Origin of the sequence: Luteibacter sp. (genome assembly GCF_036500425.1) — a bacterium.
Lineage (GTDB): Bacteria > Pseudomonadota > Gammaproteobacteria > Xanthomonadales > Rhodanobacteraceae > Luteibacter.
Genome location: NZ_DASYCB010000005.1, coordinates 1 through 57,671, shown reverse-complemented (window position 1 = coordinate 57,671; position 57,671 = coordinate 1). Strand labels below are relative to the sequence as shown.

The following is a 57,671-nucleotide window of genomic DNA, read 5'->3' as shown; positions in this document are numbered from 1 at the left end:
TGATGCCGGCCATGGACCAGAAAAAGCTCGCTGACGTGCAGCGCATGGAGCGGGAGCACAAGACGAACGATCCCGCCTACATGGCGATCCTCATTCCCATGCACTACCAGCAACATGTACTGCGTATGCCGGCCGACCAGTGGCCGGAGCCAGTGAACCGCTCGTTCGGACATATCAACGAGCAGATCTACGTCTCGATGCAGGGCCCCAGCGAATTGGGTGCCAGCGGCAAACTGCTGCACTGGGACCGCAGCAAGGATCTGGCAAAGATCAAGGTGCCGACCCTGGTCATCGGCGCCACCTACGACACCATGGATCCGAAGTACATGGAGGCCATGTCGAAGAAACTGCCGAACGGGCACTTCCTGCTTTGCCCCAAGGGGGCGCACCTGGCTATGTATGATGACCAGCAGACGTATTTTGCGGGGTTGATCAAATTCCTGAAGGATACCGATTCGGCGAAGCCTTGAGGTTTCGTTGATCGCGCGCAAGCGCGCTCCTACATGGGGCCGTTGCGTGGGAGGGCCTGCGCAGGTCTTGTGTAGGAGCGCGCTCGCGCGCGGCGGGGGCTGCCGAAGCCCCCTGACTCGCCAGTCTTCGCTCCTGAGACGTCTTTCTGGCACCATCGTCCGGTTAACGACGCGCCGACGCGCGCTGCCGGATCGCTAAAGCCATGAATTTGCAAGCCAATTACGAACAGATTCCGCTCAAGGACTACGCCGAGCGCGCCTACCTCGACTACTCCATGTACGTGGTGCTGGACCGCGCCCTGCCGTTCATCGGCGACGGCCTGAAACCGGTCCAGCGCCGGATCATCTACGCGATGAGCGAGCTCAGCCTGGGGGCCCAGGCGAAGCCGAAGAAATCCGCGCGCACCATCGGTGACGTGATCGGCAAATTCCATCCGCACGGCGATTCGGCCTGCTACGAGGCCATGGTGCTTATGGCCCAGCCGTTCTCGTACCGCTACCCGCTGGTCGATGGCCACGGCAACTTCGGCTCCTCGGATGATCCGAAGAGCTTCGCTGCCATGCGCTACACCGAGTCACGCCTCACCCCGATCGCGGAAGTGCTGCTTTCCGAGCTCGGCCATGGCACCACCGACTGGTCGGCCAACTTCGACGGCACCCTGGAAGAACCCACCTGGCTACCCGCCCGCGTACCCCACGTGCTGCTAAACGGCTCGATGGGCATTGCCGTGGGCATGGCCACCGATATCCCGCCGCACAACCTGCGTGAGGTGGCCAGCGCCTGCATCCGCCTGCTGGATGACCCGGACGCCACCATCGCAGACCTTTGTGAGCACGTGCAGGGCCCGGATTACCCGACCAAGGCCGAGATCATCACGCCGCGTCGCGAACTGGCGGCCATGTACCAGACCGGTACCGGCTCGGTGCGCGCCCGCGCGATCTACGAGCGCGATGATGGCAACGTCGTCATCACCGCCCTGCCCCACCAGGTATCGCCCTCGAAAATCCTCGAGCAGATCGCCGCGCAGATGCGCGCGAAGAAACTGCCGATGATCGAGGACCTGCGTGACGAGTCCGATCACGAAAACCCCATCCGCCTCGTCATCGTGCCGCGCTCGAACCGCGTGGACATGGACGAAATGATGCAACACCTCTTCGCCACGACCGATCTGGAGAAGAGCTTCCGCATCAACATGAACATGATCGGCCTGGACGGTCGCCCGCAGGTGAAGGATCTGAAAATGATCCTCACCGAGTGGCTGCGCTTCCGTACCGATACGGTTACCCGCCGCCTGAACCACCGCCTCGGCCGCGTTGAACGCCGCCTGCACATGCTCGAAGCCCTGCGCATCGCTTACCTCAACCTGGATGAGGTGATTCGCATCGTCCGTACCGAGGACGAGCCGAAGCCGGTACTCATGGCCCGCTTCCGACTGGATGACGAGCAGGCGGATTACATCCTTGAAACCAAGCTGCGCCAGCTGGCGCGCCTGGAAGAGATGAAGATCACCGAGGAGCGCGACAAGCTCGAAGAAGAGCGCGCGCGGATCAACGTGCTGCTGAAGTCGCCGGCGAAGCTGAAGGGCCTGATCAAGGAAGAACTCCGTGCCGATGCCGAGAAGTTCGGTGATGAACGTCGTTCACCGCTGATCGAGCGCACCGTCGCGCAGGCGCTGGATGAGAGCGCGCTAGTCGCCTCCGAGCCGGTCACGGTCGTGCTTTCGCAGAAGGGCTGGGTCCGCGCCGGCAAGGGCCATGATGTCGATGGCGAGGCCCTGTCCTACCGCGAAGGCGATAGCCTGGCGGCCATCGCACGTGCCCGCACGACCCAGCAGGTGGCGTTCATCGATTCAACGGGCCGTGCGTACGCCACGCCCGCACACACGCTGCCTTCTGCCCGCGGTAACGGTGAGCCCCTGACCGGCCGGTTCAGCCCGCCCTCCGGTGCCCGCTTCGATGCCGTGGTGGCTGCGGATAACGATACCCGCATCATCCTCGCCACCGACTTCGGCTACGGCTTCGTGACCCGTTTCGAGGCGCTGACGGGCCGCCAGAAAGCTGGCAAGCAGATCATCTCCTTGAGCGATGGTGCGCGCGTGCTCAACCCCGCGATCACCCCGGACCCCTCCCGTGACCGCATCGTGGTCGTGACCAGCGAAGGCCACCTGCTGATGTTCTCCGTCGCCGAACTGCCGGAGCTGGACAAGGGTAAGGGCAACAAGCTCATCGAAATCCCGAAGGCCAAGCTGTCCTCGGGCGAAGAGCGCGTCGTCGGCGTAGCCGTCGTTACCGAGGGCAAGGGCGAGGTCACCATGTATGCCGGTGCCCGCAAGCTCACCCTGAAGTGGGCCGACCTGGTCGAATACGGCGGCAACCGCGCCACCCGCGGCGGCGTGCTGCCGCGCGGCCTGCGCCGCGTCGAACGCATCGAAACCACCGGCTAAAGACTGTTGTAGGAGCGCGCTTGCGCGCGATGGGGGCTTGCGGAAAGACCCATCGCGCGCAAGCGCGCTCCTGCAATTAAAGGCGGGTGTAGGTCCAGGAGACCATGCGGCCGTCCTTGTACGGCATGACGCCGTGGAACGGGCGTGGGTCACCGTCGAACACGAGCGGCAGGAAGTTCCTGTCGCCTTCCCACATGGGCAGCGTGTCCAGTTCGTCTGCGCGTACCCACTCCAGGGTGCCTTCGGGGTTTTCGCTCAAAGGCTCACCCTCGAAGCGGGTGATCACAAAGATGAATCCCAACCAGTCTTCACCGTTCTTGCCGAAGCCCGGCCAGTTGAGCGTGCCGCGAAGGCTCATCTCGGTGCATTCGATACCGGCTTCTTCGCGGATCTCCCGGCGCATGCAGGCCGCGATGTCCTCGCCCGGCTCCATCTTCCCGCCCAGACCGTTGTATTTGCCCAGGTGCTGGTCATCCTTACGGGCATTGCGGTGGATCATCAGCACGCGCTGGCCGTCGGGCGACAGCACGTAGCCGAGGGTGGCGACGATAGGCGTATAGGGCATGGCTTGCGGGTGTGGGGTAAACCCCAGAGTTTACGCCCCTTCCCGCCCGCGGATCCGGGTTGCCGCGCGATTGCCTTGCACCAGCCCTTGCACCCGCCCCACCCACCCGGCGAACATCGGCGGATGCCCCACCGCCGTATCCGCCGCATGGCCAACCGCCTTATCCTTCGCAGCCTCGCCCTGGCCAGCCTTGCCGGCCTGTTCATCGGCTGCGCCGCACCCGCCGACGCCGTGGACGGTCGTGATGTCGTGTTCGACAGCCAGTCCTACTTCGTGGCCACGGTCGATACCCGCCGCGATGACATCGAGCTGTTCTGGCGCAATCCGGACACGGGCCAACCCTTTGCCAGCATCGAAACACTCAAGGGCTGGACCGCTGGCAAAGGCCGTCTGCTCGCCTTCGCAACCAATGCCGGCATTTACGATCGCGAATTCCGCCCGCTCGGGCTTTACGTAGAAGATGGCAAGACCGTCGTCCCGCTGAACCGTGCCCACGGCAACCCACGCTCGGGCAACTTTTCGCTGCTGCCAAACGGCGTCTTCGCGATCTACGATGATGGCACCGCTGAGGTGCGGAGCACCGAGGCTTTTGCCGCCGGCTCGCGCAAGCCGCGCTGGGCCACGCAGTCCGGGCCGATGCTGGTCATCGACGGCGAGGTGAACACCCAGTTTGACAACGGTTCCGACAGCATGAAGTGGCGCAGTGGCGTCTGCGCAAAGTCACCACACGACGTGGTCTTTGTTGTCAGCCGCGCGCCGGTGAACTTCCACTCGTTCGCCCGGCTATTCCGCGACGCGCTCGGTTGCCGCGATGCGCTGTTCCTCGATGGCACCATATCCCAGGCGTGGACGCCCACGAATGGTTATGCGGGTGCGCCCGCCTTCATGACCAAGCCCTACGCCGGCATGGTTGCGGTTTTCCCCAAGCGACGCTGATAATCCATGCGCACTGCTCTCCGCCTGCTGATCGGTCTGCTTCTCCTGGTCGTGCTGGTGGTGGCGGCGGCCTATGTCGCGCTCTCCGGCAGCCTTGCCCGGCTGGATGGCAGCCTGGCGCTACGCGGGCCAACGGCCCCGGTCACGCTGGAGCGCGATGCCCTTGGCACGCTCACCGTCCAGGCAGCGAACCGGCGTGATGCCGCATGGGCGCTGGGCTTCGCCCACGGCCAGGATCGCTTCTTTCAGATGGACCTGCTGCGCCGGGTGGCTGCGGGTGAACTGGCTGCGCTGGCCGGTGAACGGGCCGTGGGTCTCGACATGAACCACCGCGTGCACCGCATGCGTGCCGTGGTCGAAGCCGCCTACGAGTTTCTCCCGAACGACCAGCGCGAGGTCATCGACGCATATCGCGACGGCGTCAACGCCGGGCTCGGGCAACTGCGCGTGCGCCCCTGGGAATACCTCCTGCTGCGCCAGGAACCGAAGCCCTGGAAAAGCGAAGACACCTTGCTCGCGCTGGGCGCGATGTACTTCGACCTGAATGAAAACGGCACCAACGGGCGCGAACTCGGCATCTCGCGCCTGCGCGTCGTGCTGCCTGCGTCCCTGGTGGATGCGCTCGTCGCGCCTGACCCGACATGGGAAGCACCGCTGGACGGTTCGCGCTCGCCCGACATCGTGCTCCCGGGCCCCGGTGTATTTGACCTGCGAGGGCAGGAAAAGCTCGCGGAGCACGCCATCATCCCGGCCAGTGAAGCCATGCCCGGAAGCAACAGTTTTGCCGTCGGCGGCATGCTGACGGAGAACGGTGCCGCCATCGTGGCGAACGATATGCACCTTGGCCTGAGGGTTCCCAACATCTGGTTCCGCGCTCGCATTCGCTTCCCGGATGCCTCGGCGCCCGGTGGCATCCGTGACCTCAACGGTGTGACGCTCCCCGGCACCCCGGCGCTCGTCGCGGGTTCCAACGGCCAGGTGGCGTGGGGCTTTACGAACAGCTACGGCGACTGGATGGACTTTGTACGGGTCACCCGCGACAAGGGCGACCCGTCGCGATACACCACGCCGACGGGCAGCGCGGCATTTACGGTGCACGACGAAGTGATCGAGGTGGCTGGCGCGGAGTCGCGCCACCTGAAGGTTGAGGACACGCCGTGGGGACCACTGGCCGCGACCGACACCGACGGCACGCCGCTGGCCCTCGCCTGGATCGCGCACCGGCCCGACGCGTTCAACCTGGGCATCATGGCGCTCGAACGTGCGACGGACACCCACGCCGCGCTGGCCGTGGCCTCGCGCGCCGGCATGCCCCCGCAAAACCTGCTGGTCGGCGACCGTACGGGCCACATCGCATGGACGATCATCGGCGACGCCATCCCGCTGCGCGAGCCCGGCGTGCCCGGCTGGACCGGCTTCGCCGACGCGGGCAGCTACCCGCGCGTGATCGATCCTGCAGATGGCCGTTTGTGGACTGCCAACAACCGAACAGTCGGTGGCGCCGCGCTGGCGCTCCTTGGCAACGGTGGCCATGACCTGGGAGCTCGCGCGCAGCAGATCCGCGACGACCTGCAAGCGCGCGAGCACTTCGTACCGGGTGACATGCTCTCGATCCAGCTGGATGACCGCGCATTGTTCCTCTCACGCTGGAACGACCTGCTGCAGGCAACCCTCTCGCGCACGCGTGATGGCGAGCTCGACCCTCTACGCCAGGCCACGGCACGGTGGATGGGGCACGCTGCCGTCGACAGCGTCGACTACCGCGTCGTGCGCACTTTCCGGGAATACGTGCACGCCCTGGCCCTCGCGCCGTTCGCCGCCCGGGCTACAAAGCGCTTCCCGGATTTCACCTGGCCGCGAGGCACGACGGCGGAAGGCGCCGTATGGCAAATGTTGGTCCAGCGCCCGCCGCACCTGCTCGACCCGTCATGGGCAAGCTGGGATGCGCTCCTGGAAGCCGCCGCGCGCCAGACGGCGCAGGAACTGGCGACCCGGCCTGGTGGTATCGCAGCGCGAACGTGGGGAGAGCAGAATACGTCGCACATCGAGCATGCACTGTCAGGTGCGCTGCCCCATGTGCTGTCGCACTTCGTGGACATGCCCGTCGAGCCGCTGGCGGGCGATACCGACATGCCACGCGTGCAGGCGCCGGCCTTTGGCGCATCCGAACGGTTCGCCATCTCACCGGGGCACGAAGACGAAAGCTACCTGGAAATGCCGGGCGGCCAGAGCGGCCACCCGTTGTCACCGTTCCATGGGGCGGGCCACGAGGCATGGGTGCAAGGGCATCTCACGCCGTTACTCCCCGGCCCCGGCGAGCACACGCTCGTCATCAGCCCGCGTTAGCGGCTCGCGGGCATGGTGGCCGCATTTCCAATGCAGCGCCCACGCCACGAGTCACTGCCAGGGGATGTGCACGGTCATGCCGTCGGACCACGCGCCCCGCTCCTTTGGCACGACGGACCGATCGCGGCCCTGACGGTAGTCCGCACAATAGCCATCGAAGCGGCAATGGTTCCAGCCTACTTCGTAGATCATGTGGTATGGCAATGCACGCCCCTCGTTGCCCGCGAGGGGCACATCCCACAGCAGCTCATGCCGCGGGTTGAGCGTGGCGGCCAGCGGTGTCGCGGACGCAAGGCTACCGCCATGCTTGCGGGCATCGATCCACCGGAAGAGCGCTGCCACGTCGGGTAGCCACCAGGTGCTCCTGTAATTCAGCGTATCGGCGTTGCTGCGCGTATGCACAAGTGAGAGCTCAACCTGTGACGACTTCGTGGTCGAACGCATGAGGTTTACGCCAAAGGTGAACGAAAGCGAGATCTTGCTCTCGCCAAACCCCGTGGAGATCTTCGCATCCCCACCGACATTCACGGCTTCACCACTGGCTACCGTGACCTTTCCATCCATCGAGTCGTCAGGAAAAAGCCGCCGCACCGTCGCGGCGACAGGACAATCCGACGGCCGCCACGGCAGCGCATCCTCACAGCGAAACAGGAGAACGTTGCTGACCAGCGGAAAGCCAGGGTGCAATGGCCACGCCGTGACGACCTCGCGCCCCTGGATCGGCCCCCACCCCGCATGAATAGCCGCATCCATCAGGTTGTGGACAACGCGCGTATCCGGGTCGTACCAGGCCTCCGTCCCGACGACGCGGGAAAAGCCGCTGCCTGCGCCCTCATTCAGCGTCTTCGTCCAGAACGTGAAGCTCACCGCCGACGCGTCGGCGGGATCTTCGTTGCGAATGAGCGCCCACTCGGTCGTGATCGTCAGACGCACATCGTACGGCCCGAAGAAAGGCTCGATGGTAAATTGCGAGGCCTCCGCCACGTGCTGTGACAGCGTTCCATACTGACACCAGCGGCGCATCTCCCGGCGAAAGGCCCTGCGCTCCGCGAGTGTCGGCGTGGTGTCGCCGAACAGTTTCGATGCGACCTCGTGACTGAAGACGCGACACACGTGCGACGGCGACGTTGCGGGAACGCTGAATTCGACGTGGCGCTGCCGTTCGAGCCCGGGCTCGTCGCGGCGGCTACGTGGCGCGGTGCCGAAGATCGTGGCGTCCGCCCATCGCCACGCGGCAAGGATCTCACTGCGCGTGGCGTCATCGGGCGCATCGAAGCCGGCTATGCCAAGGCCGGCGGAAGGATCGATGACTACGGTATTGGTGGCCGGCCACCCCATGACATCGTCAGGACGCACGCGCAGGAGCAATCCGGGCCGACCCGCGAGCACCAGGCGCTGCCCGTCATCGAGTAGCGCCAGCACCTCGCGCCGGATGCCAGCGATATCGTCCGCATCGTCCACGGCGATGATGCGCAGTGGCGTGCGCTGCGCCGCGGCAGGTACGGCGCTGGCGCCTTGCGATGGCGAAAGGGAGAAAACGAACAACAGGGCGATGGCACATGAGCGCATCTGGCATCCTTGCCGCGAAGACGAACAGGAATGCTGGCACTCCGGCCACTACTTCGCTATACGCCCACTTCCCGACGAGGTGCTGACATCCGCCCCGGTCTCACGTCAGCATGCGCCTACAGATGGCCTCGTACAGATCGGGAAGGCGCTCGAGGTCTGCGATGGAAACGCATTCATCGACCTTGTGGATCGTGGCATTGACCGGCCCCAGCTCGATGACCTCCGCGCCCATCGGCGCGATGAATCGCCCATCGCTGGTACCACCACCGGTGCTCTGTTCCGGGTCGATACCGCACAACTCGCGGCAGACGTCGGCAACGACGCCACGCAAGCGGCCGCCTGGTGCCGCCAGGAACGGGAGCCCCGAGAGGTGCCATTCCGCAGCGTAATCGACGCCGCGCGCCTCCAGGATCGCCTCGGCGCGGGCACGCAGCCCATCCGCCGAGCTTGCCGTGGAAAACCGCCAGTTCACCAGTGCGATAAGTTCGCCCGGGATCACGTTATTCGCGCCAGTGCCGGCGTTGATGTTCGATACCTGGAATGACGTCGGCGGGAAGTCCGCGTTGCCTTCGTCCCAGCGCTCGGCCGCCAGCGCCGCCAGTGCCGGGGCGAACGCATGGATGGGATTCTTCGCTTTCTCCGGGTAGGCCACGTGGCCCTGGATGCCATGCACGGTCAGCGTCAGCGAAAGCGAGCCACGGCGGCCGACGCGGATCAGGTCTCCAAGTTGCGCCTTCGCCGACGGCTCACCCACCACGCAGTGGTCGATGCGCTGGCCGGTCTTGTTGAAGTGCTCGACCACCTCGCGGACGCCGTGGAGTGCCACGCCTTCCTCGTCGCTGGTGAGCAGCAGGCCCACGGTGCCCGCATGGCCTGGGTCCATGGCAACGAAGCGCTCAAGGGCAACGACCATGGCAGCGACGGAACCCTTCATGTCGGCAGCGCCGCGGCCGTAAAGCATGCCGCCCTTTTCCGTAGGCTCGAACGGCGGCGTAGCCCAGTGCTCCTCGGGACCGCTCGGGACAACATCGGTGTGCCCGAGGAACGCCAGCACCGGCCCGCCCGTGCCATGGGTTGCCCAGAGATTGTCCACGTCGCCAAAGCGCAGGTGCTCGATACGGAAGCCGAGCCGCGCGAGCCGGTCAGCGATCAGCGGAAGACAACCGGCATCCTCCGGCGTGACGGAGCGGCGGGCGATCAGGTCATGTGTGAGTTCGAGGACTGGGGACATCAGGTGCCAAAGCGCTTCTTGAAGGCGTTATCGGTAAACCCGACGCTGACCTCATCGCCCGTGACCACGACCGGGCGCTTGATCAGCGCCGGGTACTCCTTGAGCAACAGCGTCCACTCCGGATCGGAGCGCGGATCCTTTCGCTGCGGCAGCAAGGTGCGCCAGGTGGTCGACGCCTTGTTGACCAGCTTCTCCCAGCCACCCAGCTGCTCCGACCATGCTTTCAGCGTGGCCGGGGGCACCGGGTTCGCACGGTAATCGACGAACGTATACGCGACGCCGAAGCGATCGAGCCAGTTACGTGCCTTCTTGCAGGTATCGCAGTTCGGCAGGCCATACACCGTGGTGGTCATCGCTTCACTCACCGCTACGCAGGAGTTCGTTGATGCCCGTCTTCGAGCGGGTCTTCTCATCCACCTGCTTCACGATGATCGCGGCATAAAGGCTGTGCGAACCGTCCTTCGCCGGCAGGTTGCCGGCCACCACCACGCTGCCAGCCGGCACGCGGCCGTAGCTGATCTCGCCAGTGGCGCGGTTGTAGATGCGGGTGGACTGGCCGAGGAATACACCCATGCCGATCACGGAGCCCTTCTCCACGATCACGCCCTCGACCACTTCCGAGCGCGCGCCGATAAAGCAGTTATCCTCGATGATCGTCGGGTTGGCCTGTAGCGGCTCGAGCACGCCGCCGATGCCCACGCCGCCGGAGAGGTGCACACCTGCGCCGATCTGCGCGCACGAGCCCACGGTGGCCCAGGTATCGACCATGCTGCCGGCGCCGACGTAGGCTCCGATGTTCGTGTAGCTCGGCATCAGCACGGCGTCCTTCGCGATGTGCGCGCCGCGGCGCACGAGCGCGCCGGGAACGACGCGCGCGCCAAGGTTGGCGTATTCAGTGGTATCGCCTTCGGTGAAGCGCAGCGGCACCTTGTCGAACGCGCTGGACGGACCACCGTCCATCACGCGATTGCCGTTCATGCGGAAATACAGCAGCACGGCTTTCTTCAACCACGCATGCACGACCCAGCCGCCCTTGCCGTCGGGCTCGGCCACACGGCGCTCGCCGGATTCCAGCAGATCGAGCACCTGGTCGACCACGACGCGCAGGCCGTTGTCACCCTCGATCTCGTTCTGGGTCAGGTCGGCGCGACGCTCAAAGGCGTTCTCGATGACGGATTCAAGCGTTTGCATTTGCATCAACAGGGGTCCTGGGGGTTTCGAAACCGATATGGCGCAGCAGGCACTCGCGCAGGATCTCCTGGCGCGCGGGCGAAAGCGCTGCGTTGTTCCGGTCGGTGAGCTGGAAGAAATCTTCGACGCGCTCGCCAAACGTGGCGATACGCGCATCATGCACGCGCACCTCCGCTTCGGCCAGCGCCTGCGACACGGCGGCCAGCAGACCAGGCCGGTCGGTACAGACCAGCGACAGCTGCGTGCGCTCGCCAATCGGGCTGAATGCGACGCGCGGCGCCATCTGGAAATGACGAAGGTGGCGGGAGATACCGCGCTTGGGCGCGCTGTGGCCCTCGGGATGGTCCAGCGCGCGTATCAGGCGCAGGCGCAACTCTTCCGCACGCTGCAACGACGCCGGCGCCTGGGTTTCCGATTCGAGCAGCAGGAAGGTATCGAGCGCCATGCCGGTATTTGAAACCAGGATGCGCGCCTCCACCACGGAGAAGCGCAGGCGATCGAGCACCGCCGTCACGGTGGCGAACAAACCATCGCGGTCGGCCGTGTAGACGAACAGCTCGGTACTACCCCGCACGGAGAACGGGTGGACCTCGACCAATGGCGTCGCGCCGCCTGCGCGAAGGATGGCCGCGGTCTGCCAGGCAATTTGCTCGGCGCGGTGGCGCAGGAAGCTCAGTTCAGGGAACTCCGCCCACACCTTCGCGATGTCGTCCGCGGCGAAATGTTCCGCCACCAGCATGCCGAGGGCACGCTCGCGACACTCACGGACACGCGAACCGACAATGGCCGCGTGGCTGACGTCGCCACGCAATGCAAAACGCGTGGCCGTGTACAGGTCGGACAGCAGGCGATCCTTCCACGCGTTCCACAGCTTGGGGCTGGTACCGATGATGTCGGCGATGGTCAGCAGGTACAGGTGATCGAGATGCTCCCAGTCGCCCACCACGTTGGCAAAGCGGTGCACGACCTCGGGGTCCGTGATGTCCTGGCGCTGGGCGGTCGTACTCATCAGCAGGTGCTGGCGGACCAGCCATGCCACGAGGTCCACCTGGTCGTCGGGCAAGCGCAGCCGGCGACAAAACGCCTTGGCGTCCTCCTCGCCCAACATCGAGTGGTCCCCACCGCGGCCCTTGGCGATATCGTGGAACAGCGCCGCGAGCAGCATCAACTCCGGGCGTTCGATGTGCGGCCAGATCTCGCAACCCACCGGGAATTCACGACGCGCAGCCGGGTCGGCAAAGCGCGCGACATTGCGCAGCACGCGCAAGGTGTGTTCATCCACGGTGTACACATGGAACAAGTCGTACTGCATACGCCCCACCACCTTGCCGAACGCCGGCAGGATGGCGGCGAGCAGGCCGTGACGGTTCATGCGCCAGAGCGCATCCACGGCAGGCGCGCCACGCCGGAGCAAAGCAAGGAAAGCATCGAGCACCGCCTGATCATCGGCCAGCCCCTCGCCATGTAGCGATACGGCGTGCTGGATGCGGCGCATGGTTTCGGCGGTGAAGCCCGTGATGCCCGGCTCATCGAGCCGCGCGATGAAGATCTCCACGAGCGCGGCCGGCCGGCGCACGAACAGATGCGGATTGCGCAAGGCGATTCGCGAACCGTAGCGCACGTAGTCGCTGCCGATGGCCGCGGGCTCCGTCACTGGATCGAGCATTTCCTCGAAGCGTTCCACCATCTGCGTACCGGAGCGCTCGATCTGGGTAGCGGCCCGGTAATAGCCCTGCATGAATTGCTCGACGCCCAGGTTCTTCGCGTGCTCGTCCTCGAAACCGAGGCGTATGGCCAGCGCGCGCTGGTAATCGAAAAGCAGGCGCTCCTCGGCGCGGCCCGCTTCCAGGTGCAGCGCGTAGCGATACCTACGCAGGGTGGCTTCGGCACGGCCGAGCTTCGCGGCTTCCACCGGCTCCAGCAGACCCTCGGCGACCATGGCATCGAAATCCGCCGCATGGGCCAGGCGACGGCCCAGCCAACGCAGGGCATCCAGCGTGCGCAGCCCACCCGGGCCATCCTTGAGATTGGGCTCGAGGTTCTGCGCCGTATCGTCGTAGCGGGCATGGCGCGCGTCGCGCTCAGCAAGGCGGGCGGCCAGGTATTCACGCGGCGGCCACAGTGCAGGGTCATCGAGGATCCCGCGCAGGTCGTTGGCCAGGATCGGCCACCCGGCGAGACGACGGCCATCGATCAGGCTCGTGAACACACTGGCGTCGCGAGCGGCCAGTTCACGACACTGCTCGACCGTGCGCACGGCGTGGCCTGGCTTCAGGCCGATATCCCAAAGGCAGGCGAAAAAATGTTCCAGGGCGCGGGAAAGGGCCGGCGAGTTCTCGCCCACCATGGCCAGGAGGTCCACGTCGGAACAAGGGAACAACAACCCGCGGCCAAAACCGCCGACGGCGAAAAGTGCGGCCGCGGCCATATCCCCCAGGCACGCGCCCCAGGTATGCACGACCACCTTCTCGACGATTTCCCCGCGTCGCCTGGCCAGGGCGGTAGCGTCCTCTCCCTCGCCGAACGCCGTATCGAGCGCGCGGTCGGCATCACCCAGTAGCTGGCGCAGCGACCGCCGTGCCTCGGGGGATACACCGGAGCGGGGAACGACGGCCGGCAGGCGTGGTAGCGGGGGGAGCGTCACGTCGGGGCCCCTTGGCGGGTGGATGGGCGACCCCGCGCCACGCGGGGCGAGGTCGCAAACAACGTCAGGCGGCGTCCGGCCAGGGCGTGAGGATCTCGAAGCCGTCGTCCGTGACCGCCACGGTGTGTTCCCACTGCGCGGAGAGCGAATGATCCTTGGTGACCACCGTCCAGCCATCGGGCAGCGACTTGGTCTGCGGTTTACCGGCGTTGATCATCGGCTCGACCGTGAAGGTCATGCCGGGCTTGAGCTCGAGGCCCGTGCCCTGGCGGCCGTAATGCAGGACCTGCGGTTCGTCGTGGTAGACCTTGCCGATACCGTGCCCGCAGTACTCGCGGACCACCGAGAAACCAGCGGCTTCGGCGTGCTTCTGGATCGCCGCGCCTACGTCGCCCAGCGTCGCGCCCGGCTTCACTGCCTCGATGCCCTTCATCATGGCCTCGAAGGTCGTCTCGACCAGGCGCTTGGCCAGTACGCTGGGCGCGCCCACGAAGTACATCCGGCTGGTATCGCCATGCCAGCCGTCCTTGATGACCGTGACATCGACATTGATGATGTCGCCGTCCTTCAGGACCTTGGTTTCGGTGGGAATACCGTGGCAGATCACATGGTTGACCGAGGTGCACACGGTCTTGGGGAAGCCCCGGTAGCCGACATTGGCCGGAATCGCCTTTTGCACGTTCACGATGTGGTCGTGGGCCAGGCGGTCCAGCTCCTCGGTGGTGACGCCCGGCTTGACGTGCGGCACCAGCATGGCCAGCACCTCGGCGGCCAGCCGGCCGGCCTCGCGCATGGATTCGATTTCTTCGGGGGTCTTCGGTACGACTGCCATGGTGTCTCTCTCTTTTTCCTTTGCCCTCAGGGGGATGGGCTCACCACACACGTGGCGGTGCCCCCGGCGGATTTCCAGCCCCACGCTTGCGGTGAGCGCAGGGCGGAGGCTACAATTAGCGAGTTTTGCTGCCCGGCGAAGCCACTCTTACGTGGCCACGGGGGTGAAACGACAGCGCGATTGTAACCGCACGACGCCACTATTGGCCCGGCGCAAGGCAGTCGCTTTTAACGCCACACACGCATCGGCACCGCCTTCGGGGTGCCTTGCCCCGCCGTCGATGAGCGAAAGGCTCCGCGGCATGGGCAGGGTCGAAGCCGGGGATGCGTGGAGGTCCCAACCCCCATAGAACCGCCTCAGTGCGGTTCGCCCAGGAGTAATTCCATGGCACAAGTCACCATGCGCGAGATGCTGGAAGCCGGCGTCCATTTCGGCCACCAGACCCGCTACTGGAACCCCAAGATGGCTCCGTACATCTTCGGCGCCCGCGGCAAGATCCACATCATCAACCTCGAGAAGACCCTCCCGCTCTTCAACGATGCGATGAACTTCCTCTCGGGCCTGGCCCAGAAGGGCGGCACCATCCTGTTCGTCGGCACCAAGCGTTCGGCCCGCGAAGCCCTGGCTGAAGAAGCCGGCCGCGCGAACCAGCCGTTCGTCACCGCCCGCTGGCTCGGCGGCATGCTGACCAACTTCCGCACCGTGAAGCAGTCGGTTGCCCGCCTGAAGGAACTCGAAGCCGCCGAAACCGACGGTTCGTTCGATCGCCTGGTCAAGCACGAAGTGCTGGCCCGCCGCCGTGAGCGCGACAAGCTGCAGAACTCGCTGGGCGGCATCAAGGATATGAATCGCCTGCCGGACGCCCTGTTTATCGTGGACATCGGCCACGAAGACATCGCCGTCCAGGAAGCCCGCAAGCTCGGCATCCCGGTCGTCGCCGTCGTCGATACCAACTACGACCCGGCCCTCGTCGACTATGCCATCCCGGGTAACGACGACGCCATCCGCGCCATCCAGCTCTACGCCCGCGCTGCCGCCGATTCCATCCTGGAAGGCAAGGCCGCCGCTCCGCAGCACGCCGCCCGCGGCGATGCCAACGAGTTCGTGGAGATGGACGAAGCCGGCAACCCGGTTGCGAAGGACGAAGCCCCGCGTGGCGAGCGTCGCAACGACCGCGGCCCGGCCAAGAAGGGCGCAGGTGCACCGCGTCGCGAAGGCGGCCGTGACGGTGGTCGTGGCCGCGCGTAAGCGCCCCACCCCGTAACCTGCTCTTCCGCTTCATCCGCGCCGCGGCACCCATGCCGCGGCGCACTTCAAACTTTGAGGAATTACCATGGCTGAGATCACCGCAAGCCTCGTCAAGGATCTGCGCGAGCGTTCCGGCGTCGGCATGATGGAGTGCAAGAAGGCACTCGTCGAAAACAACGGCGATATCGAAGCGGCAATGGAATCGCTGCGCAAGAGCGGCGCGGCCAAGGCTGACAAGAAGTCCGACCGCGTCGCCGCCGAAGGCCTCGTCGCCGTTGCCACCCAGGGTGGCAAGGCCGTCATGGTCGAAGTGAACAGCGAAACCGACTTCTCGCAGCGCAACCCGGAGTTCATCCAGTTCACCAAGGATGTGGCCAACGTTGCCCTGTCGTCGGGCGCCAAGGATATCGACACGCTGAAGGCCGCCAAGCTCGGCGACACCACCGTGGAAGATGCCGCCAAGGCCCTGACCCTCACCATCGGCGAGAAGTTCGACGTCCGCCGCATGGCGACGATCGAAACCGACGGCTCGCTGGGTGCGTACTCGCACGGCGGCCGCATCGGCGTGCTGGTGGCCCTGAAGGGCGGCTCGGAAGAGCTGGCCAAGAACATCGCCATGCACGTCGCCGCGATGAACCCCAAGTTCATCAAGGTCGAAGACGTCCCGGCTGATTTCCTTGAGAAGGAAAAGGAAATCGAGCTGTCGAAGATGACGGACAAGGAAAAGCAGAAGCCGGCCGAGATCCTCGAGAAGATCGTGTCGGGCAAGGTCAACAAGATCCTTGCCGATGTGACCCTCGTGGGCCAGGCCTACGTCATCGATACCGACATCACCGTCGCCGAAGCCCTGAAGAAGGGTGGCGCGGAAATCATCGCCGTCGAGCGCCTCGCCGTTGGCGAAGGCATCGAGAAGGTGGTTGACGATTTCGCCGCCGAAGTGATGAAGCAGGCAGGCCTGGCGTAAGCCAATCTACCTCGCTAACGAAAACCCGGCGAAAGCCGGGTTTTTTTTGGCTCTGCGCGCGCTGGGTGCTCGCGACACCGATGGATGCCGCCGTGGGAGCTGACCCTGTCGGCGACGCCGTTTGCCCAAACGCCGCAGGGCCTCCTCATCGAGGCGAAAGATGTCGTCCACAGGGTGGACTCCCACGAGGCGGGCTCGACCCGCACGAACAAAAAAAGGCCGCGATTACTCGCGGCCTTTTTTGGTGCCAGGCGTTGCGGCATCGCCGCTTCGTTGGCTTATCGCGTGCGAGCACGCTCCTACACGTAGGCCGCGTTGCGGCTTACTGGGCAGCAGCCGTGCTGGCCGGGGCCGGGGCGGTGCCCGCTTCGGCCGGGGCTGCGGCCGTGGAGGAACCGGCCGGAGCCGCTTCTTCCAGGCCCGGCTGCTTCATGCCGGCTTCCTGTTCCGGAGTCTGGTCCGGCAGGTTGTCGCCCTGAAGCGGCAGGTAGATCTCGAACTTCTGCTCGTCGTAACCCTCGATGGTGCCGTGGTTATTCACCGGCGCCTTCGTCTGGATATCGTAAGCGCGGTTCACCACGTCGTCGTACTTGTAACCGTGGGTCTGCGCATAGGCAGCCAGCATCTGGCGCGTCTGCGGCAGGCCGGCACCGGTGCCGCTCCACTCAGCCTTGAGGGCCTTGCCACCGAAGGCGAGCACAGCCTTGACGTTGCCATCGACCACGACGCGACCGAAGCGGTCCTTGCTACCCGGGGCAGCCGTCTCGGCGGGAGCCGCCGGCGTAGCCGACGTCGATGCTTCAGCCGGAGCGGCAGCATCAAGGGTCGGGCGCTGGGTGGCAGTCAGTTCGATGTCCTGGCCATCGATCTTCACCGTGGTGGCGTCGATTTCAGCAGCCACGTCGAACGTGTAGTTCTGGTCGCCCCAGTTGGTCGTGAACGTGATGCGCGGGCTCACGATGTTCACGCCCAGCTTCTTGGCGGCCGCCTGGATCTCGGCCATGGCCTTGTCCGACGCGGTGTCGACGTCGTCAAGCGTACGCGGGGCCGTGGTGGAAACGAACAGGATGGGCTTGGCCGGCTGGTCGGCGATCGACGGAACCATCTTGCTGTAGTCGATGTTGGGGATCGACGCCATCAGGTTCTGCAGGTTGCCCAGGCTGAACTGGATCAGCGAATCCGGATCACCATGGATGTACAGGTTGCTGAAGCGATCCACCAGGTTGAAGCCGTAATCAACATCGTAAGCCCAGACCACGTTCACGAGCTTCTGGCTGCGGCCAGTGCGCGCAAGGGTGATCGTGAACTTCTTGTTGTGGCCGCGCCAGTTGTTCTCGAGATTCCAGACGATGGTGCCCTTGCCTGCATCGCTGATCCCGGCAAAGCCCGGATCGATGGAGGCGATTTCGAGGGAGCCATCACCCTGCTTCGGGTCGCCGGCCTTCCAGGAGATCTTGGCGCCCGGGCCATAAGCCTTGCCAGACAGCTCGAACTGCAGCTTCGGATCGAGCGTGCGCTGCACACTGTAGTCCGGGTAGCGGCGGAAGTTACTGAAAACGTCGTAGACCTGGCGCAAATCCTTGCTGATCACCAACGGGCGCTCGACATGTCCAGTCGAGGGCATGGCCACGCCAACTACGACGCCTAGTACGGCGACGATGACGATAGCGACAAGAAATTCTAACAGACGCGTCATTCCACGATTCTCCGAACGTCTTTGAACAGGCAACCCCCGGCTGTGGAGTCCGCGCGGTCACCCCTGAAGAATCGGCCCGTGGCATGGGTATGCCATTGCCGAAAGAACCGATGGTAGCCGGTCATGGCGTCGAGCGCCATTGGGTCCCCTGCCCTTTTTCCCAACCCGGCACAACCCGAAAAAACCCGGGGTGGGCCGCCACCGCGGCGGCGGCTCAGACGATCCCGAGCTCCAGCGCCTTCAGGACAGCCCGGGTGCGGTCACGGACACCGAGCTTGGAGAGGATATTCGAGACATGGTTCTTCACCGTGCCCTCCGCCACCCTGAGCGAATTGGCGATTTCCTTGTTGCTGTAGCCGCCCGAGAGAAGACGCAGGATCTCGGTCTCGCGCTCGGTGAGGGGGTCGGGCTGCTCCAGGCTGGAAAACTGGTTCTGGATGCGACCCACGCCAGCCAGCAGGCGCTGGGTGACCATCGGCGCCACAAGGGAGCCGCCGGCGGCGACGGTACGGACCGCTTCAACCAGTTGGTCGAGCGAGACATCCTTTAGCAGGTAGCCGCGCGCGCCCGCCTTCAGGCCAGCGAGGACAAGCTGGTCATCGTCGAAGGTGGTCAGGATGATCGTCGGCGGCAGCTCATTGCGGCCGCCAAGGGCCTGGAGCACCTCCAGGCCGCTCATGTTGGGCATACGCAGGTCGAGCAGCACGACGTCGGGACGAATCTGCGGGATGGCCTGGACCGCCTGGGCGCCATCGGCGCACTCGGCAATCACCCGGATATCGCCGGCAAGGTCGAGCAGCGAGCGTATGCCCTGGCGAACCAGGTTCTGATCGTCAACGAGGCAGACGGAGATCATGAAGGATCCTCGGAAGGAACGGGGATGGTGGCATGAGGAGGCAGCAGCGGGCTATCGCCCAGCGGCGGACGGGTGGGGGCGTGGGCCAGGGCCTGGACCTCGCCGAGCGGCAACCGCGCCGTGAGCGCGAAGCCACCCTCGGGCACATCGCGGAACGTTACGCTGCCGCCGAACTCGGCCAGGCGTTCGCGCATGCCATTCAGGCCGTTGCCGGGGCGAAACGTGCCCGCCACGCCCGCGATACCGCGACCATCGTCGCGCGCATCCAGGCACAGCTCATCGGGCCCGGTATGCCGGAAGGTAAGCCAGAGGTTGCGCGCGTTCGCATGGCGCACGGTGTTGGTGAGCAATTCTTGCACACAGCGCAGCAGCATCTGCGCCCGGCGTGGGTCCTCGACGCCGAAGCGCGGGGGAATGGCCAGGTGTACGGCGAGGCCGGGCACGCCCTCGGTGAGGCTTCGCAGCGCCTGGGTGAGGTCGATCGCATCATCCTGGCGCAGTTCGCTGACCACCTCGCGCACATCGGCAAGCAGCTGCTTCGCCGTGCTTTGCGCCTTCAGGACATGTTCGCGCGCCGTATCGTTGGTGAGGTGGCTGGCCACCTCGAGGTTGAGGCTCAAGGCGGTCAGGTGGTGGCCCACCAGGTCATGCAGGTCGCGGGCAATACGCATGCGCTCGGCGATACGCGTGGATTCGGCCAGCAGCGCCCGGGTGGCGCGCAATTCGGAATTCAGCTGGCGCAACTCCTCACGTTCATCCGCTTGCTGGCTGGCCACCATGGAGGTGATGAACATCAGCGCAGAAAAGCCGAAGTAGAGGCAGGCCTGCATGACCGAATAAATGAGGCCGAAACCGGGCAACTGCATGAGCACGGGAATGAGCGCAAGGTGCGCCACCACCATCCAGACCATGCCCACCGGGAGGCTGACCAGCCATGGCACCACCGCCGCCACGATCACCAGCAGCAGTGCCGAGAGACCACTCTTGCTCAGGATACCGATGGCCAGCGCGGTGCCCGTCAGGATCACCAGCACGGTGACGCGCGTCGGGCCGTCCACGCGGGAACCGAGGCTGCGTGTCAGCAGCCAATAGACCAGGCCGAACAGCAGGTAGCAGCCGGTCCAGGCCAGCAAGGCCATATCCGGGATCTGGCCGGGCTCGGAGCCTGCCCGCTGCAGTGAAAGCGGCAGGCCGACGCACAGGTAGACAAAGTACGTGGCGTACCGGAGCAGGCGGACGTGATTGAACTGGACCTTGGACATGCCCGAATCATAGGCCTTCGCGACGCCCGCGCCACCTGACTGAAGTCATGAGACCACACGCGGAAAGCGCAGGCTTTACAATGGTTTTACATCCGCCGCCGTGCCCCCGGCCCGCGGCCGGGCATGCCATAATGCCGCGCATCGGGCGGCCCGGGGGCCGCCTTCTTTTGAAACACCTGGATCGGAGTAACGAATGGCCCTTGCCATCCGCGACGTGCGCGAGCACGACCTGGATGCCGTGCTGGCGCTGAATAACGAAGCGGGCACCGGCATTCTCGCCACCGATCGCGACCGGTTGCGCCACCTGTACGAGATCGCGCACTACTTCCGCGTCGCCGAGCAGGATGGACGCATCGTCGGTTTCCTTGTCGCCATGCGCCAGGATGCCGAATACCAGAGTCCCAATTTCCGCTGGTTCCAGGCCCATTACGATTCGTTCGTGTACATCGACCGTATCGTGATCAAACACGATTTCCGTGGGCATGGCCTTGGCCGGGTCTTTTACTGTGATGTGCAAAGTTATGCCGAGGTACGCGTGCCGCTCCTGACCTGCGAAGTTTTCCTTGAACCCCGCAACGACCAGACGGTGCTGTTCCACGGCACCATGGGCTTCCAGGAAGTGGGCCAGCAGCAGATGGGCACCGATGGCCCGAAGGTGAGCCTGCTCGCCCGCGAGCTGCCCAGTTTCCCGTTTGTGCGCGAGCGCTACCTCGAACAGGATGGCCTGCCAGCCGTGCCTTGGCTGGCAGAACGCACCCGCCCGGCAGATCGCGGGGTGGCTGCATGAACGCCCGCGCCGAATCCCTGGAAGCCGCCTGCGACCTGCGCTTTGGCCAGGTAGGCATCGCTTGCGTGCGCGTGCGCCGCGTGGATGCCGCCGCCCTGGTGGAAGAACTGGAGCGCCGCGTGCGCTCGGCACCGCAGATGTTCACCCGCGCCGCGGTGGTGCTCGATCTCTCGCACCTGCAGAAGCTGCCCGACGACGGTATGGTCGACGCCCTGCTGGAAGCCATCCGCAGCGCTGGCATGCTGCCCGTAGGTATCGCCTACGGCACCAGCGAAACCGAGGCATTGGCCGAGCGCATGAACCTGCCGCTCATCGCCAAGTTCCGTGCGCAGTACGAGCCGGGCCAGGGCGAGGCTGCCGCGCCGGTCCCGGCCCTGCCGACGGCTTCGCGCGCCGAACCCGCGCCCGTGTTGGCCGCCGGCGCGGAGAACGGCACCGCGATCACCGCACAGCACCACACCGGTAGCGCCGTGCGCTCGGGCCAGCAGCTCTATGCCCGCGAGCGCGACCTCGTGGTCGCCGCCGCGGTGGCGAATGGCGCGGAAGTGATCGCCGATGGGTCCATCCACGTGTACGGCAGCCTGCGTGGCCGCGCCATGGCTGGCGCACAGGGCGATGAGACCGCCCGCATTTTCTGCTCCGATTTCCGCGCCGAGCTCGTCGCGATCGCGGGGCACTATCGCGTGTTCGAGGACATGCCCAAGGAATTCGAAGGCCAGGCCGTGCAATGCTGGCTCGACAATGGAAAACTCATGATCGCGCGCCTCTGACGCCGGTCCCCACCGTTTTTTGCGGAGATATCTCTTGACAGAAATTATCGTCGTCACCTCCGGCAAGGGCGGAGTCGGCAAGACCACCACCAGTGCCTCCCTCGCGACCGGCCTTGCTATCGAAGGCAAGAAGGTTGCCGTCATCGACTTCGACGTTGGCCTGCGCAACCTCGACCTGATCATGGGCTGCGAGCGCCGCGTGGTGTACGACTTCGTCAATGTCGTGCACGGCGAGGCCACGCTTAAGCAGGCCCTGATCAAGGACAAGCGCCACGAAAACCTGTACATCCTCGCCGCATCACAGACGCGCGATAAGGATGCCCTGACCCAGGAAGGCGTGGAGAAGGTACTCGAGGAGCTGACGAAGGAAGGTTTCGATTTCGTCGTGTGCGATTCGCCCGCCGGTATCGAGAAGGGCGCGCACCTGGCCATGTACTTCGCCGACCACGCCGTCGTCGTCGTGAACCCGGAGGTTTCCTCCGTGCGCGATTCCGACCGCATCCTCGGCCTGCTCGCCAGCAAGACCCGTCGCGCCGAAAAGGGCGAGTCCCCGATCAAGCAGCACCTGCTGCTTACGCGCTACAACCCGAACCGCGTCGAAGCCGGTGAGATGCTCAGCGTAAAGGACGTCGAGGACATCCTCGGTATCTCGGTCGTAGGCGTCATCCCCGAATCGGAGAACGTGCTCGCCGCGTCGAACGCAGGCGTGCCCGTCATCCTCGACGAGAACTCGAACGCCGGCCACGCCTACCGGGATACCGTCTCGCGCATCCTGGGCAACGAACGCCCGCTGCGTTTCCTTGAGCCGGTTAAGAAGGGCTTCCTCAAGCGCGTGTTCGGAGGTTAAGCATGGGTATCCTCGATTTCCTGAAGCGTAAGCCCGAGCCGAGCGCGGGCGTGGCCAAGGAGCGCCTGCGCATCATCGTTGCGCAGGAGCGTTCAACGCGTGGCGCCCCCGACTACCTGCCGCTGCTGCGTAATGAGCTGCTGGAAGTCATCCGCAAATACGTGAACGTCGACGTCGATGCCGTGAACATCAACCTCGAGCGTGATAGCGGCCATGAGATCCTTGAGCTCTCGGTCGCCCTGCCCGACGGCAAGCCCGCGTCGGCATGAGCGCGCCCGATCCCGCCGACGCGGTACTCCGCGTCGGCGACATCGGCTTTGACGAACCCCGCACCCTCCTCGCCCAGCACGGCCTCGCATTGATCGCGGTCGCTGATGGCGAGGCCATTCCCGGAAGTTTCTGGGGTGATACGGAAGCGGGCATCATCGGCACCACCGTGTATGCACGCGCCGATACACCGGTGCATTCGCTGTTGCACGAAGCCTGTCACCTGATCGTGCTGCCGGAAGAGAAGCGCGCGCTGGTGCATACGGATGCGACGGATTCGATCGAAGAAGAAGACGCGACCTGCTACCTGCAGATCGTGCTGGCCGGACACCTGCCTTCGGTGGGTTCGCTGCGCCTGATGGAAGACATGGACCGCTGGGGTTACACCTACCGCCTCGGTTCGACCCAGGCGTGGTTCGAACACGACGCCCCCGAAGCCCGTGCGTTTCTTCAAGCTCGCGGGTTGCCTGTCGCCTGACCTGTGGAAGCTCGCGTTGTGGACATGCCACTCTCGCTCGCTGAGTTAGGTCCGCGCATCTGCATTCTTGGGCCGTCGAATAGCGGCAAATCGACGCTCGCGGATGCGATCGCCCGGCACCAGGCTTTTACGGTAGTTCATCTGGATCAGTTGCACCATTTGCCGCATACGGAGTGGCAGCCACGTCCGCGCGAGGCGTTTCACGCCTTGCACGACGAGGCGATCCGTGGTGATTGCTGGGTGATCGATGGCAATTATTCGTCGTGCATGCCGCAGCGACTCGAGCGTGCGACGGGCGTCATCCTCCTTGATGTATCCACGTTCACCAGTTTGCAGCGCTACGTGCGTCGTACGTTATTCGATCGTCGGCGCATGGGTGGCTTGGAAGGTGCGCGCGAGCGTATTCACCGGGCAATGCTACGCCATATCATCTTTGCGACACCGGCGAATCGAACGCGCTACGCAGCGCTCTTCGAGAGCCTCGCCCTGCCGAAAGCGCGTCTCGCATCCGCACGTGCCCTGCAACGCGCTTACGCCACCTGGACGTTGCCCTACCCGCCCCTGTAGGAGCGCGCTTGCGCGCGACAGGTACTCGCGGCCGTAGGCCATTTCGACCAGGAGCGAAGGCATGATTCACTGACAGGCTCTAAGCAGAGCTAACACCTCGGGCGAAGGCGAAGAACCTGGCCGAATAAGCACGACGGACTTTCGACCGATAAGAGACAACACAACACCGATATGCCACTCAGCCGTCGTTGCCTGATCGCCTTGAATGGAAACGCCTCCATTCGCCAACGGTGAAATCAACACATGATGTGAAACCATGGTTTCACGCACACATTCGGCGTACTCATTCACAGACTTATCTGAAGGCGACTCCAGGAACTGTGGGGTGGGCTTGGACAATTTGTGATCTGCCGGCCCGCACGCTGAAATCGCCAGTAGCCAAGGGGTGACGACACAGAACGCGGCGCACGACCGGGATCCGCCCGACCCGATCACTATAGGCAAGCTGCGAGAAGCGTCAAGATTCCGGACTCCAGTGGCGGCGCCTTCGTCACGACCACAGCCGTCTTTCCTCCGATCAACGAAGGACTGGCGCCAACCCGCCATGAATTTATAGTCCCCACGTCACCTTCAACGTAGATGACACCACTCTTCGGCGGCGCAACCATGACGTGGTGCGATGGGAGTGACTTCTGTACGCACTCGACAAAATCTTGAGCGACCTTGTCCGAGGGTGGACCAAGCAACTCATGCCCGGGATTGTCGGATTTTGGTGACACCGACGAGCATGCGGCAGCAAGGACCGCGATAGGAAGCAGCAGCGCGTTCTTTAGCATGTCTAGAAAACGTTCAGATTGCAGTTGTTATTTGCACACGGCGTAAAGCGATCAATGCCTGCCTGGAACTGCTCAACGTAAGCCGGATCATCAAAATCGTAGTGCGCTCGCGTCCTCATTCCCCATCGATATGCATTTACTTCACTTCGGGCGCGTGGTGCGTATCCGGAGAAAATGTCGTTCGAGAAATTAATTCGTCCATTCAAATAATCAACAGCGTGATACATCTCGTGACCGAGGATTCCGCCAAGTTGTGCGACGTTGAAACCATTCTCGCCGACTGCGAGCGCGGAGATAACGATTGATCTGCCGTCGAAATTACCGGGATCGTTGACGGTGGCGCTCACGTCCACCTTAATCTTGGTGCCAGGCCTAAACAGATGGTTACTTCTAGCCAGGTCCGACACGATCTTGTGCTTGTTCTCACTCCAAGTCTGCGCAACCTTGTCAGTGCCCTCGCCGAAGATAAGGGTCGGGGTGGCGCCGAAATTGTCACCCGATCTGCCGAGATTGAAGTTGTCTGAAATTCGACGCATGCTCATGCATGTGTCACTGCAGTCATCGCGGCCGTCGGGATCGATAAAACTGTACGGATTATCGAGTGCGTAAGCGTATGAATTCGCCTTGCCTTGCAGTGGATCCCGACTCAAGAAACGGCCGACGGTCGGATCATAATATCGGGCCTGCATATAAACGAGGCTGGTTTCTTCATCGCCGTAATGGCTGGTGAACCCGGGCCCGCCAGATGGCCCGAGAACATCGGCCCCGAAGGGCTTCTTATCAAAAGTAGCTGTGACCTGGCCCTGCGCGTCAGCCGTCGCCAACACCGTGCCCTGCGGGTCAGAATAGTAGTAGGTCACCGTTTTCGCGACCGCGTCCCCAACGTGGCCACCGCGAATAACGCAAGCCACGCCGAAATTGCGGCACTCGCCGATAACGATCTATTCGAGATAACGCGACCCGTCGGCCGGTCCTTACGGCCACCTCCAGCAACCTTCCTGCCCATGCATTCCCCTTGCTTGATCCGGTAGACAACCGTACTGACTCGCATGGCGCGATGTCAGCCCCCTCGGTCCTCAACTCTAGGCGTGCACTCCCGGAGGAGCGGGTCGATGGTGCTAAAGCGAGCGCGGCCCTGTCAATAGGCCAAAATCAGCACGCTGCGAGCGCGCGCTGACAGAGGTCGCGCCTTCTCGAAGCAGCGATCAGCCCGGCTCGTTGCGCTCGATTTGCGAGACCACCTCGGTCGCCGCCGCGGCGCTCGTGTGTGACAAGCGGCGGCGCTCCATCGCGCCATACCAGACCCATGCCGCCAGGCCGATACCGCACAGCGTCGTGGCACCCAGCGCCAGGTACAACATGTTCGACGACAACACCGGCGACAGCACGCCCGCGACGATCGCCGTCATCAACAAGCTACCGAAGGCCTGTACCGACGATACGCCACCACGCTGGTTCGGGAACCGGTCCAGCAACAGGATCGTGATCGTCGGGAAAGCCATCTGCACGCCACAGCCATACAACGCCAACGGCACGGTCGACCACGGCACCCGCGGCGCATCCAGCACCAGCGCGAAGAACAGGCTCAACGCACAGCTCGACAGCATGGCCGCATAGCCCCAGCCCACCGTCTTCGCCGCACTGACCCGCCCTGCCACACGACCGGAGATGAACGCACCTGTCACCATGCCGGTCACTGTCGGCACGAAGAGCCACGGGAAACCATCCGCGCCCAGGTGCAGCACATCACGAATGAGGTGCGGCGCCGACGCGATATACAGGAACAAGCCCGAGAAGTTCACCGAACTCGCGATGGCCAGCGGCCAGAATGGCTTGTCCCGTGCGATCGCCAGGTAACCGCGCAACAACGGCCGCGGCCGGAACACCGTGCGCTTCTCGACCGGGTGCGACTCCACGAGAAAACGCATGATGCCCAGGACCAACAGCACCGTGAACGCGGTAAGCGCCCAGAAAATACCGCGCCAGCCATCGATCCCCAGCAACCACGCACCGACGATCGGCGCGATCGCCGGCGCGATACCGAAGATCATCATCACCTTCGACATCATCCGCTGCGCATCTTCCCCCTGCAGGGTGTCGCGCACGATCGCTCGGCCCACCACGATACCCGCGCCGCCGCACAGGCCCTGGATCACCCGGCAGGCAAGCAGGAAGCTGAAGCTCGGCGCCAGCGCCGCGCCCATCGAGGCCAGCGCATAGATACCCATCGCCACCACGATGACCGGCTTGCGCCCATAGGCATCAGAGATCGCGCCGTGGAACAGGCTCATCACCGCATAGGCCAGCAGGTACACGCTAAGCAGCTGCTGCAACGCCACCTCGCCCACGCCGAATGCGTGCCCGATATCCGGGAAGCCCGGGAAGATGGCATCGATGGAGAACGGCCCGATCATGCTCAGGGCCGCGAGAATCAAGGGAAGGTGGCGCCGCGGGTCGCGGGTCGCGGAGGTCATGGACCTTTAATCTGTACTGGGGAAGGCGGCCAGTATAGCCGTAAGTTGTGCTTGCCCTTGGCCCACGGCCGGTGCCCATAATCAGCCATGGAGGAAGCGCCACGTCGCGCGGGGCGGCGAGCAGGGTCACCCGGAACCATCCATGAGCCACGATACAGCGTCACTGAAAGCACGTGCGCAAGGCCTGCTGGAACAGGCAGGTATCACGATCAACGGCCAGCGGGCGACCGACCTCACGGTCCACGATGAACGCACCTACGCCCGGATATTCGCCCACGGCTCGCTCGGCCTGGGCGAGGCCTATATGGATGGCTGGTGGGATTGTCCTGACCTGCCCGGCTTCATGGCCCGCGTACTCACCTCGCACCTCGATGACTCCCTGCACACGCTGGATACCCTGCTCGCGCACCTGAAAGCCCGCTTCATCAACCTGCAGCGCGGCGACCACGCCTGGGAGGTGGGCCGCCAACACTACGACCTGGGCAACGACCTGTTCGAGCACATGCTGGGCAAGCGCCTCGTCTACTCGTGCGGGTACTGGGCCGATGCGTGGAACCTCGACGATGCCCAGGAGGCGAAGCTCGACCTGATCTGCCGCAAGCTGCAACTCGTGCCCGGGCAGCGCATCCTCGACATCGGCTGCGGCTGGGGCGAGGCGCTTAAGTTCGCGGCCGAACGCTACGGCGTCAGCGGCGTAGGCATCACCATCTCGAAGGAACAGGCCGAATACGCTCGCGAGCTTTGCCGCGGCCTGCCGATCGAGATCCGCCTGCAGGATTACCACGAGATCGACGAACGCTTCGACGCCGTGCTTTCGGTCGGGATGTTCGAACACGTCGGCGGGAAGAACTACCGGCCCTGGTTCGAGGTGGCGCGCCGCTGCGTACGCCCCGATGGCCTGGTCCTGCTGCACTGCATCGGCAGCAACGGCCCGGCAGGCCGCCCGGATCCGTGGATCGAGAAATACATCTTCCCCAACTCGGTCATCCCGGCGATGACCCAGGTGACCAGCGCGCTGGAAGGCCTGTTCGTCGTGGAGGACTGGCACAACTTCGGCACGGATTACGACCGCACCCTGCTGGCCTGGCAAGCCAACTTCGACGCCGCGTGGCCCGAGCTTTCCACCCGCTACGACGAGCGCTTCCGGCGCATGTGGCGGTTCTACCTGGGCTGTTCGGCCGGCGTGTTCCGCAGCCGGCGCGACCAGCTATGGCAGGTCACGCTCTCACCGCAGGGCGTGCCGGGCGGCATCCGCGTACCGCGGTAGACAAAACAACGACCTCCCGGCCCAGGGGGCGAAGCGTGTGACATCCGGGTGATCCTCCGGGGTCGGTGACTCAATGGGCGACGACCTGTGCAGGGCCCTTCGGTTTGCGTGCGAACCAGACCACGCCAATCGTGGCCAGCATGAGCAGCACCGCCCATTCGTAGAAGTCGTTGGTGGCGAGCATCACCGCCTGGCCGTCCACCATCTTCGAGAACAGCGCGGTAGCACTGGGCGTACTGATGCCTGCGTGCGAGGCGGCCGCGACCACAGCCGCTGGTGCCCGCTCATCCATCGCGGTGACCAGCTCCGCGCGGTTGAACTTGGACATGTGTTCCCAATAGGTCTGCACCAGCGACGAACCGAACGCCATGCACAGCACGCGGATGAAGTTCTGCAAGCCAGCCCCGTTGGCGATCTTCTCGGGTGGGAGCTCGGACACGCCGAGCGAGGTCAGTGAGATGACGCAGGCAGGAATGCCCGCACCCAGCACGAACATGGGGATGGCGACGGCCGCGTAGCCCACCTGCGAGGTAAGCAGGGCACGCATGGCGAAGGAGGTCGCCAGCACGCCCATGCCGTAGGTGACTAACCAGCGCGGATCCACCTTGGGCAGCAAGCGGCCGATGATCGGTGAACTGATGACGGCGAGGATGCCCATGGGCGCGGTGGCGTAGCCTGCCCATGTCGCGGTGTAGCCCATCTGCGTCTGCAACCACAGCGGCGTGAGCACGATGTTGCCGAAGAAGATGCCAAACATAAGGCTGATGCCCAGCGTCGACACCAGCCAGTTGCGCGACTTGAATACGGACAGGTCGATGACCGGATTGGCGTCGGTCAGCTCCCAGATGATCAGCGAGGCCAGCGACAACGCGGCGGCGACCGCGCAGCCAATGATGATGTTCGACGAGAACCAGTCGAGTTCTCGACCCTGGTCGATCATCACCTGGAACGAGGTGACGAAGGTGACCAGCAAGAGCAAGCCCACGCCATCGATGCGCGAACGGACCGCCGTGGTTTCACGCCCCTTGAGGACGTGCCATGTACCCAGCCCGACAAATAAGCCAAAGCCGATGTTGATGTAGAACACCCACTGCCAGCTCCAGTTATCGGAGATCAGGCCACCCAGGATCGGGCCGATGATCGGTGCCACCACTGTCATCATGCCCCACAGCGCCAGCGCAATATGCGCCTTCTGCTTTGGAAACACCGAGAGCAGCAGCGTCGATGACAACGGGATCAACGGACCACCCGCCAGTCCTTGCAGCACGCGGAACACGGTCAGGCTACCCAGCGACCACGACAGGCCACAGGCCACGGAGAACACGACGAACAGGACGACCGAGGTGAGGAACACCCGGACCTGGCCAAACTGGCGGACCAGCCAGCCGCTCAGTGGCACGGTGATCGCCTCGGCCACGGCATACGCGGTGATGATCCAGGTGCCTTCGGTGGTCGATACGCCGAGGTAGCCGGAGATCGTAGGCATGGAGACGTTGGTGATCGTCGTATCCAGCACCACGATGAAATTGCCCAACGACAACACGATCGCGGCGAGGACAAGTTTCGCGCCGCTGAGTGGCGGGAAGCCGGAGGATGACATGGGCTTACTCCCGCGCCTGGGCATTGCTCGCACTGGACGAGGTGAGGTCGACCGTGACATCCATCGACAACCCCACGCGCAACGGGTGCTTCGCAAGCTGCTCCGGTTCAAGGCGGACGCGGACCGGCAAGCGCTGCACGACCTTGATCCAGTTACCGGTGGCGTTCTGCGCGGGAATGATCGACAGCGCGGAACCGGTGCCGCCTTCGAAACCCTCGACATGGCCGTCGTAGACGACATCGTCGCCGTACAGATCGGAGGTCAGGCGAACGTGCTGCCCCGGCTGCACCTTCGCCAGCTGCACTTCCTTGAAGTTCGCGTCGACATAGATGCGGCCGATCGGCACCACGGTCATCAGGCGCATGCCGGCCTGGACCTGCTGGCCGACATCCACCGCGCGCTGGGTGACGATGCCACCGATCGGCGCGCGCAGCACGGTGCGCTCGAGGTTCACCTGTGCCTGCTGCAGGTGCGCCGCTGCCGCCCGCACCGCGGGGTTGGTTTCCACGGTGCTGTCATTGAACAGCGCGGCGTTGGCCTGGCGTGCACCGCCCGCCGCGGCAAACGCGGCACGAGCGACGTTCACACTCGCCTCGGCTTGTTGCAGCGTAGCGGTGGCCTCGCGCAGCGCGGTCTGCGCATCGGTGAGTTCCTGCGCGGAGACGCTGCCGCCATCGACCAGATTGCGCCGGCGCTTTTCGTCCAGCGTCGCCTTCTCGAATGTAGCGCGGGCTTTCGCCACATCGCTCTCGGCGCCGCGCACCTGCGCGTCGTGCAGGTCGACCTGCCCTGCCAGGTTGATGTCATTACGCATGACTTGCGTGACCTGGCGACGCGCACGGTCGAGTTCCGCCTCGGCCTGGGCAACGGCGATCCGCGCATCGGTATCGTCGAGGACGACCAGGACGTCGCCCGCATGCACCGCCGTCGTATCGACCACGCTGACCTGCTTGACGGGGCCACTCACCAGCGGCGTGATCTGGGCTACCTCGACATTGGTGTAGGCGTTATCCGTGGATACGGAGCGGCCGCCGAAAAACAGCAGCCAGCCGCCGATGCCGATCGCGAGCACCGCCACGGTGCCGCCAAGGATCGCAAAGGCGCGCTTGCGCTTGCCGCGCGCCGCCGCGGGCATCCCTGCCTCGGGTGTGGAAATCGTGGGGGCGAGGCCGTCGCTCATGGTGTCACCTGTGCCTGGAACGTGGGATGGGAGTTGAAGCCGCCGCCGAGCGCCTTGGTCAGGGCGATAGACAGTGCATACGCGCGCATGTGGATCGCCGTGGCATCGACCTGCGTTTGCAGCAGCAGATCTTCGGCCGTGAGCACGCTCTGGTAGTCGCTGAGGCCGCCTTCGTAGCGGGCCTTCGCAAGGCGGTAAGCCTTTTCGCTGCGGGTTTGCGCTTCATCGAGCGCGACCTGCCGGTCTTTAAGGGCGTCGAGGCTACGTGCCGCGTCGGCGGTCTCGTGCAGCGCCTGGGTCAAGGCTTCGTCATAGGTGGCGACGGCGAGGTCGTAATCCGCGCGGGCGCCTCGGTAGTTCGCACGCAAACGGCCGCCTTCGAAGATCGGCAGGTGAATCGCCGGGCCGATACCGCTGATGCCGGACCCCGCATCGGTCAGCCGGTTAAGGCCGAGCGACTGGAAGCCAATGAAGCCGACGAGGTTCACGTCAGGATAAAAGGCTGCACGCGCCACGCCGATGCGCTTCGCTGCCGCCTCCACGCGCCAGCGCGCAGCCATGACCTCGGGCTTGTGGCCGAGCAGATCAGCACCGAGGTTGGCAGGAAGCCCGGGCGCCTGCTGCGCCGGCAGCGTCGGCCGCGCGAGCGAGAGGCCACGATCGGGGCCTTTGCCGAGCAACGCGGCGATCGCGTTGCGAGTCAGTGCGACACGCTCGTCGACTTCGGCCAGCCGTGCCCGTGCAAGACTCACCCGCGCTGCGGCCTCCTCGACCGAGAGCTGTGAATCGAGGCCCTGGCCCAGGCGCTGCTGGGTCAGGCGCGCGGCCTCCTCGCGGTTGTGCAAGGTGGCCGTGGCGACATCGTGCACGTCGAGCAGGTAGGCAAACTGGACGTAGGCTTCCGCGACCGAGGTGGTCAGCAGGAGGCGCGCACCGGCGGCGTCGGCATCGGCGGCCCAGGTGTCGGAGACCGCGGCGCGCAGCGCGGAACGGTTCTTGCCCCAGAAGTCGAGTTCCCAGCTGAAGTCCAGCGTGGTCTGGGCGAGATCGTTCGTCCCATGCGGGACCGCGGTTGAAGGAATGATTCCGTTGTAGCTCAACTTTTCGTGATTCACCGAGCCATTGCCGGTCACGCTGGGCAGCAACGCCGCCCGGTCGGCGTCGGAACGCGCCAGTGCGGCACGAAGGCGCGCCTGGGCCTGGGCCATCGAGGGCGCATCTGCCAGCGCTTCACCCATCAACGCGTCGAGCTGCGGGTCTGCGAACGAGCGCCACCACGCATCGCTGGGCCAATCGCCCTGCGCCGCGGCGAAGCTCTGCTCGCTAGCCAGCGTCTCGCCGGCCTTGGGCACCGGGGTCGGACCCAGGTGCGGGATAGCGGCGCATCCGGCCAGGGCGAGGGAAAGGGCAAGCAGGCCCAGCGCGGGCGCGTGCCGCATTGCCCCGCCACGAAGCGCGGGGGCATCCGGTTTACGAAACGATAGACGTGGCACGACCGTGGCCTGAGAAGAGCGAATGCCACGCATACTAAACCGAGCGGTACGGTATTGTCAAACTACCCAGTACAGCTATTGTCAGCGCGGGATGGACGTGTCCTTACAAGACGTACCGATCGGTACGGTACCCTGCAAGTGCTAGCATGGCCCATCGTCCACTCGTCTCGGGCCCCATGGCAAAGCCAACGCCCCCACCCTCCCCTGGCCCTGCGACCTCCGAGAAGGCCCTCACGGTGCTGGCAGCTGCGCGACGCATCTTCCTGGATCACGGCTTTGGCGCGGCCACGACCGACATGATCCAGCAGGCGGCCGCCGTGTCGAAATCCACGGTGTACGCGCACTACCCCAACAAGGAGGCCCTGTTTCGCGCGGTCGTCGAATCGGAGTGCGAACGGTTGGTTGCCGAGGTGCGCGCGGTGGCACTGCCCGCGGGTAGCCTCAAGGGCACGCTGACCACCATCGGCGCCTTCTATCTGGCCATGGTGTTATCGCCCGATGTGCTGGCGATGTACCGCCTCATCGTGGCCGAGGCACCGCGCTTCCCCGAGCTGGCCGCGCGTTTCTATGTCACAGGCCCGGGTGCGATGAATGACATTGTGTCCGGCGTGCTGGATACCGCGCTGGCTGAAGGAGCGCTGGATTTCGGTGGCGTCGGCCGCGACGCGGCGGCGGCGTTGTTTGTGGGCATGGTACGCAGCGAAGCGCAGATGCAAAGCCTGACCCACCCGGGCTCGCCGCCCTCCGCCGTGCAGCAACAGCAGTGGGTGCGCGATGCCGTGACGACGTTTCTGCGCGCGTTTACGGGCGCGCGCTGAACGCTAGACGCGCGTTGCCCGCACGTCGCCCGCGGGATCGGGAGCATGCTGCCCAAAGCGCTTGCGGAACATGCCGGCCACGGCGTGCAACGCCGGCCTGGGGTCATCCGCACGGAATACATGCAGGTCCGCACGCAACCATTGCGCGATCACGCCGAGCGTAGGTACGCGTTGGCGCCGCACGCTGGCGATGTCGTGGTACAGGTCGACGCACAAGCCGCCATCCGCGTAATCGCGCGGCGCACTCGGCACCGGCAGCCCTTGTGCATCGCGCCAGGCCATATCGCACACATTCACACCGTGGCGCGCGGCGAATTCCACGTAGGTCCACGCCCGCGTGTTCACCTCGATGATGCGGTACTCGCCATCGCGGGGATCGTGCTTGAATTCGGCACTGAAGATGCCGCGGTAATCGAGGCCATCCAGGACGCGCCGAACATGGCGCACTGCATCGGGCACGCTATCGAGGGGAATGGCGCGCGAGCAGGAACTGTTGCCGAAATCAGGCGGCGACATGCGCATGCGTTGCCGCGCGAACAGCCCGGCGTACGCGCCATGACGATCGCGAAAACCATCGATGAAAAAGTGCCCCGAGGCTGGGCCCGGAACGTATTCCTGTGCCATCACGGAGAAACCCTGCGCATGGAAACGTGCCCAGGTATCGCGGAGCGCTTCGCGCGAGCTGACCCAGACGCCTTTCGCACCCACCACATCACTGAAACGCTGCGAGTTCACCGGCTTGATGAACACGCGGTCGAGCTGGGCCATGGGCACCGTGGCGACATCGGCGAGGCTGCCCAGCTGGAAAGTGCGCGGGTGCGGAACGTGCGCGGCGGCAAGGTAGCCAGCGAAGACCGATTTGTCCTGCAGCAGTTCCTGCGCGGTTCGCGATGAGGTACTGGTGACGAACCGCGCACCGAGTTCACTGGCCGGCAGGTCGGCTAGCCACATCGCGGCATCGTCGGCACCGGGGATGATCACGGCATGCGGCAGCGGCATCGCACGCAGGGCATCGAGCGCCTGCGGACCCGGCCGGCCGTCCCACGGCACTCCAGGGGTCGGCCGGTACCAGCGTGAGCGCGCAGCAAGGTCGTCGGGCGGGCACGCGACGTAGGCCGGGATGCCGGTAAGGACGAGACTGCGCAGTATGCCGAGGGCGGTTGGCCCACGCCCCATCACGATAGCCGGGATCCGGCCCGCTTCGACGCCACCCATGGAATTCCCCTGCCAGGAGGAAGCCGCCACGTTGGCGACCTCGTGCTCCTATCTCAGCGCACGCCACCGAAAACGCCTAGCCGAACAGGCGGCCTATGCGCTTTGCAAGCGTGCGCCGAAAGGCACGCGAAAGCTCAGGCGTCTTCTTGTCCGCGCTGCTCGGCCAGGGCGGCGTCGATCGCGGCATCCATCGACAGGGCATTCGCCCGCGCCGCGACGCTATCGAGCATGTCGAGCACGTGGGCCACGCCCGGGTCGGCGATGGGCATGACGACCGACTGAGTGGCGGCGGGCGCGGCCGCAGGAGCGATTTGCAACCCCTCGGCATTCTTCTCTACCGCGTATTTCATGATCTTTACCGGGCGGCCATCGGCATCGAAGATCGGGTTATACGTGGCCTGGATCCAGACGACGCAATCACCCTTGCCGAGCCGGCGATAGAGGCCTGCATCGTGCAGGCCCGAGCGCAGCCGTCGCCAGAAGCCGATATAGGCATCCGAACGGCTTTCCCGCTCGTCGACGAAGAGGCTGTGGTGCTTGCCCTGGATCTCGTCGAGCCGGTAGCCCATGGTCTTCAGGAAGGCCGAGTTGGCGTTGAGAATCATGCCGTCGAGTGAAAACTCCACGACACCCTGGCTCTCGTCCGTGGTCTGCTGGCGCTCGCTAACGTCGGCCACCCGGCCTCGCTCGGCGGTGATGTCCGCGCCGTAAACCGTGATCGCGTCGAGCCGGTTGCCACGCCCCATGCGCGGCACATAGACGGCCTGCAGCCAGCCACCCTGGCCGGCACCCTTCACGCGCACCACGTCAGCCACTTCCTCGCCCCGACCAAGGGCTCGCCAGAGGTGCTCGGCATCGTCCACGGCAAACACGGCCTGGAACGGCTGGCCGACCGCGGCATCGGCTGTCACGCCAAGCACGGCGAGGAAGGCCTTGTTGGCGGAGCGAACGGCGCCATCGGCGGTGAGTTCGGCCACGGCGAAGCGGCGCCCTAGTGCCGCGAGTGTCGATCGCGCCAGGCGGGCATCGCGCCCACCCCAGAAAACCATGCCCATCGACGCGCCCTGCCTGCAATCCAATTCGAATAGGTTTATCGGCAAGGCCACGGTCGGGCTTTAGTCCGGGCGAAACCTACGTCACGCCTTTTTCGTCACGGCCCGGCTAAACTTGCCGGACGCAATCGATTGATCGTCAGGGGAATCCACGCCGTGCAGGCACGCAATTTTGAAGTTTCCGTCGTCCACCCGAACGGCAAGGCCGCGGTCGAGATCACGTTCAACGAAAAGGTGCATGGCCTGTCCGGTGACACCCTGTGGCTGTCCCTGGACGAGGGCGCCAGCGTAGAAGATGCGGAGGCGTTACGCACGCTCCTCGAGCGTGTCGGCCACCGCATCACGGTCACCAACGTCCGCTGATCAACGCGCGCTACGAACCTGCGGGCCCGTGCCATCGGTGACCGCGACCTGTAGCGGCACCACGTGGGCCGGCATGTGGTGGTTCACGCCGTGGACCTTGCCGCAGCCAAGGCAGGGCCGCACCCGGCCTAAGCCACCCCGCCCAGTACGCGCCGGGGCCAGCAGGCACCCGCACACATAACACGAGGCCAGCGCGCCGCGCTCCCACAACCGGGCGCGCAGCGCCTGGACCGCGATGATTGCGACGCCCGTGCACAGGCCGGCGGCCAGCAGCCAGCTCGGCAGGTGCGAATACAGGGAAAGGTTGCCCAGCTCACCCGGGAACGCCTGGGCGGCACGCATGGCCGCCGCGCCTCCCGCGCCCGTGCACCATGCCAGCAGGCCCGGCATGAACATGCGCAGATACATGCGACCGACGTAAGACATGGCTGCTCCTTCCCCTGGCCGGCGCACCCGGCAGGGGAAGGTTGTCCGTGCGCGGGTCTACCCGCCGTGAAGTTGGAGGAGCGCGCTTACGCGCGATGGGTGCTTGCGGCAACCCCTATCGCGCGCAAGCGCGCTCCTACACAGGCTCCGCCCCGGTGGAGGCGGAGCCTGGGAGGTCAGGCCTTGGCTTGCGCGCCGAAGCTCGGCGGTCGGTCGGCCGGGGCCTTGCCGAAGGCTTCGTTCGGCTGGGCGCCCATGGTGAACACCAGGGTGCCGCCCGAAACGAGGTCCTTGTGGCTGATCCAGCTCTTCGTCCACGGCTGGCCGTTCCAGGTCACCGACTGGATATACGGCTTGCCGTCGCCGTTGCCGGTGGTCTCGATGGTCAGCACCTTGCCGCCGCCCACGTGGACCTGGGCGCGATCGAGGATCGGGCTGCCGAACACGTAGTTCGTGCTGACCGGATCCACCGCGTACAGGCCCATGGAGCTCATGACGTACCACGCGCTCATCTGGCCGCAGTCTTCGTTACCCGGCAGGCCATCCGGCTCCGGCAGGTACATGGTGTCGAGCATCAGGCGGACCTTGGCGGCCGTCTTGTGGTGCGAGCCGGTGTACGCGTACAGGTACGGCATGTGATGGCACGGCTCGTTGCCGAACGCGCATTGACCCACCATGCCAGCAATATCCGGCGGCGCGTTGTCCGGCAGTTTCGGATCGGCGTTGAACAACGCATCGAGCTTCTTCTCGAAGCCATCCACGCCGCCGAACAGGTCCATGTAGTTGTACAGGTCGTGCTGGTTCAGGAACGTGGCCTGCCAGGCGTTCGATTCAGTGAAGTCGCGCCACTTGCTCGAGTGGCCGATCTGGATCGGGTCGAACGGCTGCAGCCACTGCCCGTCATCGCCCTTCGGGCGCATGAACAGCGTGTCCTTGTCGAACACGTTGCGGTAGTTCTGCGAACGCGCACGCAGAGCCTTCGCCTCGTCGGCGTGACCGAGGTGCTCGGCCATGCTCGCCACGGCCCAGTCGTCGTACGCGTATTCGAGGGTCTTGCTGACTGCTTCGCCTTCCTTGTCGCTGGGGATGTAACCCTTCGCGCGGTACGCCGGGAGGCCAAAGTAGTCGTCCTGCATGGCGCGGCGACGGAACACCGGCCAGCCCTTTTGGTAGTCGATGCCGGTGAAGCCCTTGGCCTGGGCCTCGGCGACGACCACGGCGGAGTGGTAGCCGATCATGCAGACCGTTTCGATGCCCTGCAGCGGCCACACCGGTGCGCCACTCGGGCTCTCCACAGCAAGACGGACGATGCCATCGACGAGGTCGGGTACGCGATCCGGCTGGTACAGCGTGTAGAGCGGATGCGCCGCGCGGTAGGTGTCCCACAGCGAGTAGGTGCTGTAGTTGTGGCGGCCTTCCGGCAGGTTATGCACCGCCTTGTCCATGCCACGGTAGCGGCCATCGATATCGCTGAAGACGGTCGGCGCGAGCATGGTGTGGTACAGCGAGCTGTAGAAGGTACGCTTGATCTTGTCCGAGCTGCTATCGACCTGGATCTTCGACAGTTCGGTGTTCCACTCGGCTTCGGCCGCGGCACGGATGCCGTCGAAATCCCACGCCGGCATTTCACCGTCGAGGTTGCGCATGGCGCCCTCGATATCGACGCCAGAGATGCCGACCTTCACCAGCAGCGGTTCGCTGTTGGCCTTATCCAGGTGCAGTGCGGCCTTGAGGTTGTTGCCCTTGGCTTCGGTGGTACCGGCCGGGAGCGCCTTGTCATCGGAGTACAGCGTGACCGATGCCGCGGGACGCGAGAGCTTCATGGCGAAATAGATGACGCGGCCCGACGCCCACTGCCACACGCGGCGGCCACCGACCAGGGTGTCGTTGCCGACCACGCGGATCTCGCCGTCGGTCACGCGGCAGGGTTCCTTCGGGTTATCGGTATAGCCATGCGCCAGGTCGAGCAGCACATGCGCATCGCCCGCCTTGTTGAAGGTGTAGCGGTGCATGCCGGCGCGCAAGGTCGCGGTGAGCTCGGCCAGGATGTCGTGCTCGGTCAGTCGGGCGGTGTAGTAACCCGGGTGAGCCTGCTCACCCGTGTAGTGCGAGCGGTAGCCCTTGATCCCGGTCTTGTAGCCCTTCGGCGCCTTTTCACCGCTGATCTTCGTCGCGTCGAAGCGCGACACGTAGTTCACGCCGTCAAAATCGCGATCGCCCGGCTGCAACAGCACCTTACCCATGCTCGGCATCACCAGGAAATCGAGCATGTCGGCGGCGCCGGTGCCCGAGAGGTGGGTGTGCGAAAAGCCCATGATCGAGCCATCGCCCTGGTGGTAGCCGGACGAGCCGTCCCACTGGGCGTTATAGGTATCGGGGCTGAGCTGGACCATGCCGAACGGCCGCGTCGCACCCGGGTAGGTGTGGCCGTGGCCTCCGGTACCGACAAAGACGTCGACGTAACGCAGGACGCCATCCAGGGTGGTGCCGCCACCCGTGCCTGGCGCTTCAAGACCGTGCTTGACGCCCGCAGCCATCGCGGAGAGGGTGCCGAGCTGACCAACAGCCGTTGCGGCGGCCATGCCCTGCAAGAAACGTCGACGTGTAACCATGGAAAACTCCGGCTGGCGAAGGGGTTCTTAGACCCGACGCAGTGAATCAGGATTTTTTTCAGCGAGGTGGACGACCAGCTCGCCGAACAAGGTGTTGGCCCAGGCGAACCACGAACGGGTGAAGTTCTTCGGGTCGTCCTGGTCGAATGCTTCATGCATGAAGCCCGTACCGCCGTGGGTGGTCTTCAGCATGTGCAGGCAGGCGCGCTGCTCCGCCACGTCGGTGGTGGTGAACGCCTTCATCATGATTGACATCGGCCAGATGTAACGCAGGCCCTCGTGGGGGCCACCGATGCCCTCGCCGGCCGTACCCTTGAAGAAGTACGGATTCTTGTCGCTCCAGACCAGTTCACGGGTACGCGCGTAGCGCTTGTCGTAGGCGGTGGTCTCCAGGTACGGCAGGGCGAGCAGGCTCGGGACGTTCGCGTCGTCCATGAACAGCTGGTTGCCGTAGCCATCGACCTCGTACGCCCAGTACTCATCCTGACCGTTGCGAATCACACCGTGTTGCTCGACGGCGGCGGCGACTTCATCCGCCAACGCGTTGCACTCGGCGGCGAAGCCCTGGTCGCCGTAGAACGTGCCGTGCATCTGTGCGAGACGGCGCAGGGTCACCACCGCGAACAGGTTGCCGGGGATGTTGAACGGCAGCGTGGTCGCATCATCCGACGGGCGGAACTCCTGGACGATCATGCCAACCGGCTTGGCCGGGGGGCCGAAGCCGTGAAGCATCTGGCTATCGGTGGGATTCAGCGCCGGGCGCTGGAAGTGGTACGGGCCCAGGTTGTCCTTGCGCTGCTGCTCGCGGAAGGTCTTCACAATCAACCTCGTCGCGGCGCGCCAGCTGTCGTCGAACGGTTCGCGGTCACCGGTCGCCTGCCAGTACCCATGCGCGAGGCGCACCGGGTAGCACAGCGAATCGATTTCCCATTTACGCTCGGCGACGCCCGGCTTCATGTCGGTCTGGTCGGATTGCGCCCACTCCATGTTGCTCTTGCCGCGCGGATCGGGCATGAACGCGTTCGCATACGGGTCGATGCTGATGCAGCGCGCCTGGCGCCGGATCAGGCCGCGGAACAACTTGCGCAGGGCTTCATCCTTCGCGACCAGCGGGAGGTACGGCCACACCTGGGCCGAGGAGTCGCGCAGCCACATCGCATTGATGTCGCCCGTAAGTACGAAGGTGTCTTCGTAGCCATCGAGCTTGCCGACTTCCACCGTGGTATCCAGCGTGTTCGGGAAGCAGTTCTCGAACAACCAGGCCAGCTCGGGATCAGCGATCTTCTTCTTCGTGGAGACGATCAGCTTCTCCACCGCCTCGCTGGTGAACTTGCGCTTGCCCACCGGTGGACGCTTGCTCTCGAAGCGCGATGCAGCGAACGCCGCGGTGCTGATGCCGCCGACCATCGCGACGCTCGGCGCGAGGGACAGCCACTTGATGACGTTACGGCGACTCGGGTTCACGGATGGGTCTCCTTAAGAGCATCGACCAGCGACATAACGGTCAAGGCATGGCGAAGGCTTGCGACATCCACCTTACCCTTGACGGCGATGTCGCGGCTCTCGCCGGGCAACAGGTCGAACGCATTGTCGGCAAGGCGCACGTCGAGGTCGCCGGTATCGACCCACACGGCACGCGCCATGCGCTTCGCGGTGACGGTGATAACCAGGCCATCGGCGGTTTCACGCACGCTGGTCGAAAGCTCGGGCTTCGCCGGCAACGCGATGTCTTTTGCCGCGCCGAAGTACAGCAGGTGACGGGCAACGGAGGCGCCACCTTCCATCAGGTCGAAGGCCACCACGGTGTGCTTCGGGTCAGCGCCCTTCAGCAGCGCCGCGTCGTCCGCCTTGAGCACCGGGGTGCTAGACAGTGCGGCAGCCTTCACCGGCTGGCTGCTGTCGCGCAGTAGCTTGCCATCCATCGCATACACACGTGTGCGCAACGTGGCGTCGAAATCCTTCACGCGGTCCGAAACAGCGAACACCTCGGTGTGTCCATCGCGCCGGATCGGCACGACATCCACCGGCGCATAGAAACGCTTGGCATGGAACTGCAGTGCCTTCCAGCGGTTGAAGTAATCGACGCTGGCCCAGGACGCGCCCGGCCACACATCGTTGAGCTGCCAGTACAGCGAGCCCATGCTGCGCGGACGGGCGCTGCGCAGGTGCTCGGCGGCCAGCTCGATGCCTTCAGCCTGCATCACCTGGCTCAGGTAGACGAACGACGGGAAGTCCTTCGGCTCGCCGTAACCGGCGCGAATATAGAGCAGCAGGCGCTGGTTGCCATCACCGTTGGCGAACTTCTGGTGGGCGCGCATCACCTTCGATTCCGGCTGCATGTCGCCGGCCTCGGCGAAGGCCTTGATCGTGGCCATGACCGGGAACGACTGCAGGCCGTACTCGGACTGGAAGCGCGGGGTCATGTCCAGGTAATGGTCGATCGGTTCGGAGCCGGACCAGACCTTCCAGTAATGGAAGTCACCGTCGTTCTCGACGTTGGCCGGGCCATCGAAATCGGTGCTGGGCGAGCTGGCCCAATACGGCACGCCGGGCGAGAGATCCTTCACGATACCGCGAAGGGTCTTGCCGAACAGCTCGCGCATGCCGTCGTCGATCTTCTTCACCTCGTCGGCGTTGACGAACTTGCGGAAGTCCTGGCGATCCGGCCAGTCATCCCAGCCGGTCTGCACCTCATTGTTACCCGCCCACAGCACGATAGACGGATGATCACGCAGGCGGGTGACCTGCTCGATCGCCTCGACGCGGGCATTCTCGTGGAAGGCCTTGTCGTACGGGGTGATCGCGCCGCCGTACATGAAGTCCTGCCAGACCATGATGCCCATGCGGTCAGCCAGGGCGTAGAAGGCATCGGGCTGGTAGGTGCCGCCGCCCCACATGCGCAACATGTTCATGTTGGCGTCGCGGGCGGATTGCAGGATCGCTTCCATTTTCGCCGTGGTAACACGGGTGGGGAAGCTATCGAACGGAATCAGGTTGGCGCCCTTCGCGAAGATGGGCACGCCATTGACGACAAAGGCGAAGCCCCTGCCCCACTGATCCTTCTCGCGGCGCAGTTCGACGCTACGCAGCCCGGTGTCCTTGTCGGCGGACGCGACCGGCGTGCCATTCGCGGCGACATCGGCATGGAAGTGGTAGAGGTTCGCGTCGCCATAACCCACGGGCCACCAGCGCTGCGGGTGCGCGATGGTCACCGGCACGGCGACGTGGTTCTCGCCCTTGGCCAGCGTGACGCTGCGTTCTTCGTGGCCCTTCGTCCCATCCGGCGCGGTCCATTCGACCTTCAGCTGGGCGGCGCCCGCCTTGTCGGCGCGCACGTCGAACTGGGCTTGTAGCGCGGCACTGTCGGCGTCGACATGGTCCTGCGCGACATGGAAGTCAGCGAGGCGCAGGTCGTCCCACGCTTCCAGGCGCACCGGCTGCCAGATACCGGCGGTGAGGTAACGCGGACCCCAGTCCCAGCCGTACTGGTAATTGGCCTTGCGTACGTAGTTGGAGGTCTGCTTGCCCTTCGGCTCGTCGCCGAACGAGGAATCGAACTCGCCCGGGAGCGAGTACGGCTGTTTCATCAGCCATGGCAGGAGTTTGCCCACCGGCGAAGCGAAACGGACATCCAGGGTGTTCTTGCCCTGCTTCAGGGCGGTTTTCGCGGGCAGGCGCCACTGGCGGAACATGTTGTCCGCGCTGAGCACCTTCTTCCCGTTGAGGCTCACGTCCGCAAAGGTATCGAGGCCGTCAAAAACGAGTTCGACGTGACCGCGTGCCAGCATGGCCGCGTCCACGTCGAAGTCGAGGTGGTAATCCCAGTCGGCCAGCCCGATCCACTGGAGGCTGGCCTCGTTGTCACGCCAGAACGGGTCTTGCACCCGTCCCAGCGCGAGCAGATCGGTCTGGACGACACCCGGCACGGTGGCCGGCTGCCAGTCCTTCACATCAGGGTGCACGTCGCTGCCCGCTGCCCCAGGGGCAAGGCGGAACCGCCAGCCAACGGAGAGACCTTTCTCCGCTGGCGTCGCGGCACTGGCCGCTCCCGCGGCGAGCAGGAGGGCCAGGGCCAGCGACGCGCGGCGCATCACAGCTTGAAGCCCAGGGTCACGGTGTAGGTGCGACCGTTCTTGTAGGCATTGAGCGGCTCGGCCGGGGTGTTGTCGTAGACGAAGTAGGTTTCGTTCAACAGATTGGTCCCATCCAGTGATACGCGAATGTGGTCGTTGATCTGGTAACCGATCGACGCATCCAGTTCACGGAAGATGCCCGTGATCTGCTGCGACTGCAACTGGGCGATCGACGTGAAGTACGACGAGCGCCAGCTGTACGTCACGCGGGCGCTCAGCGGGCCCTTCTCGTAGAACGGCGAGAGATTGAACGAGTTCTTCGAGTTGTACGGCAGCGGGAAGTCGTTGCTCGTATCCGCGTCGGAGTACGTGTAGTTCGCCAGCATGCCGAAGCCATAGCCGAAGTTCTGCTGGTAGCTCAGCGCCAGGCCCTTCACCTTGGCCACGCCCGCGTTGATCGGCACCTGCATCTGGTACAGGTCATCACGCTGGTTGGTCAGGTTGTAGTGGGTCTCGGCCACGTTCGTGTTGAGGATGTAGCCCGAGATGCGGCGGAAGAAGAACTCCGCGGCGACCACGCTGTTTTCCGAGAAGTACCACTCGGCCGAGGCGTCGTAGTTGGTCGACTTGTACGGGCTGAGATCGGTGTTGCCACGCGAACCGGTGAGCGTACGGTCATCCAGCGCCACGTACGGGGTCATCTGCTGGTAACGCGGGCGGGCGATCGTCTTGGCCGCGGCGAAGCGCAGGGTCACGCTATCGGTCGCGTCGTAGGCGATGTTGAACGACGGCAGCCAGTCATGGTACGTGCTGCGCTTGTTCACCGGGTCGTACTGGTTGTTACCGACGAACTGGTAGCCATTCACCGTATCGCGGGTGCGGAAGTAACGCACGCCGAGGTTGCCGCGATAGTCGTCGCCAGCGAAATCACCCTGGATGTAGAACGCGCGATTCTGCTCAGCGACGCTGTAGGTGGCCTTCGGGTCGAGCGAAACGGTGCCGTTCTTCAGGCTCTGGATGTACGCCTTCATCAGGCCCGGATCGATCGTCGTCCAGTCACCCATGTTGCCGGCCGAGTTCAGACCGTTGAGGAAGCCGCTCGGCGTGCCGCCGTTCGCGAAGTTCGCCAGCGAGAGGCCATTGCCGTCCTGCGACGGCAGCGCGCCCTGGTAACCATCCTGGCCATCGAGGTGGTTGGTGGCCTTGATGCCGACTTCGATCTGGTTCAGCGGGCCCCAGGCCACGTCGTGCGCGAAGTCCGCCTGGAAATAGCGCTCGCGGTCATAGCTCGGCGCGTAGCTGTAGCCAGCGCCGTGGGCCAGCATCGCCGAGGGGTTGTCACCGGCGTTGTAGTTGATCTGCGGGTGCTGGCCATCGAGGTTGTAGTTGAAACCACCGAAGCCCTGGAACTGCATGTTGTAGATGCCGTCCGAACCACCGGTCGAGCCGGTGTAACCGACCTGCGACGATGCGGTCCAGCCATCACCGAACCAGTCCGCACGCAGCTGGGCGACACCGGTGTTCACGGTCGAGTCGCGCTCGTAGCCGTCGAGGTAGGTGCTGGTGTTGGCGTTGTAGCTGCCGCTGGTGGCCACGCCGTTGTTGAAGCCGAGCGCGGTGGCGTTGGCGGCCGAACCCGACCATTCGCCGTAGTGGCTCTGGTTGAAGTTGTTGAACTTCTCGGTGACGTACAGGCCGGTGAAGTTCAGCTCGAACGCTTCGTTCGGCTTCCACTGCAGGCCGGTCGACACGCCATCACGCGTACGGCGCTGCTGGAACCACGCGGTGTTGACCGCGGTCGGGTAGACACCCTGCTGGTTGGGCGACACGACGTTCGGGTTGAACTGGTGATCCGGGTTGGTATCGGTCGGATCGTTGACGCGCTGGTAACCGAAGATCTCGGTGCCCTGGCGGTCGATGATGCGGTCGGAGTGCATCAGCGAGCCGATGACGCCAAAGGTGCTGTCCTTGTTCTTCCAGCTGTACAGCACGGAAGCGTTCGGCTTGCCCTTGTCGGCGTTGTCGTTATAGCCGTAGCTAACGCTGCCGGTCAGCGTGTTCGCCGGCAGGTCCAGCGGACGACGGGTGTTTACGATGACCGTGCCGCCGATCGAGCCTTCGTCGATGTTCGCCTGCGGGGTCTTGTAGACCTGGGCGTTACCGATGATTTCCGAGGCCAGCAGGCTGTAGTTGAACGAGCGGCTATCCGGGTTGTTCGGATCCGAGGTCCAGTTGGTCGAGGCCACGGTCTGGCCGTTGAGCATCAGGCGGTTCAGCGCCGGGTCGGTGCCCAGGATGCTGACCTTGTCGCCTTCGCCGAAGTTACGGTCGACCGACAGGCCCGGCAGGTGCGACAGGGACTCGGCGACGTTGGTGTCCGGGAACTTGCCCACGTCTTCGGCCGAGATGGCATCGACGATGGAATCGGAATTGCGCTTGAGGTCGAGCGACTTCTGCAGCGAGGCACGGATACCGGTGACGGTGATGCCCTGCAGGTCGGCGGCGTCCTGCGTGTTCGCGCCGGTGGCGGCCTGGTCGGCCTTCTTGGTGGTCTTGGCCGGCGGGGTCGCCGCGGCCGCGTCCTGCGCCATCACGCTGCCCGAGGCAAACAGCCCGGTCAGGATGGCGAGGGAAAGCGCGCTGATACGGTGGTTCACATCGAGCTCCTGGGGGTTCGGATAGAGGCCTGGGGAAGCCTTTTTGCAGGACGCACGCCACCGCACGGGCTTGCGCCCGCGTTCGTCAGTCGTTCGGCCTACGGATTTTTTGTTTTGGTGCCCTGCGCCCTGCCGCGGTGGCGACGTATCGCCCTGGATCGAACCGCGTCGTGTTCGCTGTTGCAGCTGTATTACCAAGCGGAGTTTTAGCGCCGCTGACAACGATGTCAACGGTTTTTTTAACTCGATCTAAAGACAAGCATTGCGCTGTATGTCACTGTTTTTAATGAATACTAATGAAAAGCCAGTTTCGTGCAGTGCGGAAAATTCTCAAAGTCATTTGGATCGATCCACTAGGGGTCAGCCGGACCCCGTGAGTCGGCTAACCCACGCTCCCGCGTGAAGTTTTTTCCTTGCACTCGCCAACGACTACCCCACACCGGTGCCCCTTTGGCCCCAATGCTGCACCGCAGCGCAAAATCCCTTGTAGGAGCGCGCTTGCGCGCGACATCTTTCCACCAGGCGCGGCAGGATCTGCGGCGTTTTGGCCGTCCCGGGATCGCGCGCGAGCGCGCTCCTACATGGGCTGTTGTCGCAGGCTTTTGCGAAGTCCAACGCGCAGGTAAACGCGATGTGGCGGCACCCGCTGGAGACAGGCCGCAGTAAGCCACGCCGCGCAAAGCTCGGCCCCACACACCCAAGGAAAGGCATCCCCGATGTCGCGAGCGTTCCTCGATGTTTCCCTAAAGACCCTGCTATCGGCGGCCATTATCACGGCGCTGGCGGCCTGTAACCGCGAGCCGCCTTCGCAAGCGGCCGATGCCCCCGCTGCGGCCGCAAGCGCGCCGGCCGCTCCGGTCGAAGCCGCACCGTACCAGCGGCCCACGGCCGAGCAGCTTTATGCGCTGGTCGCGCCGATCGCGCTGTTCCCCGACAACCTCGTCGCGCAGACGCTCGCCGCCTCGACGCACCCTGACCAGGTCGACGGCGCTCGCCAGTTCCTGCGTGACAACAGCAACCTCACCGGTGCGGCGCTCATCGACGCCGCCGATAGCCAGCCCTGGGACCCGAGCGTGAAGTCGCTGGTCGCCTTCCCCGCCGTGCTCGACCAGATGGCGAACAACGGAGACTGGACCGATGCGCTTGGCCAGGCGTACGCCAACAATCCTTCCGACGTGATGAATGCGATCCAGGTGATGCGCTCGCGTGCACAAGCCAAGGGCAACCTGAAGAGCACATCGCAGCAGAAGGTACACGTGGTGGATCGCGGCGCGCCGGTCTCGCAGACGACGGTGGTGGAAGAAGACGAGATCGTCGGGCCACCGGCGCAGACGATCGAGATCGAGCCCTCCGATCCGGGTGTGGTGTATGTGCCTCAGTACGACCCGGATGAAGTTTACGGCGAGCCTGTCTATTCCACGGTCTATGAAACCCGCTACGTCGAGCCCGCCCCGCGTTACCGCGATGCCGTGATCGTGGGCGCCGTCGCTTTTGGCACCGGCATCCTCGTCGGCGAGCTGTTCGCCCACCACGAACACCATGATCGTCCGTGGGGCTGGGATAGCTGGCACAGCTCATGGGGCGGCTATCACGACGGTGGCCGCCCGGCCGTGGTTTACGACAACCACCCGTACGTCGTGAATCGCACGGTGGTGAACAACCGCTACGTCGATCGCTCGGTGCACATCGACAACCGACATAACTTCGGCAACACCTATAACCGCCCCGGCGCGCCACCGACAGGGCCGCAGGGCGTGGGTGCGCCACCACCGGGAGCGCCACGTTTTGCGGGCGCTCCGCAGGCGTTTGGTCCGCGAGGCGCCGCCGCACCGGCCGCGCACCCGGCGCAGCCGGATTACGCGCACATGCAACGGCCCAACTTCGCACCAGGCGCGATGCACGCGACAGCGCCGAATGCACGGCCCGCGTTACCGCCGGAACGGCCAAACACGCCGAACGTCGCCCAAGGCGCGCGCCCGTTCGCTGGCACGCCGCAAGCACCAGGCCAGATCGACCGAGGCGAGCGGCCGCAGGCCGGACATCCGATTGCCTCCACGAACCCGGCGCTCGCACGACCTGTAGCCGCCGCCAAGGCCGCACCGCAAGGCCAGCCGCCGCACCCCACAGCGCACGTGCCACAAACGCAGCAGATGCCGCACGAGAACCTGCAGCAACCACGCCCGGAACCGCAAGCCGTGCGCGCCCAGCCACAAGCGCCGCGCACACAACCGCAGCCCGACGTAACGCGCATGCCCCAGATGCCACGCAACGAACCACAGCGCTTTCAACCGCAGCAACCGGAGCAACGCCGCGAAGCACCACGCCCCATGCCGCAACCGGAGCAACACATCCAGGCCCCTCGCGAAATGCAACGCCCGATGCCGCAACCACACCAGGAACCGCGCCCGCAGCCGCAGGAACACCACGAACAACAACGCCCCGCCCCGCAGCAGCAACAGCGCCACCACGACGATCACAAAAAAGACGACTAACCGACCTTGTAGGAGCGCGCTTGCGCGCGATGGGTGCTCGCGGCAAGCCCTATCGCGCGCAAGCGCGCTCCTACAGAATGCGGGCGTCCCCCTACCCGTCCGTCGAAATCGTCAGCGACTCCCATTCACGTATCGACGCATCGACCGCAATCAACTTATCCCGCACCAACTTCAACGCATCGCTACCCAGCAGTAGATGCGCTGGCGGGTTCTCTGCATCGATCGCGGCGAGCATCGCGCGCGCCGCCTTCACGGGATCGCCGAGTTGCTTGCCGCTCTTTTCCTCGCGCGCCTGCCGGATCGGGTCGAAGATCGCATCGTAATCCGCGATGGAGCGCGGGGTCCGCGCCATCGAACGCCCCGCCCAATCGGTACGGAACGAACCAGGCGCCACCGCCGTCACGGCGACACCGAGCGACGCGACCTCCTTGCCCAGCGTCTCGGAAATGCCCTCGAGCGCGAACTTGCTGCCGCAGTAGTACGCGATGCCCGGCATGGTGATGTAGCCGCCCATGGAGGTGATGTTGAGGATGTGCCCGCGCCGGCGCCCGCGCATGAACGGCAGCACGGCCTTCATCATCGCCACCGCGCCAAAGACGTTCACGTCGAACTGGTGGCGCATCTCGGCAAGCGGCGACTCCTCCATCACGCCTTCGTGCCCGTAGCCCGCGTTATTAACGAGCACATCGATGGCCCCGACGTTTTGCTCGATCTCCGCCACGACGCCATCGATCGCATCGAAGTCGGTGACATCCAGCACGCGGCCGAATGCCGCCTGCGGCTTAAGCGCCTCGAAATCACTTTTTGCCGCAACGCTGCGCACCGTACCTACGACGGTATGCCCCTGAGCCAGGGCCTCCTGCGCCAGGGCGCGGCCAAAGCCGCTGCTGACGCCGGTGATAAGGATGATTTTCTGGGTTGCCATGGGGGTCTCCCTTCGTAGGACAGGAGTGCATAATTCACCAGTACGCCTTAGCGGATAAGGTTCGATACGCTCATTTTCTTGCCTATTCCTATGAACACGCGGAAATCCAATCCACCCATGCCGCCCGCCGTTTCGCCCGCCCAGAGGCGCGTGATCGAACTGCTTCGCGCGCTCGCCCCCGATGAGGGCTACAACCTCACCGCCATCCCCAGTGTCCGCATCCTGCGCTCCGATCGCGCCCTCACCCGAACCCCGGTGCTCTACGACCCCGGCATCGTCATCGTCTGCCAGGGCCGCAAGCGTGGCTATTTCGGTGACGAGCTCTACCTCTACGACGAACACCAGTACCTGGCGGTCTCGGTTCCCGTGCCTTTCACCATGGAAACTGACGCCAGCGCAGAGCGGCCCTTGCTGGCCCTATACCTGCACCTCGATTTCGCACTCGCTGCCGAGGTAGCCGCGCAGATCGACCGCGAAAGGACGGCGGAGCGCGTGCGAGCTCCACGCAGCATGATGTCCACGCCCATGGACGAACCGATGCAGGCATCGGTCTTGCGCTTCCTTGAGGCCATGCAACGGCCGCTCGACGCCGCCGTACTCGGCCCTGGACTACTCCGCGAACTCTACTTCCGCGTCCTCACCGGTGCCCAGGGCGACACCATGCGCAACGCCCTGGCCATGCGCGGCCAATTCGGAAGGATCAGCCAAGCCTTGCGCCTCATCCATGCCAACTACGCGCAACCGCTCGATGTGACGCAACTAGCCAGCGAAGCCGGCATGAGTCTTCCAAGCTTCCACACCCACTTCAAGGCGATCACCCAAGCGTCGCCCATGCAGTACCTGAAGTCCACGCGATTACACCAGGCGCGGCTGCTGATGGTGCGGCAATCCCTGACCGCAGAAGCCGCAAGTTATGCGGTGGGCTACGCCAGCCCATCGCAATTCAGCCGCGAGTTCAAGCGCTTGTTCGGGGCGCCGCCCGCCGCAGAAGCAAGGCGCGTGCGCGAGGGGTTCGCTCTTCCAGAGGCTTTCGCCAACGCGACGTACGTCTCCTCGCACTGAAGCAACATCCGACGCTCTCCCGCAAACCACCGGGGTGTTCGACGCCGCGAGCACCCATCGCGCGCAAGCGCGCTCCTACAAAAAAGAAGGGGCCCCGTGGGCCCCTTAGTGTTAGCGCTTCTTGGCGGTGGATTTGCGGGTCGCTGTTTTCTTCGCACGGGCCTTTTTGGCGGCGACTTTTTTCACTGCAGCCTTCTTCGCCGGTGCCGCTTTCTTCGCCGGCGCAGCCTTCTTTACCGAAGCCGCGCGCAACACCTTCTTTGCCGCGGCGCGCTTGGTGCGTGACGGCTTCGCGGGTTCTTTCGCGGCCAACACGGCCGAGCCTGCTTCGGCCTTCTGCCGTGCTGCGCGACGAGCCGGCTCGGTGCCGGTGTTGAGCGGGCGCCAGGAACGCCCACCCATCGCCAGCAACGTATCCGACGACGCCGGACCCGCACTGCCCGACGCGTAGTTCGGGAAATCCGCCGGGGTACGCTGCGCCCAGTCATCGATGACCGGCTGCACCGCGCGCCAGCACGCTTCGACCATGTCCGCGCGCTGGAACAGCGTGGCGTCACCGGTCATGCAGTCGTACAGCAGCGTCTCGTACCCCACGTTCGGCTCGGCGCGGAACCAGTCGGCGTACTTGAAGTCCATGCGGACCGGGGCGAGTTCCACGCGCGGGCCGGGGCGCTTCACGTCGAACTGCAGCGAGATGCCTTCATCCGGCTGGATCTGCAACACCAGCCAGTCGGGACCGAATGCATCCATGCCCGTGCCGCGGAATGGGGCCATGGGCGCGGATTTGAAGCGGATCGCGATCTCGGTGGTGCGGCGGCCCATGTGTTTGCCGGTACGCAGGAAGAACGGGACACCCGACCAGCGCCAGGTATCGATGGAAAGTTTCAGCGCCACGAAGGTCTCGGTGACCGAATCCGGGGCCACATCCGGCTCGTCGCGGTAGGCACGAGCCAATTCGCTGTTCACCGCGCCCGGACCGTACTGGCCACGTACGGCATCTTCCGGCGTGATCGGCCGGATCGCCTCGATCACTTCGGCCTTGCGCGTGCGCACGGCTTCCGCATCGAACGAGGTCGGCGGCTCCATGGCGACCATGGCAAGCAGCTGGAACAGGTGGTTCGGCACCATGTCGCGCATCGCGCCGGTCTGCTCGTAGAACGAGCCGCGGCGCTCGACACCGACCGTTTCCGCCACGGTGATCTGCACGTGGTCGATGCGGTCACGGTTCCAGATGGGCTCGAACAAGCCGTTCGCAAAGCGGAACGCCATGATGTTCTGCACCGTCTCCTTACCCAGGAAGTGGTCGATGCGGTAGATCTGATCCTCGCGGAGTACCTTGAGGATGCGCTCGTTCAGCGCCTGCGCCGAGTGCAGGTCGTGGCCGAACGGCTTCTCGATGATCACACGGCGCCAGTGGTCGCCGTTCACACCACCGTCGTCGGTCAGGCCGGCCTTGCGCAGCTGCTCGATCACATCGCCGAAGAAACGCTCGGGCGTGGCCAGATAGAACAACACGTTGCCCTGGGTGCCGCGGCGGCGGTCGACGTCCTTGAGCTTGGTGGCCAGCGCATGGAACGACGCGGCATCATCGAAATCGCCAGCAAAGTAGGTCATCTGGTTGCTCAGCCAGCCCCAGGCCTCCTCATCGAGGCGCTGGCCCGCGCCTGAGACATAGCGCTCGAGCGAGGTGCGCAGGTTCTTCTTCCAGGCGTTATCGGACATCTTGCCGTGGTTGAAGCCCACGATCGAAAAATTATCCGAGAGCAGGCCCGTACGGCGCATGTTGTACAGCGCGGGGACGACGAGGCGGCTGGTGAGGTCACCAGCGGCGCCGAAGATCACGACGGTACACGGGTCGGCCGGATGAGCGCGGGAGGTCGCGCGCTTCGGTTGGGCTTGGCTCATGCACTGACTCCTTGGGGAACGTTGGATTCGGGGGTGGCGTGGATGTCGGCCGTGGCGCTGTAACCATGCGCCAGGCTAAAGGCGGCATTTACCAACGCGACGTGCGAAAAGGCTTGCGGGAAATTGCCCAACAGGCGCTTCGACCGGGGATCGTACTCCTCCGAGAGCAGGCCGAGGTCATTCGTGAGGCTAACAAGGCGCTCAAAAAGCGTGCGCGCCTCATCCATGCGGCCCAGCATCACGTAGTTTTCCACGAGCCAGAAGCTGCACGGCAGGAATTCGCCCTCCCCCGGCGGCAAGCCATCGACGCCGCTACGGGTGTCATAACGGCGCACGAAGCCACCGACCAGCAGGTCCTCTTCGATGGCACGCACGGTGGCGACGATGCGCGGGTCATCCGCTGGCAGGAAATCGGTGAGCGTGACCAGGAGCAGGCTCGCATCGAGTTCGGTGGAACCGTACGACTGGGTGAAACACCCCCGCACGGGGTCGACACCCTTCGCAAGGATATCGGCCTTGATCTCCTCGGCGATGCTGCGCCAGCGACGAACGTAGTGCGGGTCCAGGCCGTCGCGCTTCTGCTCCGCGGCGCGCGCGAAGGCCAGCCACGCCATCACTTTCGAATGGACGAAATGACGCGGTTCGCCGCGGATTTCCCAGATGCCCTCGTCGGGATGGCGCCAGATCTCGGCCAGGTGGTCGAGGAACACTGCCTGGACATTGTCGGCTTCCGGGTGCAACACCACACCGTGCTTCATGGCATGTGAGAACGCGCCGACCAGTTCACCGAAGATATCCAGCTGGAACTGGTTCGAGGCGGCGTTGCCGACACGTACCGGGCGGGCTCCTTCATAGCCCTTCAGCCAGGTGACTTCGTACTCCTCAAGCCGGCGCTCGCCGGCCAGGCCATACAAGACCTGCAACTGGCCGGGCGAACCGGCGACCGCGCGGCGCACCCAGTCGCGCCAGGCGCTGGCTTCGTCGTGGTACCCCGCATTGACGAGCGCCGACAGCACGAAGGTGGCATCACGAGCCCAGCAGAATCGGTAGTCCCAATTGCGCTCACCACCGAATTGTTCGGGTAGCGATGTGGTCGGTGCGGCGACGATGCCACCGGTCGGCTCGTAGCTGAGGCCCTTGAGGACAATCAGCGAGCGGCGGACGATATCGCTCCACTCACCACTATCGTTGCAGCGGTTCGACCAGCCTTCCCAGTAAGCCAGTGAATCCTCCAGCGCCCGCTTCGGATCCAGCGGTTCGGGCGGCGGCAGGTGGGAAGGCCCCCAGGCCAGGACGAAGGGTGCGGTATCGCCCGATCTCACCTGGAAACGGCCCACGCTCTCCATGCCCTCGCCTTCGATCTCCACCGGCGTTCGCAAGACCACCATGTCGGGCCCGGCGACGGCGGTAAGCGTACCGTCATCGCAGGTAGTCACCCAGGGCAAGGCGTTGCCGAAGTCGAAACGGACCGTGAGCCGGCTTTCGAAATCGACCCGGCCCTCGATGCCCTCGACGATCCGGGTGATGCCCACCTGGTCGCCGGCGAACGGCATGAAATCGATGACCCGGGCCTTACCCGTCGCGGTGGCCCACACCGACTCCAGGACCAGGCTGCCGTCGATATAGCTGCGTGTGCAGGTCGCATCGGGGTCGGCCGGAGCTAATGCCCAGCGGCCGTTATTCTCATCGCCCAGCAGGGCGGCGAAGCACGCCGCGGAATCGAACCGCGGCAGGCATAGCCAGTCGACCGAGCCGTTGCGTGCCACCAGGGCAGCGCTCCGGCAGTTGCCGAGCATGGCGTAATCTTCGATCCGGGATGCCATCGTCTCTCCGTTTCGCAGTGGCTAACCTGTTTACGTTAGCCAGCGAAACGTTAGGGCAGCGTATCCGCCAATGTCTTGCGCAAGCGTGCCCCGCGTTGCGTCAGTGCCCACCGCCGCCTGCAGGCTTGGACAGGGCGGCCTCGAACATGCTGTGCGCAAGTTCCTGCTCGCCATACACCACTTCGCTGGCGCCCAGCCCGGCCAGGTGGTTGACGCATTCCACCGAGTGGGCGCGGGCGACAATCGGCAGGTCGGGACGCAGGGCCCGGGCCGCCCGGACGACCTGCCCCCCTTCGAACGGATCCGGCACGGCCACGATGAGCGCCCGGGCCGCGGCGAGATTGGCCTCGGCGAGCACCGGCGCGGCCGCCGCGTTGCCGATGACCACATCCGCGGTGCCCTGCCCGCGCAACTCACGCACGGCATCTTCGTCGGTCTCGATCACCAGCACCGGTGTACCTGCGGCCTGCAACTCGGCGAAGACGCGGCGGCCCACGCGACCGAAGCCGACCAGCACGGTATGTCCGCGCATGGACGGGTGCTCATCGGGTGCATCGGAATCATGCTTCGCCACCCAGCGATCCAACACGACGAACAGCAACGGATTGACCAGGATGGAGACAATCGCCGCGGCGAGCAGGATATCGCGCGCTTCCGCACTGAGCAGGCCGAGCGAGACGCCAAGGCTGGCCAGGATGAAGGAGAACTCACCGATTTGCGCGAGGCTGGTGGCGATGGTGAGCGCGGTCTTGGTCGGCCGGCCGAACATGCGCACGATGGCGAATGCGGCCGCGGACTTGCCGACGATGATGATGAAGCACGCCGCCAGCACCAGCCAGGGGTGCTGGACCAGCACGTGCGGATTGAACAGCATGCCGATCGAGACGAAGAACAGCACGGCGAACGCATCGCGCAGTGGCAGGGTTTCTTCCGCGGCCTGCTGCGAGAGCTTGGACTCGCCCATCATCATGCCGGCGAAGAAGGCGCCCAGTTCGAACGACACATCGAAGAGGTGCGCGGCGCCGAAGGCGACACCGAGGGCGATGGCGAGCACCGCCAGGCGGAACAACTCACGCGAGCCGGTGCCTGACACCGCCTGCAGCATCCAGGGGATGGCGCGCTTGCCAATGATGAGCATCACCGCGACGAACAGGACGACCTTGCCGACCGTGATCGCGACGGTCTGCACGAGTTCGCCCATGCCCGGTGTGTTGCCGTCGTGCCCTTCGCCGAGGAAACCAGCCAGGGCCGGAAGCAGCACCAGCGCGAGGACCATGGCGAGATCTTCGACGATCAGCCAGCCCACGGCGATGCGGCCACGATCGCTATCGAGCAGGCGGCGCTCTTCCATGGCCCGGAGCAGCACCACCGTGCTCGCCACGGAAAGGGCCAGGCCGAAGACGAAGCCCTGTGCCATGGGCCAGCCAAGCGCCCAGCCCAGCAACATGCCCAGGCCCGTGGCCACGCCCATCTGCACGGCGGCGCCGGGAATGGAAATATTCTTTACCGCCAGCAGGTCTTTCAGCGAAAAGTGCAGGCCTACGCCGAACATCAGCAGGATGACGCCGAGATCCGCGAGCTCCTGTGCGATGTTCGCATCGGCGACGTAGCCGGGCGTGAACGGCCCGGCGACGACGCCAGCGACAAGGTACCCGGCGATGACCGGCAGGCGGATGCGGTTGGCGATAGCGCCGAAGATAAAGGCCAGGACGAGGCCACCGACGATGGTGGCAATGAGTGGCGTGGCGTCGTGCATGGGCGGCTCCCTGAGTCGTCGTTGGCCGCGGCGGTGTGCCACGGCATGCACCCTCGTCTCGTCACGTCGTCGAACGTATCGATATGGGGTTAACCCCTAAGGTTTGGGGACAACCCCTGTTCGATGCAAGCGCGTCGTCGCGATTTTTTTCAACGCTGGCACGGGTTTGAGAATACTCTCAAATCCGATCAGGAGGCGGCTGTCAAAACCGCGAGGAAATCCTTGCCGTAGCGCTTCAGCTTGCTCTCACCGACACCGCTGATGGCCGAGAGCTCGTCTTCGTCCTGCGGAAGCGCACGCAGCATGGCGAGCAAGGTCGCGTCGTGGAAGATGACGTACGCCGGCACGCCATGTGCCTTGGCCAGTTCAGAGCGGACGCGGCGCAGATCGTTCCACAAGGGCTCTTCGGTCGCCTCGATGCCCAGCACGCTTTGCGCGGCAGGGGCACTACCACGGGTACGCCGGCCTTTCGCCGGACGCGCGTCTTCGCGCAACTGCACCTTGCGTTCGCCCTTCAGGACGGGACCGCTCTGTGCCGACAGACGCAGCGTGCCGTAGCCTTCGGGGTCGGCTTCGACGAGGCCGGCGGCGAGCAGCTGACGGAAGACCGAACGCCACTGGGTGGCATCCATGTCGGCGCCGACGCCGAAGACCGTGAGCTTGTCGTGACCAAGATCGCGGACGCGATCGCCGGCCTCGCCACGCAGGATTTCGATGAGGTGGCCGGCGCCGTAGCGCTGGCCGCTGCGGTAGATCGCCGACATCGCCTTTTGCGCAGCGAGGGTGGCATTCCAGGTTTTTGGCGGGACCAGGCAGTTATCACAATTGCCGCAGTTACCCGCATGCGGTTCGGCGAACGCCTCCAGCAACAACTGGCGACGACAGCGCGTCGCTTCCGCATAGCCAAGCAGGTTGTCGAGTTTCAGCCGCTCGATACGCTTGCGGTCATCGCCGGATTCAGACTGCGCGATCATCTGGCTCATGGTGACCACGTCGCCAAGGCCGTAGACCATCCACGCTTCGGCCGGCAGGCCATCGCGACCCGCGCGACCGGTTTCCTGGTAGTAACCCTCCATGCTGCGCGGCAGGTCGAGGTGGGCGACGAAGCGCACGTCGGGCTTGTCGATGCCCATGCCGAACGCGATTGTCGCAACGATCACCACGCCGTCTTCGCGCAGGAATCGCCGCTGATTTTCTGCGCGCGTTTGTGCATTCAGGCCGGCGTGATACGGCAACGCATCGATGCCGTTGCCGACGAGAAACGCAGCGGTTTCCTCGACCTTCTTGCGCGACAGGCAATACACGATGCCGGCGTCGTCGCGATGCGCCTTGAGAAAATCCAGCAACTGTTTGCGTGCGTTGTCCTTCTGCACCACGCGGTAGCGGATGTTAGGACGATCGAACGAACTGATGAACTGGCGTGCGTCGTCAAGCTGCAACCGCTCGACGATTTCGCGTCGCGTTGGCTCGTCGGCGGTCGCGGTCAACGCGATGCGCGGCACGTGCGGCCAGCGTTCGTGCAGCAGGTTCAGTTCGCGGTATTCGCGACGGAAATCGTGGCCCCACTGCGATACGCAATGCGCCTCGTCGATCGCGAACAGTGCGATCCGGCTGCGTTCGAGCAGCGCCAGGAAACCGGGCATCAGCAGGCGTTCTGGCGCGACGTAGAGCAGGTCGAGTTCGCCCGCGAGCAACTGGCGTTCGACCGCATTCGCCGCTTCGCCGCTCAGCG

At 64.8% G+C, this 57,671-nt stretch carries 43 protein-coding genes and 1 pseudogene (1 of these 44 running past the window's edge); 17 read left to right on the top strand and 27 right to left on the bottom strand.

Going from position 1 to position 57,671, the window contains the following annotated elements:
- Both VGN46_RS01500 and parC read left to right on the top strand, forming a co-directional pair.
- On the top strand, positions 1-470 hold the final stretch of the coding sequence (locus VGN46_RS01500) for a proline iminopeptidase-family hydrolase (protein ID WP_331639871.1). Its footprint begins 547 nt before the window's first position; only the last 470 of its 1,017 coding nucleotides appear in the window; its start codon lies beyond the left edge, outside the window; its stop codon occupies positions 468-470.
- Positions 471-673: 203 nt separating this feature from the next.
- A complete protein-coding gene (parC, locus tag VGN46_RS01495; protein ID WP_331639868.1) occupies positions 674-2,914 on the top strand; it encodes a DNA topoisomerase IV subunit A in 2,241 nt (746 codons plus the stop codon).
- A 76-nt stretch (positions 2,915-2,990) separates the two neighbouring features.
- On the opposite strand, the gene VGN46_RS01490 is transcribed toward parC, so the two are convergent.
- Positions 2,991-3,479: an 8-oxo-dGTP diphosphatase gene (locus tag VGN46_RS01490; protein ID WP_331639866.1), complete on the bottom strand. Its 489-nt coding sequence runs from the start codon at positions 3,477-3,479 to the stop codon at positions 2,991-2,993.
- A gap of 123 nt (positions 3,480-3,602) precedes the next feature.
- Here VGN46_RS01490 and VGN46_RS01485 point away from each other — a divergent pair, with 123 nt between their 5' ends.
- A complete protein-coding gene (locus VGN46_RS01485) occupies positions 3,603-4,415 on the top strand; it encodes a phosphodiester glycosidase family protein (protein ID WP_331639864.1) in 813 nt (270 codons plus the stop codon).
- A 6-nt stretch (positions 4,416-4,421) separates the two neighbouring features.
- Positions 4,422-6,761, top strand: a complete 2,340-nt coding sequence (locus VGN46_RS01480) for a penicillin acylase family protein (protein WP_331639861.1) — start codon at positions 4,422-4,424, stop codon at positions 6,759-6,761.
- 51 nt (positions 6,762-6,812) lie between these two features.
- On the opposite strand, the gene VGN46_RS01475 is transcribed toward VGN46_RS01480, so the two are convergent.
- The 6 genes and pseudogenes from VGN46_RS01475 to map form a co-directional block, all read right to left on the bottom strand.
- Positions 6,813-8,330, bottom strand: a complete 1,518-nt coding sequence (locus VGN46_RS01475; protein WP_331639859.1) for a hypothetical protein — start codon at positions 8,328-8,330, stop codon at positions 6,813-6,815.
- Between the two features lie 100 nt (positions 8,331-8,430).
- Positions 8,431-9,561: a succinyl-diaminopimelate desuccinylase gene (gene dapE, locus VGN46_RS01470; protein WP_331639857.1), complete on the bottom strand. Its 1,131-nt coding sequence runs from the start codon at positions 9,559-9,561 to the stop codon at positions 8,431-8,433.
- Entirely contained in the window at positions 9,561-9,914 is a 354-nt protein-coding gene (locus tag VGN46_RS01465) for an arsenate reductase (protein ID WP_331639855.1), read from the bottom strand. Before VGN46_RS01465 ends, dapE begins: the two co-directional genes overlap by 1 nt.
- A gap of 4 nt (positions 9,915-9,918) precedes the next feature.
- Positions 9,919-10,908: a 2,3,4,5-tetrahydropyridine-2,6-dicarboxylate N-succinyltransferase gene (gene dapD / locus VGN46_RS01460; protein ID WP_414675197.1), complete on the bottom strand. Its 990-nt coding sequence runs from the start codon at positions 10,906-10,908 to the stop codon at positions 9,919-9,921.
- Positions 10,850-13,573: pseudogene (gene glnD, locus VGN46_RS01455) on the bottom strand ([protein-PII] uridylyltransferase); the annotation flags it as partial. The gene dapD and the pseudogene glnD, both read right to left, overlap by 59 nt.
- A complete protein-coding gene (gene map / locus VGN46_RS01450; protein WP_331639851.1) occupies positions 13,461-14,228 on the bottom strand; it encodes a type I methionyl aminopeptidase in 768 nt (255 codons plus the stop codon). The pseudogene glnD and the gene map, both read right to left, overlap by 113 nt.
- A gap of 384 nt (positions 14,229-14,612) precedes the next feature.
- Here map and rpsB point away from each other — a divergent pair, with 384 nt between their 5' ends.
- Both rpsB and tsf read left to right on the top strand, forming a co-directional pair.
- Positions 14,613-15,476 carry a 30S ribosomal protein S2 gene (rpsB, locus tag VGN46_RS01445; protein WP_331639849.1) on the top strand — a complete coding sequence of 288 codons (864 nt, stop codon included), beginning with the start codon at positions 14,613-14,615 and terminating at the stop codon, positions 15,474-15,476.
- Between the two features lie 85 nt (positions 15,477-15,561).
- On the top strand, positions 15,562-16,440 hold the full coding sequence (gene tsf, locus VGN46_RS01440) for a translation elongation factor Ts (RefSeq protein WP_331639847.1): 879 nt from the start codon (positions 15,562-15,564) through the stop codon (positions 16,438-16,440).
- A 322-nt stretch (positions 16,441-16,762) separates the two neighbouring features.
- Here the strand turns inward: tsf and VGN46_RS01435 are convergent, their stop codons facing one another.
- From VGN46_RS01435 to VGN46_RS01425, 3 genes are all read right to left on the bottom strand, one after another.
- On the bottom strand, positions 16,763-18,136 hold the full coding sequence (locus VGN46_RS01435) for a polyketide cyclase (RefSeq protein ID WP_331639845.1): 1,374 nt from the start codon (positions 18,134-18,136) through the stop codon (positions 16,763-16,765).
- Between the two features lie 214 nt (positions 18,137-18,350).
- Entirely contained in the window at positions 18,351-18,992 is a 642-nt protein-coding gene (locus VGN46_RS01430) for a response regulator transcription factor (RefSeq protein WP_331639843.1), read from the bottom strand.
- On the bottom strand, positions 18,989-20,254 hold the full coding sequence (locus VGN46_RS01425; RefSeq protein ID WP_331639841.1) for a sensor histidine kinase: 1,266 nt from the start codon (positions 20,252-20,254) through the stop codon (positions 18,989-18,991). The genes VGN46_RS01430 and VGN46_RS01425 overlap by 4 nt, the downstream gene beginning before the upstream one ends.
- A gap of 193 nt (positions 20,255-20,447) precedes the next feature.
- Here VGN46_RS01425 and VGN46_RS01420 point away from each other — a divergent pair, with 193 nt between their 5' ends.
- The 6 genes from VGN46_RS01420 to VGN46_RS01395 are packed head-to-tail and all read left to right on the top strand — an operon-like array spanning position 20,448 to position 23,970.
- Entirely contained in the window at positions 20,448-21,041 is a 594-nt protein-coding gene (locus VGN46_RS01420) for a GNAT family N-acetyltransferase (protein WP_331639839.1), read from the top strand.
- Complete coding sequence (gene minC / locus VGN46_RS01415) at positions 21,038-21,811, top strand: septum site-determining protein MinC (RefSeq protein ID WP_331639837.1); 774 nt, start codon at positions 21,038-21,040, stop codon at positions 21,809-21,811. The genes VGN46_RS01420 and minC overlap by 4 nt, the downstream gene beginning before the upstream one ends.
- 34 nt (positions 21,812-21,845) lie before the next feature.
- A complete protein-coding gene (gene minD / locus VGN46_RS01410) occupies positions 21,846-22,658 on the top strand; it encodes a septum site-determining protein MinD (protein WP_331639835.1) in 813 nt (270 codons plus the stop codon).
- Positions 22,659-22,660: 2 nt separating this feature from the next.
- Positions 22,661-22,927: a cell division topological specificity factor MinE gene (gene minE, locus VGN46_RS01405; protein WP_247333550.1), complete on the top strand. Its 267-nt coding sequence runs from the start codon at positions 22,661-22,663 to the stop codon at positions 22,925-22,927.
- Complete coding sequence (locus VGN46_RS01400) at positions 22,924-23,403, top strand: hypothetical protein (RefSeq protein WP_331639831.1); 480 nt, start codon at positions 22,924-22,926, stop codon at positions 23,401-23,403. Before minE ends, VGN46_RS01400 begins: the two co-directional genes overlap by 4 nt.
- 24 nt (positions 23,404-23,427) lie before the next feature.
- Positions 23,428-23,970, top strand: a complete 543-nt coding sequence (locus tag VGN46_RS01395) for an AAA family ATPase (protein ID WP_331639828.1) — start codon at positions 23,428-23,430, stop codon at positions 23,968-23,970.
- A 778-nt stretch (positions 23,971-24,748) separates the two neighbouring features.
- Here the strand turns inward: VGN46_RS01395 and VGN46_RS01390 are convergent.
- Positions 24,749-25,606, bottom strand: coding sequence for an RHS repeat-associated core domain-containing protein (locus VGN46_RS01390; RefSeq protein WP_331639826.1), 858 nt, complete (start codon positions 25,604-25,606; stop codon positions 24,749-24,751).
- Between the two features lie 345 nt (positions 25,607-25,951).
- Entirely contained in the window at positions 25,952-27,220 is a 1,269-nt protein-coding gene (locus VGN46_RS01385) for a multidrug effflux MFS transporter (RefSeq protein ID WP_331639824.1), read from the bottom strand.
- A gap of 142 nt (positions 27,221-27,362) precedes the next feature.
- Here VGN46_RS01385 and cfa point away from each other — a divergent pair, with 142 nt between their 5' ends.
- A complete protein-coding gene (cfa, locus tag VGN46_RS01380; RefSeq protein WP_331639822.1) occupies positions 27,363-28,487 on the top strand; it encodes a cyclopropane fatty acyl phospholipid synthase in 1,125 nt (374 codons plus the stop codon).
- A 70-nt stretch (positions 28,488-28,557) separates the two neighbouring features.
- Here the strand turns inward: cfa and VGN46_RS01375 are convergent, their stop codons facing one another.
- Genes VGN46_RS01375 through VGN46_RS01365 form a run of 3 tightly spaced genes read right to left on the bottom strand, consistent with a single transcriptional unit; the run spans position 28,558 to position 32,706 of the window.
- Positions 28,558-30,087, bottom strand: a complete 1,530-nt coding sequence (locus tag VGN46_RS01375; RefSeq protein ID WP_331639820.1) for a DHA2 family efflux MFS transporter permease subunit — start codon at positions 30,085-30,087, stop codon at positions 28,558-28,560.
- 4 nt (positions 30,088-30,091) lie between these two features.
- Positions 30,092-31,267, bottom strand: coding sequence for an HlyD family secretion protein (locus VGN46_RS01370; protein ID WP_331639818.1), 1,176 nt, complete (start codon positions 31,265-31,267; stop codon positions 30,092-30,094).
- Positions 31,264-32,706 (bottom strand): efflux transporter outer membrane subunit, encoded by a 1,443-nt coding sequence (locus VGN46_RS01365; RefSeq protein WP_331639815.1) that lies wholly within the window; start codon positions 32,704-32,706, stop codon positions 31,264-31,266. Before VGN46_RS01365 ends, VGN46_RS01370 begins: the two co-directional genes overlap by 4 nt.
- Positions 32,707-32,906: 200 nt before the next feature.
- Between VGN46_RS01365 and VGN46_RS01360 the strand changes: the two genes are divergently transcribed.
- Positions 32,907-33,578, top strand: coding sequence for a TetR/AcrR family transcriptional regulator (locus VGN46_RS01360; RefSeq protein ID WP_331639811.1), 672 nt, complete (start codon positions 32,907-32,909; stop codon positions 33,576-33,578).
- A 3-nt stretch (positions 33,579-33,581) separates the two neighbouring features.
- Here VGN46_RS01360 and VGN46_RS01355 read toward each other — a convergent pair whose 3' ends face one another.
- Both VGN46_RS01355 and VGN46_RS01350 read right to left on the bottom strand, forming a co-directional pair.
- Entirely contained in the window at positions 33,582-34,793 is a 1,212-nt protein-coding gene (locus tag VGN46_RS01355; RefSeq protein WP_331639808.1) for a hypothetical protein, read from the bottom strand.
- Between the two features lie 134 nt (positions 34,794-34,927).
- Positions 34,928-35,848, bottom strand: coding sequence for a PAS domain-containing protein (locus VGN46_RS01350; RefSeq protein WP_331639805.1), 921 nt, complete (start codon positions 35,846-35,848; stop codon positions 34,928-34,930).
- 153 nt (positions 35,849-36,001) lie between these two features.
- On the opposite strand from VGN46_RS01350, the gene VGN46_RS01345 reads away from it, so the two are divergent.
- Entirely contained in the window at positions 36,002-36,208 is a 207-nt protein-coding gene (locus VGN46_RS01345) for a hypothetical protein (protein ID WP_331639803.1), read from the top strand.
- On the opposite strand, the gene VGN46_RS01340 is transcribed toward VGN46_RS01345, so the two are convergent.
- The 5 genes from VGN46_RS01340 to VGN46_RS01320 form a co-directional block, all read right to left on the bottom strand.
- Positions 36,209-36,634, bottom strand: a complete 426-nt coding sequence (locus VGN46_RS01340; protein ID WP_331639801.1) for a hypothetical protein — start codon at positions 36,632-36,634, stop codon at positions 36,209-36,211.
- Between the two features lie 176 nt (positions 36,635-36,810).
- The gene (locus tag VGN46_RS01335; protein WP_331639799.1) at positions 36,811-39,246 is read right to left on the bottom strand and encodes a GH92 family glycosyl hydrolase; all 2,436 of its coding nucleotides are present in this window, start codon (positions 39,244-39,246) and stop codon (positions 36,811-36,813) included.
- A gap of 27 nt (positions 39,247-39,273) precedes the next feature.
- Complete coding sequence (locus VGN46_RS01330; protein ID WP_331639913.1) at positions 39,274-40,653, bottom strand: glycoside hydrolase family 125 protein; 1,380 nt, start codon at positions 40,651-40,653, stop codon at positions 39,274-39,276.
- 53 nt (positions 40,654-40,706) lie between these two features.
- Entirely contained in the window at positions 40,707-43,337 is a 2,631-nt protein-coding gene (locus VGN46_RS01325) for a beta-mannosidase (protein ID WP_331639797.1), read from the bottom strand.
- Positions 43,337-45,910 (bottom strand): TonB-dependent receptor, encoded by a 2,574-nt coding sequence (locus tag VGN46_RS01320; RefSeq protein ID WP_414675196.1) that lies wholly within the window; start codon positions 45,908-45,910, stop codon positions 43,337-43,339. The genes VGN46_RS01325 and VGN46_RS01320 overlap by 1 nt, the downstream gene beginning before the upstream one ends.
- Positions 45,911-46,692: 782 nt before the next feature.
- Between VGN46_RS01320 and VGN46_RS01315 the strand changes: the two genes are divergently transcribed.
- Positions 46,693-48,468: a DUF3300 domain-containing protein gene (locus tag VGN46_RS01315; protein WP_331639793.1), complete on the top strand. Its 1,776-nt coding sequence runs from the start codon at positions 46,693-46,695 to the stop codon at positions 48,466-48,468.
- Between the two features lie 91 nt (positions 48,469-48,559).
- Here VGN46_RS01315 and VGN46_RS01310 read toward each other — a convergent pair whose 3' ends face one another.
- A complete protein-coding gene (locus VGN46_RS01310; protein ID WP_331639791.1) occupies positions 48,560-49,393 on the bottom strand; it encodes an oxidoreductase in 834 nt (277 codons plus the stop codon).
- A 150-nt stretch (positions 49,394-49,543) separates the two neighbouring features.
- On the opposite strand from VGN46_RS01310, the gene VGN46_RS01305 reads away from it, so the two are divergent.
- Positions 49,544-50,455 (top strand): AraC family transcriptional regulator, encoded by a 912-nt coding sequence (locus VGN46_RS01305; protein ID WP_331639789.1) that lies wholly within the window; start codon positions 49,544-49,546, stop codon positions 50,453-50,455.
- Positions 50,456-50,566: 111 nt separating this feature from the next.
- Here the strand turns inward: VGN46_RS01305 and zwf are convergent, their stop codons facing one another.
- The 4 genes from zwf to recQ form a co-directional block, all read right to left on the bottom strand.
- A complete protein-coding gene (gene zwf, locus VGN46_RS01300) occupies positions 50,567-52,360 on the bottom strand; it encodes a glucose-6-phosphate dehydrogenase (protein WP_331639787.1) in 1,794 nt (597 codons plus the stop codon).
- A complete protein-coding gene (locus VGN46_RS01295) occupies positions 52,357-54,183 on the bottom strand; it encodes a glycoside hydrolase family 15 protein (protein ID WP_331639785.1) in 1,827 nt (608 codons plus the stop codon). Before VGN46_RS01295 ends, zwf begins: the two co-directional genes overlap by 4 nt.
- Positions 54,184-54,283: 100 nt before the next feature.
- Positions 54,284-55,939 (bottom strand): YbaL family putative K(+) efflux transporter, encoded by a 1,656-nt coding sequence (gene ybaL, locus VGN46_RS01290; RefSeq protein ID WP_331639782.1) that lies wholly within the window; start codon positions 55,937-55,939, stop codon positions 54,284-54,286.
- A 188-nt stretch (positions 55,940-56,127) separates the two neighbouring features.
- Positions 56,128-57,671, bottom strand: a 1,544-nt coding sequence (recQ, locus tag VGN46_RS01285; protein ID WP_331639780.1) for a DNA helicase RecQ, incomplete at its 5' end; no start/stop codon positions are given.

Excerpts from the sequence above, each read along its gene's own strand:
- VGN46_RS01375 (WP_331639820.1), bottom strand. The coding sequence starts at position 30,087 with ATGTCATCCTCCGGCTTCCCGCCACTCAGCGGCGCGAAACTTGTCCTC.
- VGN46_RS01335 (WP_331639799.1), bottom strand. The coding sequence starts at position 39,246 with ATGGTTACACGTCGACGTTTCTTGCAGGGCATGGCCGCCGCAACGGCT.
- cfa (WP_331639822.1), top strand. The coding sequence starts at position 27,363 with ATGAGCCACGATACAGCGTCACTGAAAGCACGTGCGCAAGGCCTGCTG.
- VGN46_RS01315 (WP_331639793.1), top strand. The coding sequence starts at position 46,693 with ATGTCGCGAGCGTTCCTCGATGTTTCCCTAAAGACCCTGCTATCGGCG.
- rpsB (WP_331639849.1), top strand. The coding sequence starts at position 14,613 with ATGGCACAAGTCACCATGCGCGAGATGCTGGAAGCCGGCGTCCATTTC.
- VGN46_RS01490 (WP_331639866.1), bottom strand. The coding sequence starts at position 3,479 with ATGCCCTATACGCCTATCGTCGCCACCCTCGGCTACGTGCTGTCGCCC.
- VGN46_RS01340 (WP_331639801.1), bottom strand. The coding sequence starts at position 36,634 with ATGTCTTACGTCGGTCGCATGTATCTGCGCATGTTCATGCCGGGCCTG.
- VGN46_RS01365 (WP_331639815.1), bottom strand. The coding sequence starts at position 32,706 with ATGCGGCACGCGCCCGCGCTGGGCCTGCTTGCCCTTTCCCTCGCCCTG.
- minE (WP_247333550.1), top strand. The coding sequence starts at position 22,661 with ATGGGTATCCTCGATTTCCTGAAGCGTAAGCCCGAGCCGAGCGCGGGC.
- dapE (WP_331639857.1), bottom strand. The coding sequence starts at position 9,561 with ATGTCCCCAGTCCTCGAACTCACACATGACCTGATCGCCCGCCGCTCC.
- VGN46_RS01295 (WP_331639785.1), bottom strand. The coding sequence starts at position 54,183 with ATGGCATCCCGGATCGAAGATTACGCCATGCTCGGCAACTGCCGGAGC.
- VGN46_RS01330 (WP_331639913.1), bottom strand. The coding sequence starts at position 40,653 with ATGGTCGGCGGCATCAGCACCGCGGCGTTCGCTGCATCGCGCTTCGAG.
- VGN46_RS01400 (WP_331639831.1), top strand. The coding sequence starts at position 22,924 with ATGAGCGCGCCCGATCCCGCCGACGCGGTACTCCGCGTCGGCGACATC.
- parC (WP_331639868.1), top strand. The coding sequence starts at position 674 with ATGAATTTGCAAGCCAATTACGAACAGATTCCGCTCAAGGACTACGCC.
- VGN46_RS01425 (WP_331639841.1), bottom strand. The coding sequence starts at position 20,254 with ATGTCCAAGGTCCAGTTCAATCACGTCCGCCTGCTCCGGTACGCCACG.
- VGN46_RS01430 (WP_331639843.1), bottom strand. The coding sequence starts at position 18,992 with ATGATCTCCGTCTGCCTCGTTGACGATCAGAACCTGGTTCGCCAGGGC.
- VGN46_RS01385 (WP_331639824.1), bottom strand. The coding sequence starts at position 27,220 with ATGACCTCCGCGACCCGCGACCCGCGGCGCCACCTTCCCTTGATTCTC.
- VGN46_RS01350 (WP_331639805.1), bottom strand. The coding sequence starts at position 35,848 with ATGGGCATGGTTTTCTGGGGTGGGCGCGATGCCCGCCTGGCGCGATCG.
- dapD (WP_414675197.1), bottom strand. The coding sequence starts at position 10,908 with ATGCGCGTATCGCCACGTTTGGCGAGCGCGTCGAAGATTTCTTCCAGC.
- VGN46_RS01480 (WP_331639861.1), top strand. The coding sequence starts at position 4,422 with ATGCGCACTGCTCTCCGCCTGCTGATCGGTCTGCTTCTCCTGGTCGTG.
- VGN46_RS01325 (WP_331639797.1), bottom strand. The coding sequence starts at position 43,337 with ATGCGCCGCGCGTCGCTGGCCCTGGCCCTCCTGCTCGCCGCGGGAGCG.
- VGN46_RS01320 (WP_414675196.1), bottom strand. The coding sequence starts at position 45,910 with ATGGCGCAGGACGCGGCCGCGGCGACCCCGCCGGCCAAGACCACCAAG.
- tsf (WP_331639847.1), top strand. The coding sequence starts at position 15,562 with ATGGCTGAGATCACCGCAAGCCTCGTCAAGGATCTGCGCGAGCGTTCC.
- VGN46_RS01435 (WP_331639845.1), bottom strand. The coding sequence starts at position 18,136 with ATGACGCGTCTGTTAGAATTTCTTGTCGCTATCGTCATCGTCGCCGTA.
- VGN46_RS01485 (WP_331639864.1), top strand. The coding sequence starts at position 3,603 with ATGCCCCACCGCCGTATCCGCCGCATGGCCAACCGCCTTATCCTTCGC.
- zwf (WP_331639787.1), bottom strand. The coding sequence starts at position 52,360 with ATGAGCCAAGCCCAACCGAAGCGCGCGACCTCCCGCGCTCATCCGGCC.
- VGN46_RS01355 (WP_331639808.1), bottom strand. The coding sequence starts at position 34,793 with ATGGGTGGCGTCGAAGCGGGCCGGATCCCGGCTATCGTGATGGGGCGT.
- VGN46_RS01420 (WP_331639839.1), top strand. The coding sequence starts at position 20,448 with ATGGCCCTTGCCATCCGCGACGTGCGCGAGCACGACCTGGATGCCGTG.
- VGN46_RS01475 (WP_331639859.1), bottom strand. The coding sequence starts at position 8,330 with ATGCGCTCATGTGCCATCGCCCTGTTGTTCGTTTTCTCCCTTTCGCCA.
- VGN46_RS01465 (WP_331639855.1), bottom strand. The coding sequence starts at position 9,914 with ATGACCACCACGGTGTATGGCCTGCCGAACTGCGATACCTGCAAGAAG.
- VGN46_RS01395 (WP_331639828.1), top strand. The coding sequence starts at position 23,428 with ATGCCACTCTCGCTCGCTGAGTTAGGTCCGCGCATCTGCATTCTTGGG.
- VGN46_RS01310 (WP_331639791.1), bottom strand. The coding sequence starts at position 49,393 with ATGGCAACCCAGAAAATCATCCTTATCACCGGCGTCAGCAGCGGCTTT.
- map (WP_331639851.1), bottom strand. The coding sequence starts at position 14,228 with ATGGCAGTCGTACCGAAGACCCCCGAAGAAATCGAATCCATGCGCGAG.
- minC (WP_331639837.1), top strand. The coding sequence starts at position 21,038 with ATGAACGCCCGCGCCGAATCCCTGGAAGCCGCCTGCGACCTGCGCTTT.
- ybaL (WP_331639782.1), bottom strand. The coding sequence starts at position 55,939 with ATGCACGACGCCACGCCACTCATTGCCACCATCGTCGGTGGCCTCGTC.
- VGN46_RS01370 (WP_331639818.1), bottom strand. The coding sequence starts at position 31,267 with ATGAGCGACGGCCTCGCCCCCACGATTTCCACACCCGAGGCAGGGATG.
- VGN46_RS01360 (WP_331639811.1), top strand. The coding sequence starts at position 32,907 with ATGGCCCATCGTCCACTCGTCTCGGGCCCCATGGCAAAGCCAACGCCC.